Source organism: Caproiciproducens galactitolivorans, assembly GCF_029266045.1.
Lineage (GTDB): Bacteria > Bacillota > Clostridia > Oscillospirales > Acutalibacteraceae > Caproiciproducens > Caproiciproducens galactitolivorans.
Genome location: NZ_JAJUFJ010000001.1, coordinates 173,015 through 230,685, shown reverse-complemented (window position 1 = coordinate 230,685; position 57,671 = coordinate 173,015). Strand labels below are relative to the sequence as shown.

General features: G+C 46.1%; 55 protein-coding genes, 5 tRNA genes, 1 riboswitch and 1 other annotated feature (2 of these 62 running past the window's edge). Of the genes, 30 read left to right on the top strand and 30 right to left on the bottom strand.

The window, feature by feature from the left end:
• The 6 genes in view from hisD to hisE are tightly spaced (at most 15 nt apart) and all read left to right on the top strand, a layout consistent with a single transcriptional unit that may run on beyond the window.
• Positions 1–954, top strand: partial view of a histidinol dehydrogenase gene (gene hisD / locus P9B68_RS01110; protein WP_135659168.1) — the 3' portion only. 330 nt of this gene lie to the left of the window's left edge; the window shows 954 of its 1,284 coding nt (coding positions 331–1,284); its start codon lies off the left edge, out of view; its stop codon occupies positions 952–954.
• Between the two features lie 2 nt (positions 955–956).
• Positions 957–2,012 (top strand): histidinol-phosphate transaminase, encoded by a 1,056-nt coding sequence (hisC, locus tag P9B68_RS01105; protein ID WP_277668309.1) that lies wholly within the window; start codon positions 957–959, stop codon positions 2,010–2,012.
• Positions 2,013–2,025: 13 nt separating this feature from the next.
• Entirely contained in the window at positions 2,026–2,604 is a 579-nt protein-coding gene (gene hisB / locus P9B68_RS01100; RefSeq protein WP_135659172.1) for an imidazoleglycerol-phosphate dehydratase HisB, read from the top strand.
• A 15-nt stretch (positions 2,605–2,619) separates the two neighbouring features.
• Positions 2,620–3,336 (top strand): 1-(5-phosphoribosyl)-5-[(5-phosphoribosylamino)methylideneamino]imidazole-4-carboxamide isomerase, encoded by a 717-nt coding sequence (gene hisA, locus P9B68_RS01095; protein ID WP_277668308.1) that lies wholly within the window; start codon positions 2,620–2,622, stop codon positions 3,334–3,336.
• A 2-nt stretch (positions 3,337–3,338) separates the two neighbouring features.
• The gene (gene hisI, locus P9B68_RS01090; protein ID WP_135659177.1) at positions 3,339–3,698 is read left to right on the top strand and encodes a phosphoribosyl-AMP cyclohydrolase; all 360 of its coding nucleotides are present in this window, start codon (positions 3,339–3,341) and stop codon (positions 3,696–3,698) included.
• A complete protein-coding gene (gene hisE / locus P9B68_RS01085; protein WP_207669562.1) occupies positions 3,691–4,017 on the top strand; it encodes a phosphoribosyl-ATP diphosphatase in 327 nt (108 codons plus the stop codon). Before hisI ends, hisE begins: the two co-directional genes overlap by 8 nt.
• Positions 4,018–4,047: 30 nt before the next feature.
• Here the strand turns inward: hisE and P9B68_RS01080 are convergent, their stop codons facing one another.
• Entirely contained in the window at positions 4,048–5,007 is a 960-nt protein-coding gene (locus P9B68_RS01080; protein ID WP_135659180.1) for an RluA family pseudouridine synthase, read from the bottom strand.
• Positions 5,008–5,168: 161 nt separating this feature from the next.
• Here P9B68_RS01080 and pyrE point away from each other — a divergent pair, with 161 nt between their 5' ends.
• Genes pyrE through uvrA form a run of 4 tightly spaced genes read left to right on the top strand, consistent with a single transcriptional unit; the run spans position 5,169 to position 11,323 of the window.
• Positions 5,169–5,750 (top strand): orotate phosphoribosyltransferase, encoded by a 582-nt coding sequence (pyrE, locus tag P9B68_RS01075; protein ID WP_135659182.1) that lies wholly within the window; start codon positions 5,169–5,171, stop codon positions 5,748–5,750.
• A gap of 19 nt (positions 5,751–5,769) precedes the next feature.
• Positions 5,770–6,519: a JAB domain-containing protein gene (locus P9B68_RS01070; protein ID WP_135659184.1), complete on the top strand. Its 750-nt coding sequence runs from the start codon at positions 5,770–5,772 to the stop codon at positions 6,517–6,519.
• A 3-nt stretch (positions 6,520–6,522) separates the two neighbouring features.
• Positions 6,523–8,484 carry an excinuclease ABC subunit UvrB gene (uvrB, locus tag P9B68_RS01065; RefSeq protein ID WP_277668307.1) on the top strand — a complete coding sequence of 654 codons (1,962 nt, stop codon included), beginning with the start codon at positions 6,523–6,525 and terminating at the stop codon, positions 8,482–8,484.
• Between the two features lie 19 nt (positions 8,485–8,503).
• Entirely contained in the window at positions 8,504–11,323 is a 2,820-nt protein-coding gene (gene uvrA / locus P9B68_RS01060; RefSeq protein WP_277668306.1) for an excinuclease ABC subunit UvrA, read from the top strand.
• Positions 11,324–11,377: 54 nt separating this feature from the next.
• Here uvrA and P9B68_RS01055 read toward each other — a convergent pair whose 3' ends face one another.
• On the bottom strand, positions 11,378–12,286 hold the full coding sequence (locus P9B68_RS01055; RefSeq protein ID WP_277668305.1) for a DMT family transporter: 909 nt from the start codon (positions 12,284–12,286) through the stop codon (positions 11,378–11,380).
• Positions 12,287–12,492: 206 nt separating this feature from the next.
• On the opposite strand from P9B68_RS01055, the gene yfmF reads away from it, so the two are divergent.
• The 11 genes from yfmF (at position 12,493) to P9B68_RS01000 (ending at position 27,077) form a co-directional block, all read left to right on the top strand.
• The gene (gene yfmF / locus P9B68_RS01050; protein ID WP_135659194.1) at positions 12,493–13,776 is read left to right on the top strand and encodes an EF-P 5-aminopentanol modification-associated protein YfmF; all 1,284 of its coding nucleotides are present in this window, start codon (positions 12,493–12,495) and stop codon (positions 13,774–13,776) included.
• Entirely contained in the window at positions 13,773–15,056 is a 1,284-nt protein-coding gene (yfmH, locus tag P9B68_RS01045) for an EF-P 5-aminopentanol modification-associated protein YfmH (protein ID WP_277668304.1), read from the top strand. The genes yfmF and yfmH overlap by 4 nt, the downstream gene beginning before the upstream one ends.
• A gap of 81 nt (positions 15,057–15,137) precedes the next feature.
• Positions 15,138–16,172 carry a prolipoprotein diacylglyceryl transferase gene (gene lgt, locus P9B68_RS01040; RefSeq protein ID WP_135659201.1) on the top strand — a complete coding sequence of 345 codons (1,035 nt, stop codon included), beginning with the start codon at positions 15,138–15,140 and terminating at the stop codon, positions 16,170–16,172.
• Positions 16,173–16,190: 18 nt separating this feature from the next.
• On the top strand, positions 16,191–17,045 hold the full coding sequence (folD, locus tag P9B68_RS01035; RefSeq protein WP_135659204.1) for a bifunctional methylenetetrahydrofolate dehydrogenase/methenyltetrahydrofolate cyclohydrolase FolD: 855 nt from the start codon (positions 16,191–16,193) through the stop codon (positions 17,043–17,045).
• A gap of 35 nt (positions 17,046–17,080) precedes the next feature.
• On the top strand, positions 17,081–18,937 hold the full coding sequence (gene dxs, locus P9B68_RS01030; RefSeq protein WP_277668303.1) for a 1-deoxy-D-xylulose-5-phosphate synthase: 1,857 nt from the start codon (positions 17,081–17,083) through the stop codon (positions 18,935–18,937).
• Positions 18,934–19,746, top strand: coding sequence for a TlyA family RNA methyltransferase (locus P9B68_RS01025; protein ID WP_277668302.1), 813 nt, complete (start codon positions 18,934–18,936; stop codon positions 19,744–19,746). The genes dxs and P9B68_RS01025 overlap by 4 nt, the downstream gene beginning before the upstream one ends.
• Positions 19,733–20,605: an NAD(+)/NADH kinase gene (locus P9B68_RS01020; protein ID WP_330686029.1), complete on the top strand. Its 873-nt coding sequence runs from the start codon at positions 19,733–19,735 to the stop codon at positions 20,603–20,605. Before P9B68_RS01025 ends, P9B68_RS01020 begins: the two co-directional genes overlap by 14 nt.
• A gap of 1 nt (position 20,606) precedes the next feature.
• Positions 20,607–21,056 (top strand): arginine repressor, encoded by a 450-nt coding sequence (locus P9B68_RS01015; protein WP_135659214.1) that lies wholly within the window; start codon positions 20,607–20,609, stop codon positions 21,054–21,056.
• 4 nt (positions 21,057–21,060) lie between these two features.
• A complete protein-coding gene (recN, locus tag P9B68_RS01010) occupies positions 21,061–22,737 on the top strand; it encodes a DNA repair protein RecN (protein ID WP_277668300.1) in 1,677 nt (558 codons plus the stop codon).
• A 37-nt stretch (positions 22,738–22,774) separates the two neighbouring features.
• Positions 22,775–23,013: a binding site (T-box leader), on the top strand.
• Positions 23,014–23,065: 52 nt separating this feature from the next.
• The gene (tyrS, locus tag P9B68_RS01005; protein WP_277668299.1) at positions 23,066–24,295 is read left to right on the top strand and encodes a tyrosine--tRNA ligase; all 1,230 of its coding nucleotides are present in this window, start codon (positions 23,066–23,068) and stop codon (positions 24,293–24,295) included.
• Positions 24,296–24,416: 121 nt separating this feature from the next.
• Complete coding sequence (locus P9B68_RS01000; protein WP_277668298.1) at positions 24,417–27,077, top strand: YfhO family protein; 2,661 nt, start codon at positions 24,417–24,419, stop codon at positions 27,075–27,077.
• A 30-nt stretch (positions 27,078–27,107) separates the two neighbouring features.
• Here P9B68_RS01000 and P9B68_RS00995 read toward each other — a convergent pair whose 3' ends face one another.
• From P9B68_RS00995 to asd, 4 genes are read right to left on the bottom strand one after another with little or no spacing between them, the layout of a single operon-like run.
• A complete protein-coding gene (locus P9B68_RS00995) occupies positions 27,108–27,575 on the bottom strand; it encodes an ACT domain-containing protein (protein WP_277668297.1) in 468 nt (155 codons plus the stop codon).
• Entirely contained in the window at positions 27,572–28,339 is a 768-nt protein-coding gene (gene dapB, locus P9B68_RS00990) for a 4-hydroxy-tetrahydrodipicolinate reductase (protein WP_277668296.1), read from the bottom strand. The genes P9B68_RS00995 and dapB overlap by 4 nt, the downstream gene beginning before the upstream one ends.
• A 25-nt stretch (positions 28,340–28,364) precedes the next feature.
• Complete coding sequence (gene dapA / locus P9B68_RS00985; RefSeq protein WP_135659225.1) at positions 28,365–29,255, bottom strand: 4-hydroxy-tetrahydrodipicolinate synthase; 891 nt, start codon at positions 29,253–29,255, stop codon at positions 28,365–28,367.
• A 48-nt stretch (positions 29,256–29,303) separates the two neighbouring features.
• Positions 29,304–30,383 (bottom strand): aspartate-semialdehyde dehydrogenase, encoded by a 1,080-nt coding sequence (asd, locus tag P9B68_RS00980; protein WP_277668295.1) that lies wholly within the window; start codon positions 30,381–30,383, stop codon positions 29,304–29,306.
• A 142-nt stretch (positions 30,384–30,525) separates the two neighbouring features.
• A riboswitch (Lysine riboswitch) is annotated at positions 30,526–30,701 on the bottom strand.
• Positions 30,702–30,792: 91 nt separating this feature from the next.
• Between asd and queA the strand changes: the two genes are divergently transcribed.
• From queA to P9B68_RS00935, 9 genes are all read left to right on the top strand, one after another.
• The gene (queA, locus tag P9B68_RS00975; protein WP_277668294.1) at positions 30,793–31,839 is read left to right on the top strand and encodes a tRNA preQ1(34) S-adenosylmethionine ribosyltransferase-isomerase QueA; all 1,047 of its coding nucleotides are present in this window, start codon (positions 30,793–30,795) and stop codon (positions 31,837–31,839) included.
• A 14-nt stretch (positions 31,840–31,853) separates the two neighbouring features.
• A complete protein-coding gene (gene tgt / locus P9B68_RS00970; RefSeq protein WP_277668293.1) occupies positions 31,854–32,984 on the top strand; it encodes a tRNA guanosine(34) transglycosylase Tgt in 1,131 nt (376 codons plus the stop codon).
• Positions 32,985–33,049: 65 nt separating this feature from the next.
• Complete coding sequence (gene yajC / locus P9B68_RS00965; RefSeq protein WP_135659233.1) at positions 33,050–33,346, top strand: preprotein translocase subunit YajC; 297 nt, start codon at positions 33,050–33,052, stop codon at positions 33,344–33,346.
• A gap of 60 nt (positions 33,347–33,406) precedes the next feature.
• The gene (locus tag P9B68_RS00960; protein ID WP_167875180.1) at positions 33,407–33,817 is read left to right on the top strand and encodes a TIGR04086 family membrane protein; all 411 of its coding nucleotides are present in this window, start codon (positions 33,407–33,409) and stop codon (positions 33,815–33,817) included.
• A gap of 81 nt (positions 33,818–33,898) precedes the next feature.
• Positions 33,899–34,045: a six-cysteine ranthipeptide SCIFF gene (scfA, locus tag P9B68_RS00955; RefSeq protein WP_135659237.1), complete on the top strand. Its 147-nt coding sequence runs from the start codon at positions 33,899–33,901 to the stop codon at positions 34,043–34,045.
• 68 nt (positions 34,046–34,113) lie between these two features.
• Positions 34,114–35,475, top strand: a complete 1,362-nt coding sequence (gene scfB / locus P9B68_RS00950; protein WP_135659239.1) for a thioether cross-link-forming SCIFF peptide maturase — start codon at positions 34,114–34,116, stop codon at positions 35,473–35,475.
• A gap of 146 nt (positions 35,476–35,621) precedes the next feature.
• Positions 35,622–36,467: a pyrroline-5-carboxylate reductase gene (proC, locus tag P9B68_RS00945; protein WP_135659241.1), complete on the top strand. Its 846-nt coding sequence runs from the start codon at positions 35,622–35,624 to the stop codon at positions 36,465–36,467.
• A 49-nt stretch (positions 36,468–36,516) separates the two neighbouring features.
• Positions 36,517–37,167: a stage II sporulation protein M gene (locus P9B68_RS00940; RefSeq protein ID WP_277668292.1), complete on the top strand. Its 651-nt coding sequence runs from the start codon at positions 36,517–36,519 to the stop codon at positions 37,165–37,167.
• A gap of 15 nt (positions 37,168–37,182) precedes the next feature.
• Complete coding sequence (locus P9B68_RS00935; RefSeq protein ID WP_135659243.1) at positions 37,183–38,076, top strand: site-specific tyrosine recombinase; 894 nt, start codon at positions 37,183–37,185, stop codon at positions 38,074–38,076.
• A 19-nt stretch (positions 38,077–38,095) separates the two neighbouring features.
• On the opposite strand, the gene P9B68_RS00930 is transcribed toward P9B68_RS00935, so the two are convergent.
• The 24 genes from P9B68_RS00930 to P9B68_RS00815 all read right to left on the bottom strand — a co-directional run.
• A complete protein-coding gene (locus P9B68_RS00930; protein WP_277668291.1) occupies positions 38,096–39,109 on the bottom strand; it encodes a tyrosine recombinase XerC in 1,014 nt (337 codons plus the stop codon).
• A gap of 471 nt (positions 39,110–39,580) precedes the next feature.
• Positions 39,581–40,330, bottom strand: coding sequence for a DUF6873 family GME fold protein (locus P9B68_RS00925; RefSeq protein WP_135659247.1), 750 nt, complete (start codon positions 40,328–40,330; stop codon positions 39,581–39,583).
• Between the two features lie 12 nt (positions 40,331–40,342).
• Positions 40,343–41,530, bottom strand: coding sequence for an ABC transporter permease (locus tag P9B68_RS00920; RefSeq protein WP_135659250.1), 1,188 nt, complete (start codon positions 41,528–41,530; stop codon positions 40,343–40,345).
• Positions 41,523–42,488, bottom strand: a complete 966-nt coding sequence (locus tag P9B68_RS00915) for an efflux RND transporter periplasmic adaptor subunit (protein ID WP_135659252.1) — start codon at positions 42,486–42,488, stop codon at positions 41,523–41,525. The genes P9B68_RS00920 and P9B68_RS00915 overlap by 8 nt, the downstream gene beginning before the upstream one ends.
• Before the next feature lie 257 nt (positions 42,489–42,745).
• A complete protein-coding gene (radA, locus tag P9B68_RS00910; RefSeq protein WP_135659254.1) occupies positions 42,746–44,116 on the bottom strand; it encodes a DNA repair protein RadA in 1,371 nt (456 codons plus the stop codon).
• A 68-nt stretch (positions 44,117–44,184) separates the two neighbouring features.
• The gene (locus P9B68_RS00905) at positions 44,185–44,907 is read right to left on the bottom strand and encodes an N-acetylmuramoyl-L-alanine amidase (protein WP_277668290.1); all 723 of its coding nucleotides are present in this window, start codon (positions 44,905–44,907) and stop codon (positions 44,185–44,187) included.
• Positions 44,908–45,027: 120 nt separating this feature from the next.
• Entirely contained in the window at positions 45,028–45,495 is a 468-nt protein-coding gene (locus tag P9B68_RS00900; RefSeq protein WP_277668289.1) for a hypothetical protein, read from the bottom strand.
• A 195-nt stretch (positions 45,496–45,690) separates the two neighbouring features.
• Positions 45,691–45,765 (bottom strand) — tRNA-Cys (locus P9B68_RS00895).
• A gap of 6 nt (positions 45,766–45,771) precedes the next feature.
• Positions 45,772–45,847 (bottom strand) — tRNA-Gly (locus P9B68_RS00890).
• Positions 45,848–45,852: 5 nt separating this feature from the next.
• Positions 45,853–45,928 (bottom strand) — tRNA-Phe (locus P9B68_RS00885).
• A gap of 3 nt (positions 45,929–45,931) precedes the next feature.
• Positions 45,932–46,008 (bottom strand) — tRNA-Asp (locus tag P9B68_RS00880).
• Between the two features lie 6 nt (positions 46,009–46,014).
• Positions 46,015–46,091: transfer RNA gene (locus P9B68_RS00875), tRNA-Val, on the bottom strand.
• An 80-nt stretch (positions 46,092–46,171) separates the two neighbouring features.
• The gene (gene hslO, locus P9B68_RS00870) at positions 46,172–47,059 is read right to left on the bottom strand and encodes an Hsp33 family molecular chaperone HslO (protein ID WP_135659261.1); all 888 of its coding nucleotides are present in this window, start codon (positions 47,057–47,059) and stop codon (positions 46,172–46,174) included.
• Between the two features lie 14 nt (positions 47,060–47,073).
• Positions 47,074–47,814: a class I SAM-dependent DNA methyltransferase gene (locus P9B68_RS00865; RefSeq protein ID WP_135659263.1), complete on the bottom strand. Its 741-nt coding sequence runs from the start codon at positions 47,812–47,814 to the stop codon at positions 47,074–47,076.
• The gene (locus P9B68_RS00860) at positions 47,811–48,113 is read right to left on the bottom strand and encodes a YerC/YecD family TrpR-related protein (protein ID WP_135659265.1); all 303 of its coding nucleotides are present in this window, start codon (positions 48,111–48,113) and stop codon (positions 47,811–47,813) included. The genes P9B68_RS00865 and P9B68_RS00860 overlap by 4 nt, the downstream gene beginning before the upstream one ends.
• A gap of 181 nt (positions 48,114–48,294) precedes the next feature.
• On the bottom strand, positions 48,295–48,882 hold the full coding sequence (yihA, locus tag P9B68_RS00855) for a ribosome biogenesis GTP-binding protein YihA/YsxC (protein WP_135659267.1): 588 nt from the start codon (positions 48,880–48,882) through the stop codon (positions 48,295–48,297).
• A gap of 12 nt (positions 48,883–48,894) precedes the next feature.
• Positions 48,895–51,327 carry an endopeptidase La gene (gene lon, locus P9B68_RS00850; protein WP_135659269.1) on the bottom strand — a complete coding sequence of 811 codons (2,433 nt, stop codon included), beginning with the start codon at positions 51,325–51,327 and terminating at the stop codon, positions 48,895–48,897.
• Between the two features lie 80 nt (positions 51,328–51,407).
• A complete protein-coding gene (clpX, locus tag P9B68_RS00845) occupies positions 51,408–52,718 on the bottom strand; it encodes an ATP-dependent Clp protease ATP-binding subunit ClpX (protein ID WP_277668288.1) in 1,311 nt (436 codons plus the stop codon).
• Between the two features lie 20 nt (positions 52,719–52,738).
• Positions 52,739–53,320, bottom strand: a complete 582-nt coding sequence (gene clpP / locus P9B68_RS00840) for an ATP-dependent Clp endopeptidase proteolytic subunit ClpP (protein WP_135659273.1) — start codon at positions 53,318–53,320, stop codon at positions 52,739–52,741.
• A 57-nt stretch (positions 53,321–53,377) separates the two neighbouring features.
• Positions 53,378–54,679: a trigger factor gene (gene tig / locus P9B68_RS00835; protein ID WP_135659275.1), complete on the bottom strand. Its 1,302-nt coding sequence runs from the start codon at positions 54,677–54,679 to the stop codon at positions 53,378–53,380.
• 97 nt (positions 54,680–54,776) lie between these two features.
• The gene (locus P9B68_RS00830) at positions 54,777–55,463 is read right to left on the bottom strand and encodes a metallophosphoesterase (protein WP_135659277.1); all 687 of its coding nucleotides are present in this window, start codon (positions 55,461–55,463) and stop codon (positions 54,777–54,779) included.
• 11 nt (positions 55,464–55,474) lie between these two features.
• Positions 55,475–56,989, bottom strand: coding sequence for a threonine synthase (gene thrC / locus P9B68_RS00825; RefSeq protein ID WP_135659279.1), 1,515 nt, complete (start codon positions 56,987–56,989; stop codon positions 55,475–55,477).
• A 122-nt stretch (positions 56,990–57,111) separates the two neighbouring features.
• The gene (locus tag P9B68_RS00820; RefSeq protein WP_277668287.1) at positions 57,112–57,477 is read right to left on the bottom strand and encodes a YraN family protein; all 366 of its coding nucleotides are present in this window, start codon (positions 57,475–57,477) and stop codon (positions 57,112–57,114) included.
• A protein-coding gene (locus P9B68_RS00815; RefSeq protein ID WP_277668286.1) for a ribonuclease HII crosses the window boundary here: on the bottom strand, positions 57,474–57,671 show its 3' end. The gene runs 414 nt beyond the window's last position; only the last 198 of its 612 coding nucleotides appear in the window; its start codon lies beyond the right edge, outside the window — the gene reads right to left on this strand; it ends in the stop codon at positions 57,474–57,476. Before P9B68_RS00815 ends, P9B68_RS00820 begins: the two co-directional genes overlap by 4 nt.

The window sequence follows — 57,671 nt, the reverse complement described above, 5'->3', positions numbered from 1 at the left end:
GACGGCGTAATTATGGGACAGCGGATCCGGGGCCTTGCAAAGGTTGGGATTTACGTGCCGGGCGGCACGGCGGCCTACCCTTCTTCGGTGCTTATGAACGCGATTCCAGCAAAAATTGCGGGCGTGGACGAAATCGTTATGGTTACGCCTCCGGGCAAAGACGGGAAGCCGAATCCGGAAATTATGGCGGCGGCGCTTACCGCGGGGGTTGACCGGGTCTTTTTGGTTGGGGGCGCGCAGGCGGTTGCCGCCCTCGCTTTCGGAACGGAAAGCATCCCGAAGGTTGATAAAATTGTTGGCCCGGGAAATATTTATGTTGCGACCGCGAAGAAGCAGTTGTACGGAACGGTCGATATTGATATGATCGCCGGGCCGAGTGAAATTTTAATTATTGCCGACGAAACCGCTAATCCGAAATTCCTGGCGGCCGATCTGATGTCACAGGCGGAGCATGACGTGCTTGCGTCCGCAATCCTGCTGACTCCTTCGGAAAAAATTGCGGAGCAGACCGTCGCGCAGATATACGAGCAATTAGAGCACCTTTCGCGCAAGGAGATCATTCGCCAGTCCCTTGACCGCTTCGGTGCGGTAATTCAATGCCGGGATGTGGATGAAGCGGTTGCGTTTGCGAACGAACTGGCGCCCGAGCATTTGGAAATCTGCGCGGCGAATCCGATGGAATACATCGGAAAGATCGATAACGCGGGTTCCGTCTTTTTAGGGAATTTTTCGCCTGAGCCCCTCGGCGATTATTACGCCGGCCCGAATCATGTCCTTCCGACAAGCGGTACGGCAAGATTTTTCTCTCCGCTTTCCGTAGACAGCTTTATCAAAAAATCCAGTTTCATTTATTACACGGAGGAAGCAATGAAAGCAGCCCAGGAAGATATTATCCGGCTCGCGAAGGCGGAAGGCCTGACTGCCCACGCAAATTCAATTGAAGTGAGGCGTTGATTTTGGGATACGAGTTAAATGAAAAAATACGCGATTTAAAGCCATACGACCCGATAAGCGGGGATTTTCCCGTACGGCTGGACGCGAACGAGTCGTTCATCCAAGTACCGCAAAAAATATTACAGAAGATTTCGGATGCTGTTCTTTCAATTCCATACAACCGGTATCCGGACCCGCTTGCAAAGGAACTTTGTGAAAGCTTTGGAAATTACTATCATCTCAATTCGGGTTTGGTTACTGCCGGAAACGGTTCTGACGAATTGATTTCGGTGATTTGCAGCGCATTTTTGATGAAAGGCGACACGATGCTCACGATGTCCCCGGATTTTTCCATGTACCGCTTCTACGCCTCCATTGCCGAAGCAAAAGCCGAATTGTATTACAAGAAGCCCGACATGACCATTGATGTTGATAAATTAATTGCCATGGCAAACAGCAGCAATGCGAAACTAGTGATTTTCTCCAACCCATGCAATCCAACTTCGCTCGGCTTAAAAAGGGAGGATGTCCGGCGGTTGGTTACTTCCGTAAACGCCCTTGTGGTTCTTGACGAAGCCTATATGGATTTTTGGGATGAATCTTTGCTGGATGAGGTGGTAAGCTACGATAACCTGATAATCCTTCGCACATGTTCCAAAGCATTTGCAATGGCGGGAATCCGGTTGGGCTTCGCGGTTGCGAACCGGGAACTGACCAACGCGATGAAGGCGGTAAAATCTCCGTATAATGTAAATACTCTGACGCAGAAGGCAGGCTTCGTTATTTTACAGGAAGGGCAATGGCTGCGCTCCTGCATTGAAGAAGTCAAAGCCTCGCGTGATATGCTTTATGAAAGGATGAGCATTCTCGAAAGCAATTACGCCCAGAGGATGCATGTATATCCTTCTGTTACCAATTTCCTATTCGTAAAAATGTCTCAGGCGGATGATGTCTACTACCAACTTCTGAAATCCGGTATCGCCGTACGGTATTTCGGGGATTTTCTAAGAATCACCGCCGGAACAAAGGAAGAAAACGAAAAATTCCTTCTGGCGTTTGAAAAAGCTATCCGCTTGTAAAAGAGGTGTATCCATGAGAACGTCCATTCAAAAGAGAAAAACGAAAGAAACCGATATTTGCGTCGAACTGAATCTTGACGGAGGGGAAACGGAAATCTCTACGGGAATCGGTTTTTTTGACCATATGTTGCATTCTTTTGCTGTTCATGGCGGGTTTGGTTTGAAAATTCGGGCAAAAGGCGATTTACAGGTTGACGGGCACCACTCCGTGGAGGATGTGGGGATTGTGCTGGGGAAGGCTTTTGCACAAGCGCTTGGAGACCGTTCCAGTATTGCCCGTTTCGGTTCTTTTTTTATTCCTATGGATGAAGCGCTCGCTTTTGCCGCCGTGGATATCAGCGGCAGGCCGTTTCTTGTTTTTCAGGCGGATTTTCAGCAGGAACGCGTCGGCGGGTTCGATACCTGCCTGACAGAGGAATTTCTGCGCGCCTTTGCGATAAATGCCGGTATTACGTTGCACACCCGGGTGAAATACGGCGCGAATGCGCACCATGAAATCGAAGCCTTAATGAAAGCGGTTGCCCATGCTTTGCGGCTGGCGGTTACCCAGACGGGTGCCGGCATGCTGTCTACGAAGGGCTGTCTTTCCTAATTTCAGGAGGTTCCAATGATTCTTTTACCTGCCATTGATATCAAAGACGGCGAATGCGTACGCCTTGTAAAAGGAGATTATGCAACCGCGCATAGGGTTGCTGCAGATGCCGAAAAGACCGCGGACAGCTTTCGTACCGCCGGGGCCCAATGGATCCACATGGTCGATTTAGACGGCGCGAAGGTGGCGGAACCGGTGAATTCAGAGCTGATTTTCAAAGTCGTGAAAAATTGCGGCTTGAAGGTCGAGGTTGGCGGGGGCATACGCAGCCAAAAGACGATCAGCCATTATATTGACAATGGTGTTTCGCGGGTGATTTTAGGTTCCGTCGCATTAAATAATCCCGCGCTTGTGAAGAAAGCGGTTCTTCAATATGGAGAAAAAATCGCTGTCGGAATCGACGCGCGAAACGGGAAAGTTGCCGCGCAGGGCTGGACGGAAACTTCAGATATCGATTACATTGAACTGGCGAAGCAAATGGAACAAATTGGTGTAAAGTATATTATTTTTACAGATATAAGCCGGGACGGAACCCTTTCCGGACCGAACCTTGAAATGCTATATGCGCTGAACCATGCCGTAACTAGCAATATTATCGCAAGTGGCGGCGTCGGAAACCTTGAAGACATCGCAAATTTGCGGGATTTGGGCCTTTATGGCACTATTTGCGGAAAGGCGATTTATTCTGGCGATCTGGATTTGCAAGCCGCGATCTGCTTATGTGAGGACTGAACATGAAAACAGAAATAGATGTAAAGTCAAAAGACTTTATAGATAAATTTTTTGAAAAGTCGGAGCTGATTCCGGCCATCATACAGGAGTTTGAAACGAACGAGGTTTTAATGCTTGCCTATATGAACCGTGAATCCATGCGAAAAACATTAGAAACCGGATACACTTGGTTTTACAGCCGCTCAAGGCAGGAGCTTTGGAATAAAGGAGCAACTTCCGGACATTTGCAGAAGGTCGTGCGAATTTACGGCGACTGCGATAATGACACACTTTTGGTAATTGTAAAGCAAACTGGCGCCGCCTGCCATACGGGCGCGCACAGTTGTTTCTTTTATGAGATTTGGAGGGATTCTGGTGAATGATGTTTGGCAGGAACTGTACAAAACCGTGCAGAGCAGGAAAGAGAGTCACCAAGAGGGTTCTTATACCAGCTATTTGTTTGAAAAAGGAATTGACAAAATTTTAAAAAAGTGCGGGGAAGAGTGTAGTGAAGTGATCATCGCGGCAAAAAACGGCGACAATGCCGAAACCGTACTTGAAATTTCCGATATGCTTTATCATCTGACTGTTTTAATGGTAAACCAGGGAATCAGCCTTGAAGATGTAGAAACGGAACTGGAGAAACGTAGCAAAAAAACGGGGAACCTGAAAACGTTCCATCAGGTTGATAAAAACAGTTGACAAAAGGCCGGCACAATACGCCGGCCTTTGCTATTTCCAATTGTAAAAATCTTTTAAAAACCAGATTTCTTTTGCTTCATACTTTTGATTGTTCAGGTAGTTTAAAATTCCCGCGTCGCTTGAAAAGGTGAATTTTAGCCGGTAGGAATACAGCGCCTGATAAGGAAAACCGGTTTTCTTGTTCAATGCGTTTGTTCCGTATTTTCCGTCCCCGGCAATCGGATGGCCGATGGACGCTAAATGTGCGCGGATTTGATGGGTTCGACCTGTCAGCAGTTCGACTTCTAGAAGGCTGAAGTCGACCCTCTCGTCCAACACGCGGTAGCGGGTGCGGATCGTTTTTGTCCCTCTTGACGCTTTCTTGGATATATAGACACGATTTTGACTTTCATTCTTTTCCAGGAAAGCTTCTAAAGTGTCCTCGCTCTTTTCCATCCTGCCATTTACGATACACAGGTACAGCTTTTTCATTTCACGGTTTTTCACTTTTTCATTCATTATACGGAGCGTTTCGGCATTTTTCGCCGCCATTACAATCCCGCCAGTATTCCGGTCAATCCGGTTAATGAGGGCGGGGGCGAAGGAATTTTCGTCCTCCGGACGGTATTCCTGTTTTTTATATAAATAATGTTGTATGCGCGCAATCAGGGAGTCAAAATGATAATTTTCGTCCGGGTGGACAATCAGCCCCGGCTTTTTATCTAAAATCAGGATGTTTTGATCCTCATAAAGGATATTCAGCTTGTCCGGAGCCTTCAGAAAATCATATTCTTCCGGTTCCTGCTGAAAAAATTCGTCTTTTAAATACATTGTCAGGACGTCGCCCTCGCTCAGACGGGTTGAAATTTCACATCGCTTTCCATTCAGCTTGATATCCTTTTTCCGGATACATTTATACATCATGGACTGCGGAAGGTTATGGAAGGTTTTGGTTAGAAATTTATCCAGTCTTTGTCCGGCGTCATTTTTTCCGATTACTATTTCTTTCATATTTTTTAAGACCGCTCCTTAATATAAGGATTTGCCGTAAATACCTCAAATATGTGTAAAATTATAACATAGATCAACGAATACGGAAAGATTAAATGCTTTGCAAAAAAGACATTTTAGTATATAATAAAATGAAATGTGATTAAGGAGAAGAGCTGTTTATGATAACACAGAAGAGAGTTATGGAAATCTTACAGGAAGCGGGGGTATTGCTCGAAGGGCATTTCAAATTAACTTCCGGAAGACATAGCAATAAATATTTGCAATGTGCAAAAATATTTCGAAATACAAAATACAGCGAGGAGCTTTGCTCCGCCCTTGCGGAAAAGTATCAGAACGACAACGTGCAAATCGTAATCGGACCGGCAATGGGCGCGGTGCAAATGGCTTATGAGGTAAGCCGCTCCCTGCATTGCGAAAACTTTTTCACCGAACGGGATGAAAACGGCAAAATGACTTTGCGGCGGGGGTTTGCCGTTACACCCGGCGACAGAGTCCTGATTGTAGAGGATGTTGTTACAACCGGCGGTTCCGTCCGCGAGGTCATTGACCTTGTGAAGGAAGCGGGCGGCGTGGTTGTTGGCGTAGGCTCTATTGTAGACCGCACCGGAGGAAAAATTGATTTCGGCGTGCCGTTTAAGGCCGTTATATCTGTAGATGTGCAGTCCTGGGAGCCGGAAGAATGTCCCCTCTGTAAGGCCGGTGCGCCGGCACCCGTAAAACCCGGAAGCCGAAAAATATAAAAATAGGGGGCAGGCGCCGTTGGTTCAAAACAAGGATGGCCATGAGAAAAAGGCAAATGCGGCCAAGCCTGTTCATACTGGACACAGAGAACGAGTAAAAAACAAGTTTCTGAAAGAAGGACTTGACGGCTTTGAACCGCACGCGGTTTTGGAATTGCTTCTTTATTATGGAATCCCATTAAAGGACACGAATCCGATTGGACATGCTCTGCTGCAGAAATTCGGTTCACTTTCTGCGGTGTTCGACGCACCGTACGAAGAGCTCCTAAAAGTGGACGGAATGGGTAAGTCCGCCGCTACGCTGATAAAATTAATCCCACAGCTTTGCCGTAGGTACCAGGAGAATTTGGACAAGGACAAAGTCATGATTTTCAGCTATGAGGAAGCCGGCAGAATTTTGGTCAATAAATTTATCGGCCGTCCCGAGGAAGTCATTGTCCTCATGCTTCTGGACAGCAGAAACCGGATGATTTATTGCAGCGTTATGAACGAAGGGACGGTAACGACGGCAAACATTTACGTGAAAAATATTGTCCGGCTTGCCGTTCAATATAACGCGGCCTATGCGATCCTTTCGCATAATCATCCAAGCGGGGATTGTATGCCGTCCAGGCAGGATCTTCGTTCAACCGAATGGATCAGCGAAGCGCTGAAAACAGTAGAAGTTAAATTGATTGATCATATTATCGTAAGCGGAAATGATTTCTTTTCTATTGCAAATAGTGGTATTTTACCGGAGGTTTTTGATTCCGGAATCGATACGGAGTAGACTATGGATTTTAAATTGGTTTCAAAATATCAGCCGAAGGGTGATCAACCCAAAGCAATTCAACAGCTTGTTGACGGGATTTTACGAGGCGATAGGGAACAGACGCTTCTTGGCGTTACCGGCTCCGGAAAAACGTTTACAATGGCAAATGTCATTGCAAAACTGAACCGCCCGACGCTGGTTCTTGCGCACAATAAAACGCTTGCGGCACAGCTTTGTTCCGAGTTTCGTGAGTTTTTCCCGGAAAATTCGGTTGAGTACTTTGTAAGCTATTATGATTATTACCAGCCGGAAGCGTATATTGCCACGACGGACACCTATATTGAAAAGGATTCTGCGATTAACGATGAAATCGATAAGCTGAGGCACTCTGCTACCTCAGCTCTTTCGGAGCGCCGCGATGTAATTATTGTCGCCAGCGTATCCTGTATCTACAGCCTCGGCAGCCCAATTGATTACCGTACAATGGTTATTTCCCTACGCCCGGGAATGCAGAAGAGCAGGGACGAACTACTTCGCAAGCTGGTCGAAATACAATACGAGCGGAACGATATCAGTTTAACCCGCAATAAGTTCCGCGCACGGGGCGATGTTGTAGAGATTTTTCCGGCTCAGTCAAACGATACGGTTATCCGCGTGGAATTTTTCGGGGACGAAATTGACCGGATCAGCGAAATCAATGCTTTGACCGGAGAATTAAAAGCCGTCTTGAAACATGTTGCCATTTATCCTGCGTCCCACTATATTGTACCCAAAGAAAAAATGCAACGTGCGGTCAAAGAAATTCTAGAGGAAATGGAAGAGCGCGTTGCAAACTTTAAAAGCAGGGATAAACTGATTGAAGCGCAGCGGATCCGGGAGCGTACGCTGTATGATGTCGAGATGCTGCAGGAAATCGGTTTTTGCAAAGGGATTGAAAATTACTCACGCGTATTGTCCGGACGGGAGCCAGGAAGCGCGCCGTTTACTCTTCTGGATTATTTTCCGAAGGATTTTTTGCTATTTGTGGATGAATCGCATGTTACTCTGCCCCAGGTCCGTTCCATGTACGCCGGCGACCGGGCGCGCAAGGAATCGCTGATTGAATATGGGTTCCGGCTTCCGTCGGCTTACGACAACCGTCCGCTGAATTTTGATGAATTTTACAGTCATTTGAATCAGGCTGTTTTTGTCAGCGCAACTCCCGGCGATTTTGAAAAGGAAAAATCAACCCAGATTGTGGAGCAGGTAATTCGCCCCACCGGCCTTGTCGATCCGGAAGTTATTGTGAAGCCCACGGACGGGCAAATCGACGACTTGATTTCGGAAATCAATCTGCGAACCGCAAACGGGGAGCGCGTTCTTGTAACGACATTAACGAAGAAAATGGCGGAGGATCTGACCTCATATCTGGAGAGTATGGGAATCCGCGTGCGCTATATGCACCATGATATTGATACGGTTGAACGCATGGAAATTATCCGCGACCTGCGCCTTGGCGAGTTCGACGTGCTGGTCGGAATCAACTTGCTGCGCGAGGGGCTGGATATTCCGGAGGTTTCCCTCGTTGCCATTTTGGATGCAGATAAGGAAGGATTCCTACGTTCGGAGCGCTCGCTGATACAGACGATCGGCCGCGCCGCGCGCAACGCGCACGGACAGGTCATCATGTATGCCGATTCCGTCACACCTTCCATGGAGTCGGCAATCCGGGAAACGGAACGCCGTCGCGCGCTCCAGACGGCTTACAATAAGGAGCATGGCATCGTTCCGAAGACGATTACCAAGAAAGTATCGGAAATCCTTGAAATTTCGACGCATAAAGAGGATGATAAAGAGAAGAAGCAGAAGCGCTTAAGCCCGGCCGAACGCATACGGATGATTGAGCAGCTTACAAAGGAAATGAAAGCGGCTGCAAAGCTGCTTGAATTTGAACACGCGGCTTATCTACGTGATAAAATCAAACAGCTCAGCGGCGGCAAATGAGCATGGAGGTTTCAATTTAATGACGACAAAGAACATTTTTGTAAAAGGCGCGAGAGAACATAATTTAAAAAATATCGATATTGAAATTCCACGTGACGAACTGATTGTATTTACCGGCCTTTCCGGGTCGGGGAAATCCTCCCTTGCTTTCGACACGATCTATGCCGAGGGGCAGCGCCGTTATGTTGAATCGCTTTCTTCCTACGCACGCCAGTTCCTGGGGCAAATGGAAAAGCCGGATGTGGATTATATTGAAGGGCTTTCTCCCGCAATTTCCATCGATCAGAAAACAACGTCGAAAAATCCGCGTTCCACGGTTGGGACCGTAACGGAAATCTACGATTACCTGCGCCTTTTGTATGCGCGGATCGGGGTACCTCACTGCCCGATTTGCGGCAGAGAAATCAAACAGCAAACGATTGACCAGATTGTCGATCGGATTCTGAATTTACCGGAGGAAACGAAAATTCAAGTGCTGGCTCCGGTTGTCCGCGGCCGTAAGGGAGAGCACGTAAAAGAATTTGAAGCCGCCCGGAAGGGCGGCTTTGTCCGCGTTCGCGTGGATGGCATCATTTACGACCTATCCGAAAATATCAAGCTTGAGAAAAACAAAAAGCATACCATTGAAATCGTTGTGGACAGGCTCGTAATTCATCCATCGATTCAGTCGCGTTTATCGGACTCGATTGAAACGGCCTCCGCGTTGGCGGGCGGAATTACGGTTGTAAGCATTGTTGGAGGGGAGGACATTACGTTTTCACAGAACTACGCCTGCCCGGAACACGGCATCAGCGTAGAGGAGCTTTCCCCAAGGATGTTTTCCTTTAATAACCCGTTCGGCGCCTGCCCGAAATGCACCGGGCTCGGCGTATTTATGAAAATTGACCCGGATCTGATTATTCCGAACAAAGCACTTTCCATTAATAAGGGCGGATTAAAGGCGAGTGGCTGGGCCATGGAAGGCAGTACGATTGCCTCCATGTATCTTAACGCGCTTGCAAAGCACTATCATTTTTCTCTGGATACCCCAATCGGGGAGCTTCCGCCGGAAATTATCGATATTATCCTTTATGGTACGAAAGGCGAAAAAATCAAGGTGGAGCGCCGCAACGAATACGGAAGCGGCGTTTATGAGGTGGAATTCGAAGGGATTATCAATAATCTGGAGCGTCGTTTTCGGGAAACCCAGAGCAGTTGGATTAAGGAAGAAATCGAGGCCTACATGAGCGCAATTCCCTGCGACGCCTGTCATGGGAAGCGCTTGTCTCCCATCAGTCTGGGCGTAACGGTCGGCGGAATCAATATTAGTGATTTCTGCGACAAATCCGTCACACAGGCGCTGGATTTTCTCAATAACCTTACGCTTTCGAACCGGGAAGCCATGATCGCTTCCTCTATTTTAAAGGAAATCAAAAGCAGGCTGGGATTCCTGAAAAGTGTCGGGTTAGAGTATCTGACTCTTTCCCGTTCCTCTGGCACGCTTTCCGGAGGGGAGAGCCAGCGCATCCGTCTTGCTACACAGATCGGTTCCTCCCTCATGGGCGTGTTGTATATCCTTGATGAACCAAGTATCGGGCTTCACCAGCGCGACAATAACAAGCTCCTTGCCACCCTCAAGCACCTGCGTGATTTAGGGAACACCGTAATTGTGGTTGAACATGACGAGGATACCATACGTGCGGCCGACCACGTTGTGGATATCGGCCCCGGTGCGGGAATTCACGGCGGGAATGTCGTGTTTAACGGCAAGATGGAGGATCTTATCAAATGTGAAAAATCCATAACCGGACAGTATCTGAGCGGTGCGAAAAAGGTCGAGGTTCCCAAAACCCGGCGCAAGGGCAACGGGAAAAAGCTCGCGATTCTGGGAGCGGCCCAGAACAACCTGAAGGATGTGGATGTGGAAATCCCGCTCGGCGAGTTTGTCTGCATTACCGGGGTTTCCGGTTCCGGAAAATCCTCGCTGATCAATGAAATCCTGTATAAATACCTTGCTTCGGAGCTTAACGGTGCGAAATGCCGCCCGGGCGCGTTTAAAGCGATTAAGGGTGTTTCGGAACTGGACAAGGTGATTCAGATTAACCAATCCCCCATCGGAAGAACACCGCGCTCCAACCCAGCAACCTATACGGGTGTGTTTACGGATATACGCGAGCTGTACGCTTCCACACAGGACGCCAAGCTGCGCGGTTTCAATTCGGGCCGTTTTTCCTTTAATGTAAAAGGCGGGCGTTGCGAAGCCTGTCAAGGCGACGGCATTATTAAAATTGAAATGCATTTTCTTCCGGATGTGTACGTCTCATGCGATGTGTGTAAGGGGAGGCGCTACAACCGGGAAACGCTCGAAATCAAATATAAGGGAAAAAGCATTTACGACGTTCTGGAAATGACGGTGGAGGAAGGGTTGGAGTTCTTTTCCAGCATACCGAAAATCGCGCGGAAACTGAAAATCCTGCAAGAAGTAGGGCTGGGGTATATTAAAATAGGGCAACCAGCCACTACGCTGTCCGGCGGCGAAGCACAGCGTGTAAAGCTTGCCACCGAGCTTTCCAAGCGCCCGACGGGCAAAACCATTTATATTCTGGACGAACCGACAACCGGCCTGCATATTGCAGACGTCCACAAGCTGATCGAAGTCTTGCAGAAGCTGGTGGACAATGGCAACACGGTTGTAGTCATCGAGCATAATCTGGATTTGATTAAGACGGCGGATTATATTATTGATCTTGGACCGGAAGGTGGGGACGGCGGCGGCAGAGTGATCGCCAAAGGGGCTCCGGAGCAAATTGTGGAAGTAAAAGAATCCTATACCGGGCAGTATCTGAAAAAAATGCTGTAAAAAAGAACGGCTATCCAACAGCAAAGCAGATAGCCGTTCTTTTTTAAGTTTTTGTTATTTTGAATGATCCGGTACTTCCAAACTCTTCTTTTCCAGCTTTAAAAAGGAAGGTTTCATTTCCGAAATCATAATAGAAAGGAAAATCAAAATTGACCCGAAAAAGGTTTTCATTGTCAGCGATTCACTCAAGAAAATGATTCCGAATATGGAACCAAAGAGGGATTCCAAAGACATAATCAACGAAGCCCTTGCCGGCGGCGTGTATTTCTGGCAGACCGTTTGAAGAACAAGCGCAATCAGCGTACAGCAAATTCCGATATAAAAAGTGGACAAGACAGCGTTTGCGTCCATTTCTGTCGGAAACGGTTCTGTGAAAAGGGCCACGGCGAACGCAAGAATTGCGGTAACAACAAATTGCGTAAACGAAATGAGAATAGGATCATTCTTTTCGGCTAAAATACTTACAGCTACGATTTGCGCGGCAAAGGTGATCCCGCAGAACAGGGAAAGCATATCGCCGATATTCATGGAGAAACCCGAGCGAAGGGTGAGCAGCCCAATGCCCACAATGCATAAAAGCGCAGCGAAAATATTATATGCGTCCGGCTTTTCTTTTCGAATAATCCAGTACAAAAAGGGGACGACAACCACATATACTGCTGTGAGAAACGCATTGTTCCCGGCTGTCGTATATTGTATTCCAACGGTTTGCAGATAATAGGAAATGAACATCAGCAAACCAAGGATTATCCCGGATTTTATGCAGTTCCAATTTAGTTTTTTCAGCCGGTTAAAGAAGATCAAACACATCAGGCCGACCGCGATTCCAAAACGCATGGCTATCATATAGCCGGGCGGAATTGCATCGACAGTATTCTTTACGACAACAAATCCGCTGCCCCAGATGATGGTTATAAAAACCAGTCCTAAATCGGCTGCCATTGCTTTATTTTTTATTTCCAAATCTTTACACCTCGTTGCATTATTATATCATTTATACGTTTCTGCTGCAAGCAGCAAAGCCGGTTATTCGGATAAAATGCTAATATAATACAAAAATCATTGCATGTTCATAAATTTTTATTATATTATTTCTTTTCTAAAGTAAGGGTTTGTGATATAATGTTTTTTGAATTTTAGTAAGTAAAATTTTGGAGATGAATAATTGAATGTTAGGTATAGAACAGCGTTCCGTTTGTGAAGGCGTAAATTTCAGAAGCGTGAAAGATACCCGTTTCAAAACGGTTCGTATGTCCGTTAATTTTTTATTGCCGATACAAAAGCAAACCGCGGCTTCCTATGCGATTTTGCCGTTTCTGCTTAGCCGGGCCAGCAGAGAGTACCCTGATTTTACAAAACTCGGCCAGCGTCTGGCGGAATTGTATGGCGCCGAATTGAACGCGGATGTCCAGAAGCTCGGCGACGCACAGCTTCTTTCCGTTTCCGCTGTCGGCATTGCAAATCGTTATGCACTACAAGGCGAAAATATTGCGGGGGAACTTTCTAAGCTGCTTTGCAGTATTATTTTTGACCCTCCGTTTGAGGACGGCCTCTTTCCGAAGGAGGGCTTCGAACAGGAAAAACGGCAGACGATCGAGCTGATCGATTCTGAATTTAACGATAAGCGTATTTATGCGAGGCAGCGCTGCGAGGAGATTATGTGCAGCAACGAGCCGTACGGAATCAAGCGCTACGGCAGCAGAGAAGCGATTCAGAATCTGAAGCGCGAAGAGCTTACCGAAGCGTGGCTCTATTTGATTCACAACGCCAAAGCGGAGATTATGGTCTTAGGGGATTGCGACCCGGCTCCGGTTTACGAGGGCTTTTGTGAAGCATTCCAAAAGGTAGGGAAAAAATCCACAGTAGATTGCCCGACGAAAATCATAAAACAGGCGGATCGGGTGAAAGACGTTACCGATAAAATGGATGTCGCGCAGTCCAAGCTGGTTATGGGCTTCCGGACCCAGACGGCGATTCCCGATGAAAAAGTGGAAACATCGACACTAATGGCCTCTTTATACGGCGGGACGCCGAACTCTAAGCTGTTTTTGAATGTCCGTGAAAGGCTGAGCCTTTGCTATTATTGCAGCGCGTTGTACAATGCGATGAAGGGCATTATGCTGGTGCAAAGCGGAGTCGAAACAAAAAATATCGACAAGGCCCGCGAAGAAATTCTGGTTCAGCTTGAAAAAATTAAAAAAGGCGAATTTGACGATAGTGAAGTGGATGCGGCTAAGCTGAGCTTGAGCAACAGCTACCGCACACTGTCCGATTCACTAGGCGGCTTGGAAGCTTGGTACCTTTCTCAGACCTTCTCCAATCAGATCAAACGTCCGGAGGAAGCGGCGGCAATTGTTAATTCCGTCACCCGTCAGGAAATCATTGACGCGGCAAACCGTGTAACGCTTGATACGGTTTATCGTTTAGAGGGAAACGGGGAGGAACAAGTATGAATATTATCAAGGAGATTAAAAGCGACCGGGTCGGTGACCGATATTATGAAGTAGAGCATCCATCCGGGCTCAGAATTTTTGTTTATCCGAAAGAGAATAATAATTCCACTTACGCAGTTTTTGGAACCCGGTACGGGTCAATTGATATGTGTTTCAAGTCGAGTGATGATAGTGAGCCGAATAAAGTCCCCGCTGGGATTGCCCACTATTTGGAACACAAGCTTTTTGAAAGTGAAGACGGCGACGCTTTTGCACGCTTTGCAAAGACAGGCGCTTCGGCAAACGCGTATACTTCCTTCGATAAAACCTGCTATCTGTTTTCCTGTACGGAAAATGTATATGAATCTTTGGAAATCCTGTTGGATTTTGTCCAGTCCCCTTATTTTACTGAGCAGACGGTACAGAAGGAGCAGGGCATTATCGGACAGGAAATTCGCATGTACGACGATGATCCGCAATGGCGCGTAATGTTTAACCTTTTACGTGCGATGTACCATAATCATCCGGTAAAAATCGACATTGCCGGAACGGTTGAAAGCATTGCACAGATTACGCCGGAACTGCTTTACAAATGCTACAATACTTTTTATAACCTGAACAATATGGTCTTGTGCGTGGCGGGCAATGTGGAGGTCAATAAGGTTCTTGAACTTTGCGATAAAATGCTGAAACCTTCCAAGCATCTTTCTATTGACCGCATTTTTGAAAACGAGCCCGACGAAGTTGTTCAGAGCAGAATTGAGCAGAAGCTGTCCGTTTCCACAACGATCTTCCAACTTGGCTTTAAAGAAAAGGTTGGTAAAAATCGTGTTTCGGCGGAAGAAATCGCCCAAACGGAAATCCTGCTTGAATTAATGGCATCCGATTCTTCCCCGCTTTTCCGCAGGCTTCTGGATGCGGAACTGATCAATCAGTCCACTTTTGCGTATGAATATTTTGAAGGCCCTGGTTATGCGTCCGTTATTTTTTCCGGAGAATCCAAAGACCCGGATGCCGTTGCGGACGAAATTAAAAAAGAAGCGGAAAAGCTCCGCACGCAGGGAATTGACCCGGTCGCCTTTGAGCGTTCGAAGAAAGCAGTTTACGGGCGCCTTATCTCTTCCTTCAATAGTGTAGATAATATTGCAAATACGTTGGCTTCGCTTGCTTTTACTGGCCATGAGCTGTTTCATTATGTTGATTCGGTTTCACAGGCAGATATTGCTTCCGTCCAGGCGCGCCTGAATACACAGTTGCGGGCGGATTCATCTGTCCTTTCCATTGTTAAACCGATAGATTAAACTTAGCGGAATTCTGCCAATACTTCCCACGCGGAGATTGGCAGAAACGCTTAATTTTGCGCGTGGAGAATGGTGGAGTATATGTATCATGTTCAATTTCCCGGATTAGGCTTCCATTTTACAATTAACCCGATTGCCTTTTCGATCGGGTCTTTTTCGGTTAGATGGTATGGCGTAATTATTGCGGTAGGATTTTTACTTGCTTTTTCCTATGCAATGGCAAGCTGTAAAAAGTTCAATATTGATCAGGATAAGCTAATCGACGTGGTAATCCTTGGAATTATCGGAGGGATTATCGGTGCCAGAGCATATTATGTCATATTCGACACCAGCGATCAGTATTTGAGGAACCCGGTCAGCGCACTTTACATTTGGGAAGGCGGGTTGGCAATTTACGGCGGGATTATCGGCGGTATGCTCTGCGGTGCCCTGATGGCGAAACTCCGCAAAATCAGCATACCCGCTGTTTTGGATATCGCTTCGCTTGGCTTTTTAATCGGACAGGCCATCGGGCGCTGGGGAAACTTTGTCAACCAGGAAGCTTTTGGTGTTGAAACGAAACTTCCGTGGGGAATGGTCAGCGAAAGAACATATGCGGTGACCAATAATCCAGTGCATCCGTGTTTTCTTTATGAATCCCTGTGGTGTATTCTTGGTTTTGTGCTGCTACATATTTTCAGCCGCAAGCTTAGAAAATATGACGGGCAGGTATTTCTCCTGTATTTAATCTGGTATGGCGTTGGCCGCTTCTTTATTGAAGGCCTGAGGACCGACAGCCTGATTACGCCGGTTGTGCCTTTAAGAGTATCGCAGGTTGTTGCAGCCGTGACGGTTCTTGCGGGCGTTGTGCTGCTGATTATTTTCCGCAACCGCACTTCGCTTCTCGGGTGCGGTTCTGCAAAGGTAATGGAGCTGAACGCCATTGTGGATGAAGTTCCGGCGGAATGCATGGAAAGCGGCGCGGACGAGTTGGCAGAAAAGGATACAGAAGATGCGGAAACCCCTTCCGATTCAGATGAATCGGTTGGTGGGGAACCTTTCGCGGAAGAAACGGCGGAAGGTTCGGATAACGAAGGAAAAGAAGCTCCGGAAGCTTCGGAAACGAATACGAAATAGAAGAACGGAGGGCAGAGAATGGCTATTCGGATTGACGGAAAAGCAGTTGCGGAAAAAGTCCGCGCAAAGGTAGCCTTTGAAGTGGCAGAGCTGAAAAAACAGGGCGTTACACCCGGGCTTGCGGTCGTAATTGTCGGGGATGATCCCGCATCAAGGACTTATGTCAACAACAAGAAAAAGGCTTGTGCACAGGTTGGAATTTATTCCGAGGAATATGCGCTTCCCGCTGCCACTTCACAGGATGAACTGATGGAGCTGGTTGCAAAGCTGAATGTGAAAAAAGACATTCACGGGATTCTGGTTCAGTCCCCCCTTCCGAATGGTCTGGATGAGAAAGCAGTAGTGGAGGCGATTCATCCGGACAAGGATGTTGACGCGTTTCACCCGTCCAATGTTGGCAGGATTATGATCGGAAATTATCATTTTCTGCCCTGTACCCCTGCGGGTGTTATTGAGCTTCTGCGCTCGGAGAATATTGAAATTGCAGGGAAGAACTGCGTTGTAATCGGCCGTAGCAATATTGTCGGTAAACCGATGGCCATGCTTTTGCTTCATAATAACGGTACGGTGACAATTTGTCACAGCAAAACAAAAAATCTGAAGGAGATTTGCAGGAACGCAGATATTCTTGTCGCGGCGGTTGGAAAACCGAAGTTTGTAACCGCAGATATGGTAAAGCGCGGCGCTGCGGTGATCGACGTCGGCATGGACCGTGATGAAAACGGCAAACTGTGTGGCGACGTTGATTACGAAAATGTAGAGAAAGTGGCTTCCTACATAACACCGGTTCCAGGTGGCGTAGGTCCGATGACGATTGCAATGCTTCTTCAAAACACGGTAACAGCAGCCAAAAGTCAAAACTGGCTAAAATAAGCGTGCTTTTGGGTGCTGTCCAAAGAGGTTTTAGAATGGACAACCTTTTAGAAAAAATAAATTTTCCGAAAGATTTGCAAAACTTTTCAATCAGCGAGCTAAATGAACTCTGCAAGGAAATACGTGAAAAAATTATAAAAACAGTTTCCAACAACGGGGGGCATCTGGCTTCCAATCTGGGCGTTGTGGAATTGACCGTTGCGTTGCACCGGGTGTTTTATTCTGAATATGATAAAATTGTTTGGGATGTTGGGCATCAATCCTATACGCATAAAATCCTGACCGGCAGGCGAAAAGCCATTTCAACAATCCGGACAAAGGGTGGTCTTTCCGGGTATCCCAACCGCCAGGAAAGCCCTTATGATGCATTTAATGCGGGGCACAGCAGTACTTCTATTTCTGCGGCACTCGGCATTGCCAATGCAAAAATGCTGACCGGCGAACCCGGTCATGTGATCGCCGTTATCGGTGATGGCGCGCTGACCGGTGGCCTTGCCTATGAAGGCTTAAACAATGCCGGGCGCTTTAAAAAGAATTTAATTGTTATTTTAAACGATAATAAGATGTCTATATCCCGGAATGTTGGTTCCATTGCCCGCTACTTGGCTCATATTCGCACAAAACCGGGATATTTTCGGGTAAAGGGCAATGTGGAGAATGCTGTCGACAGTCTTCCACATTTAGGTAAACCGATTCATCGTTTTCTCTCCAAAACGAAGATGGCATTAAAACAGATTTTATATAACAACACCATCTTTGAGGACATGGGATTTTACTATTACGGCCCCTTTGACGGACATGATCTGGGAAAATTAATCGATGTTCTGGAAAATGCAAAGAATATTGATCATCCGGTGCTTTTGCACGTGCTGACGCATAAAGGAAAAGGTTATTCCTATGCGGAGCAAAATCCGGGAGCATTTCACGGGATTGCAAGTTTTGATATTAAAACGGGGAAATCCCAATTCACCGGCGAAAACTTTTCCAGTGTATTCGGAAACCATCTCTGCACCTTGGCGGCAAACGACAGCCGCATTTGTGCCATAACGGCCGCCATGCAGATGGGGACGGGGCTAACTGGATTTGCAAAACAGTTTCCCGAACGCTTTTTTGACACCGGGATTGCCGAAGAACATGCGGTGACTTTTGCGGGCGGGCTCGCATCCGGGGGCATGCACCCGGTTTTTGCTGTATATTCCACCTTTTTGCAGCGCAGTTATGACCAGATTATCCACGACGCCGCCATACAAAAGGTGAAGCTCACTTTTGCCATTGACCGTGCGGGCATAGTGGGCGAGGACGGGGAAACGCATCAGGGAATTTTTGACGTAGCCTTTTTAAACACAATTCCGAATATAACGGTGTTTTCTCCTGCGTATTATGACGAAATGTACCAGAGTCTTGATCTGGCAATCTATCATTGCAAAGGGATTTCTGCTGTACGCTATCCAAGAGGAAAACCCTTTTTTAAGCCGTACGACTTTGAAAGTACGGGAATGTCCTTCGATACTTACGGAGAGAAGGATGCGAAAACGGTTATTGTGACCTATGGAAGATTGTTTTCCTTTGTATGTAAAGCAATTTCCGATTTAAAACAGCATGGGATTTCGGTTCGAATTATTAAGCTGAACCAGATTATACCGGTTGACCCGGGCGCAGTTGCAAGTGCTGCAGACGCAGAAATGGTCTTTTTCTTCGAAGAAGGAATTCAGCATGGAGGAATTGGGGAGCATTTCAGCTACCTGCTGAATAAATTTGGATATAAAGGTAAATATTTTCTGCGGGCAATTACCAATTTTGTCCCGCATGCAACTATGCTACAGTCGCTTAACGCGCTTGGGCTTGACGACAAGGGCATGGTAAATATGATTCTAACGGAGTGCAAAAATTGATAGAGAAAAAAAGGCTTGACTGTCTGCTTTTGGACCTTGGACTTGCTGAAAGCAGGGAAAAAGCAAAAGCCATGATTATGTTGGGCAATGTATATGTAAATAACCAAAAATTCGACAAGCCGGGCACAATGTTGCCAATCGATACGAAAGTGGAAATCCGCGGAGAAAAGATGCCTTACGTCAGCCGGGGCGGCTGGAAGCTGGAAAAGGCGCTGTCTGTTTTCCCAATTGATTTGAAGGGGAAAATTGCGATGGACATCGGGGCTTCTACCGGAGGCTTTACCGATTGCATGCTGCAAAACGGAGCGAAAAAGGTATATTCGATTGACGTAGGCTACGGGCAGCTTGCGTGGAAACTGCGGACCGATCCCAGGGTAGTTAACTTGGAACGCACAAATGTACGGTATATCACGACGGAACAGGTACCGGATAAAGTGGACTTTTTCAGCGTGGATGTTTCTTTCATCTCGCTTTGTCTCGTCCTTCCGCCAGCAAGGGCCTTGCTGGCGGAGAATGCGCAGGCGGTCTGCCTGATTAAACCGCAATTCGAGGCGGGACGCGGAAAGGTCGGCAAAAAAGGCGTTGTAAGGGATAAAGGCGTCCATATAGAAGTGATTGATAAGATCGTCCATTTCGTATTAGAAAACGGTTTTTCCATATTGGGGCTGACGTATTCACCGATAAAAGGGCCGGAAGGAAATATTGAATATCTGATCTTTCTACAAAAATCCGACGAACCGGCTAGTGTCGAATTGGATATAAAAGGGATCGTGGAAGAGTCGCATAAGCAATTAAGTGGTGGTGACTAATTTGAAAGTAGCCCTCATTCCGAATTTAAGCAAACATAACGCTCAGCTCCACACACTGGAGGTCGTTCATAAGCTTCACAAATTTGGGGCGGAAGTCTTTATGCGTTCGAATTTGAAAAGTTGTTTTGCAAATTCAAGGATCACATTTTACGATGATTTTGACAAAATGATGTTCGACTGCGACGTGGTGATTGCCGTAGGCGGCGACGGAACGATTATTCATTGTTCCAGACATGCGGCGGTGGCGGGAAAACCGATTTTAGGCATTAATGTTGGACGGCTCGGATTTGTGGCCGAATTGGAAACGAATGAATTGGACAGTCTGAAGGATTTGGTCGATGGCGATTATGAAATCGAAAACCGGATGCTTCTGGAAATCCGGCTTGAAAATAACGGCCATAAAGAAACCTATTACGCATTAAATGACGCGGTAATCGCGCGGGGGGCGCTGTCCAGAATATTGGATTTTACCGTGCATTTCAACCGCAAGAATGTTTGCAATTACCGTGCGGACGGGTTGATAGTCTCGACGCCTACCGGCTCGACCGCCTATTCTCTTTCCGCCGGCGGACCGATCATCGATCCGAGTATCTGCTGTATTTTGCTTACGCCGATTTGCCCTCATTCCCTGTTAACCCGACCGGTTGTTTTCGGTCCGGATGCAAAATTGAGCGTTACGGCTACTTCCAACTATAACAGCGAGATTTTTCTTACCATTGACGGGGACACTTTTATTCAGATAGAGGATAACCAAAAAATTGATTTTTGCCGTTCCGAGCGTTCGGCAGGTATTATAAAATTAAAGGATAACAATTTCTATGAGGTTGTTAATAAAAAATTAACAGAAAGGAGAATTTGATTTGAAAGCACGACGACACGCAAAGATTCTTGAGCTGATCAATGCCTATACGATTGATACGCAGGAAGAACTGTTGCGACGCCTGCGGGAGAATGGGTTTGAAGTAACTCAGGCTACGGTCTCCCGCGATATAAAAGAATTAAGGCTGATTAAAACATTGTCCCCGGATGGGAAATATAAATATTCCGTAGGGCAGGAGAATACAAGGGACTATCCCACGAAGCTGTATTCCCTTTTGTCCGATTCTGCGGTACAGATTAATTTCGCCGGTAACATGGTTATTGTTAAGTGCTTAACCGGTATGGCACAGGCTGTCTGCGTGGCAATCGACTCCATGCACTTGCCGAACATTATCGGTACTCTTGCGGGCGATGATACAATCTTTATTGCTGTAAAAAATGAAGAACAGGCACAGCAAATGGTAGCCGAATTGAAAAAAATGGTTGGGTGATTGCATGTTGTCTCAGCTTTATATTGAAAATATTGCAGTGATTGAAAAAACCGGAATTGATTTTCATGAAGGATTGAATGTCTTAACGGGTGAAACCGGCGCGGGCAAATCCATTGTGATCGATTCCATTAACGCTATACTTGGCGTGAGAACGTCGCGCGAATTAATCCGTACCGGCGCTCATTCCGCCAATGTCACCGCGATTTTTTTGAATATAGGGGAACAGGCAGTACGACAGATGAACGAGCTTGGGTATGCGCCGGAGGAAGACGGGAGCGTCATGATCCAGCGTGAACTCCATATGGACGGCAAAGCCGTCTGCCGCATAAACAGCCGCCCGGCAACCGTATCGGTTTTAAAGGCAATCGGACCGTTTCTAATCAATATCCATGGTCAGCACGAAAGCTACGATTTGCTTTCTCCCGATTTACATATCCACTATATTGACCGGATGGGCGTGCCGGAAGATCTCATCCAAAGCTATCAGGATGCTTTTGAAGCCATGAATGAAATCAAAAAGAAACTGGACTCCACTCAAATGGATGAAGCGCAGAAAGCAAGGCAAATAGACTTATTAGCTTACCAAATACAGGAACTGGAAGCCGCCGACCTGCGCGCCGGGGAGCAGGAGGAGCTGAACCAGACGCGGACCAGATATTTGAATATGGAGAAGATTGTGGACTCGGTCAATACTGCAAAAGCCGCTCTGCATGGGGATGAAAATAGTGAAGGTGCTTTGGCCGCTGTTTCCGCCGCGGCGGGCGCTCTGGCCGAAGCGGAACGATATTATCCGGAACTCCATGAGCTGACGGAAAGAATCACGAATATTCAATATGAGCTGGAAGACTGCGGCGACGAAATCCGAAATCTAACGGACGGACTGGAATATGACCCGGGTGAACTTGACAGAATAGAAACAAGACTGGATGTTCTGTACCGGCTGGGGTTGAAATACGGCAGTACCGTTGAGGAAATGCTTGCATTCCTTGAAAATTCCAAAAAGCAGTTGGAGGATATTCAGCTTTCCGATGAAAGAACGGCTCAATTGACAAAGAAATATAACGAAAGGAAAGCACAGGCCGAAAAATATGCGGAGGAAATTTCGGCCTGCCGTAAAAAGACTGCGGATGCTTTTGTTATGAAAGTAAAAAAGGAATTGTGCTTCCTTGATATGCCGAACATTGATTTTAAGGTGGAACAGGAACGCTGCGAACTGAATTCTCTTGGCTGCGACAAGCTGCAGTTTTTAATATCGACAAATCCGGGCGAACCCGCAAAGCCGATTGCAAAAATTGCCTCCGGCGGCGAACTGTCGCGTATTATGCTTGCAATTAAAACGGTTTTGGCCGATAAAGACGATATTGATACACTGATTTTCGACGAAGTGGATACTGGCGTCAGCGGAAGTGCCGCCCAAAAGGTTGGGCTGAAGCTCCGCGAGGTTTCCAGAAACCGTCAGGTGATCTGTGTTACGCATTTGCCTCAGATCGCCGCTTTGGCAAATACACAATATCTCATTAAAAAGCATGTGAAGGATAATAAAACCTTTACCAATGTAACGGAATTGGATTTTGAAGGCAGAAAGCAGGAATTGGCACGGATAATGGGCGGCTCTCAGATTACGCCGCTTCTGCTGCAGAATGCCGAAGAAATGCTTGAAATGGCGCAGAAACAGGAATGAGGCTTGACAGAAGCAATTTGATTCGATATAATGCATATTAACAGCGATGAAGGGAAGAAGTACTCCGACCAAACGGCAAAGAGAGCCTGCGGGTGGTGTAAGCAGGAGCGTCAATCGGACGAAATACATCCCGGAGCTGCCGGGCTGAACGGTATCCATTAGGTCCGGCCGTGATAGCGCACGTTACAAGCGCGTGGGTATTATTTGTACCCGTGAGGCCGCATCTGTGAAGCTGCGGCGAACTGAGGTGGTACCGCGGTTATTTCCGCCCTCTGCAAATAAGCAGGGGGTGTTTTTTTACCCCCTGAAGAAAAATGGAGGAAAAAACATGGGAGTATTTGAAGAGCTCAGAGAGAGGGGCTTAATTGCCCAAATGACGGACGAGGAGAAAATTCGGGATCTTCTTGACAATCACAAAACGACCTTTTACATCGGTTTTGACCCGACGGCGGACAGCCTTCATGTCGGCCATTTCGTGCAGATAATGGTCATGGCCCATATGCAGCGCGCTGGGCATACGCCGATTGCCTTGTTCGGCGGCGGAACCGGCATGATCGGCGACCCGTCCGGAAAATCCGATATGCGAAAAATGCTGACAAAAGAGGAAATCGACCATAATATCGAATGTTTCCAAAAGCAGATGTCCCGACTGATCGATTTTTCCGATGGCAAAGCAATTATGGCAAACAACGGAGACTGGCTGTTGAATTTGAATTATATCGAATTCTTACGCGATATTGGCGTGCATTTCTCCGTAAACCGCATGCTTGCCGCAGAATGCTACAAACAGCGCATGGAAAGAGGCCTTTCTTTCTTTGAACTGAACTATATGATTATGCAGAGCTATGATTTCCTGGAATTGAACCACAGATACAACTGCCAGTTGGAGCTCGGCGGGGACGATCAGTGGAGTAACATTATAGGCGGCGTGGAGCTTCTCCGCCGTAAGGAAGGCAAGGAAGTTTACGGCATGACCTTTACCCTTTTGACTACCAGCGAAGGCAAAAAGATGGGCAAAACGGAAAAGGGTGCGGTTTGGCTCGATCCAGAAAAGACATCGCCGTTCGACTTTTACCAGTACTGGCGCAATATCGGGGACGCCGATGTGATCAAGTGCCTGAAAATCCTCACTTTCCTGCCGCTGTCACAAATCAATGAGCTTGCAAAGCTGCAGGGCGGTGAACTGAATAAAGCGAAGGAAATCTTAGCCTATGAAGTTACCAAGCTGATTCACGGCGAAGAAGAAGCGAACAAGGCGCAGGAAGGCGCGCGCGCGCTGTTCGGCTCCGGTGAGAATACGGATAACATGCCTTCCACCGATCTTACCGCCGCAGATTTTACAAATGGCGAAATCGGTGTTCTGGATCTTCTGGTAAAAACAAAGCTTGCTCCGTCAAAGGGAGAGGGGAGACGCCTGATTACGCAGGGCGGTATTTCTATAGATAATGAAAAAGTTTCCGAAACAACAGCAAAATTGACTTCCAAGGATTTTGAAAAGAAATATATTATTATTAAAAAAGGCAAGAAAATCTTTCATAAAGTAAATCTGGTTGACTGATTTCGAATCCAAGTAAAAAAGAAGCAGGTCCGCGCCTGGAACCAGGTGCGGGCCTTTTGATTGATTTTATGTAATTTTTTCCTTATAATAAGAGTATTGATTGTACGGAGGAAAACACAGAATGAAGAGAAAATGCGACTATCTGGCCGCGCCCGCAGCGGTAATGCTTCTAATGCTGTCCGTATTTTGTGTTTGCCAGATGTATCCCTTTGGAATGAATTCCCTTTCTTGGTGCGATATGAACCAGCAGGTAATTCCGTTTTTATTGGATTTTAAGGATATTTTAGCCGGCAAAGCAAATATGTTCCTGAACATGCAAAATTGCGGGGGCATGAACTTCTGGTGCGTTTTTCTCTTTTTTATTTCCAGCCCTTTCACATTTTTGGTGGCTTTGGTCGACAAGGCAAGCATTTACCAATTTGTCAATATTCTTGTCCTCTTGAAAATGATGACATGCGCGCTTACTGCGGAAATCTTTTTCAGGTACCGTTTTAAAAACCTCACGCCGATGCAGAGCACGGCCTTATCGGTCATGTATGCATTCTGCGGGTATACAATGTTCTATTACCAGAATCACGTATGGCTCGATATGATGTATCTGTTCCCGATTCTTTTAATCGGGCTGGACAGGCTGATCCAGAAGGAAAGGGTAGGGCTTTACATTTTCTCCTATACCGCCATGCTGACGGTTAATTTTTATTTGAGTTATATGGTCACGATTTTTCTCGTGCTCGCCTTTGGCCTATATATCTATTTTTTTGCACCGCGGGAGCGCAGCAGAAAAATCCTGCTGCTGTTTGAAATTTCCACGCTGCTGGTTGCGCTGCTTACGGCTGTCGTCTGGCTTCCGGCTTTGATGCAGTATGTTCAATCTGCAAGGACAGAGAATTTGTTTACCAGCCTCCGCGTGGGAACCTTCTTTACCCGGTTCGACACAACTCTGGTGGTAATCCTTTGCACAAGCGCCGTGTTTTCAGCGGTAGTAATGTATCTTCTGTTTGTAAAGAAGCAGACGGAAACTGCGGCTTTCTCCTTTTATATTTTCCTGCTTATGATGACTCCTGTCTTTATTGAACCGATCAATAAAATGTGGCATACGGGCAACTATCAGGCCTTTCCTGTGCGTTACGGATATATAACCGTTTTTTTCGGTCTGATCCTGCTTGCTGCCGTTATATCCGGTATCAATGAGGATATCCGTTTTTCCCATAGCCGCATGCTTCCCTTGTTTGGCGCCATGCTGGCGGTCGCGGCCGTATTTATCGCGGAATGTCTGATCCTTTACAAGGATTATCACACGGTCACGGTTTATACTAGAACCCTATGGGGGAATAGTGAAAGCCTGCGCTTGCTGCTCGCATTTTTCCTTACGGCGGCGCTCGCATACCTCGTCCTGCTCCTTCTTTACCGTTACCGGCAGATCAGCAAGATGGCCTTTTCCGTGTTGCTTTGCATGCTTGTGCTGCTTGAAGCGGTTTTTCATTCCAGCGTTTATATCGCCTCCGCCGCACACAGCGAAAGAAACGCCCTGCCGGTTATTGATCTGGACGGCAAAATTCAGGATGACACACTTTACCGCGTAAAAACAGAGAAAAAGTACTTTGACGTTAATCTTGTCGGCGGGATAGGGTATAATACACTAAGCCATTATACATCGCTGACAAACGAAAGCTTCCTGTATACGATGAAAAAGCTGGGCTACTCCTCTTATTGGATGGAAGTAAATTCAAACGGGGGAACAAAGCTGACGGATGCGATTTTAGGAAATAAATACACGATTTTTCAACCTATCGATTTACAGGGGATGAGTGACATCGTGTATGAAAATGATAAGTACGTAATCGTAAAAAATGAGATGACGCTCCCGGTTGGATTTGTAATGGATTCCAATTCAATAGAAACCCTGAAAAAATTGCCCGACACTTCCCGGCTGAACCTTCAGCAAACAATTTTCCAATCCGTTTTTCATACCAATGAAAAGCTTTTTGTAAATTACCAACCGTCGGTCAAAACGAACATCGAATATCAATACAATAAGAATCGATACAGCCTGACATTTCAGGACAACAGTAAGGCCGGCATGCTGATTTACCGCATTCCGGTCAAAGAGAAACAAACCTTATATTTTGACTGCTTCGACAAGCTTTCCAATAATTTGATTGAGCATATCAATTCTAGCTTCAATGTTTTTGTAAACGGGAAGCTGGTTGAGGAAAATTACCCCAGTCAGCCGAACAATGGCCTTTTGGCGCTCGGAACCTTCCAAGATGAAATGGTGGAAGTGGTAATCGAAGTATTAAAAGAAGTTGACGCGAAGTCCTTTGGCCTTTCCGGATTAAAGGACGATGTGTTAAAACAGGCGGTCGGCAGAACCACGGCGGCACAACTGAAGCAATACGGGAATCAAATTGTCGGAACTGCAACCGCAAACGACGATCATTCCTGGCTTTTTCTGCCGATTACCGACGATGCCGGTTTTACTGCGGAGGTAAATCATAAAAATACGGAAATTCAGCGTGTGTTGGGTTCTTGGATGGCTGTGAAGCTGCAAAAAGGGGAGAACCAGATTGTTCTTTCCTATCTTCCGACTGGTTTTAAGACCGGTTTGCTCCTGTCCGCAGCGGGAACCCTCTTATGCATTGTTTGGTACCGTTTTCTGAAAAACGGCAGTTACCGCCGGATACAGTTTCTGGAGCTTTCGGGGGCTTTTGCGTTTATACTACTCCTTTTTGCCGTTCTGTTTGCCGTCTACTTGTTTCCGTTGGGTGTTTACTTTTCCTAATAAAAACAGCCTGCATTTTGCAGGCTGTTTTTATTTAGTAATATGCATGGCCTTTTCTATTTCATGAAGAGTCTGGTCAAAATCTGCTGCGGTAATCAGCAGGGAAATATCCACCTCAGACGTTGTAATCAAGCGAATATCCGTATCGATTTTTGCGGCAGCATCGAACACCTTCGCGGCCACGCCGGGGGTTTCCTTCATTTTCTGATCATAAACGGATATTTTACAGTTACCGCTGCTTACAATCGTTTTAATATTGGAAGTATCGCGCAAATTGGATGTAAAAGACAGGATTTTATCCAAGTCATTATCGGAAATCGTAAAGGAAATGGATGTGAACGCTCCTTGTGTCGGGGCAAGCGAAATCATATCCACATTTACGCCGCAGTCCGAAATTTTTTGGAACAAATCCGCTATAAAGGAAAATTCCGACGGGCAATTCTGCAGGGTGACTAGTGTAATGTCATTGACGGTGGTAATAACCGGCTCTAAATTCATGAGGAACCCTCCTTTTTCAGTAAATCAGACATATTATAAAGTCCTGCGGGCTTACCGACCAAATAAACGGCTGCGTTGACCGCGCCCGCCGCAAAAATGCCCTTGGATTGGGCCGAATGCGATAGTGTGATAATCTCCTGATCCCCGGCAAAAATCACTTCGTGTTCACCGACAATCGTTCCTCCGCGGATGGAATGAATCCCGATTTCCGAGGGATCCCTCTTTTTGCGCTGTGAATGCCGGTCGTACATATAATGCGTGTTTTCTTTTAAAACGGAGGAAATCCCATCGGCAATCATTAACGCGGTACCGCTCGGGGCGTCGATTTTCTGGTTATGGTGTTTTTCAACGATTTCAATATCAAACCGGCCCCCCAAAGCTTTCGCTACCATTTTGGAAAGTTCAATGAGCAAATTCACTCCGAGCGACATATTGCCTGAATAGAATACAGGAACCTCTGCGGACACACGTTTCAGCGCTTCCACCTGTGCGTTGTTATAGCCGGTTGTACACAGGACGAGCGGCGTTTTGTGAATCTGTGCAAATTGGAGAAGAGAGGACAGGAGCGCCGGATTTGAAAAATCAATAATTACGTCCACATCCACGTTAATATCCGCTGGTTTTGCGAATACCGGAAAATCATGTTTTACTTCTGTATTTATATCTATTCCGCCGACGATTTCGCAATCATCTCGCTGGGCCGCGCAGGAAGCGACTTCGCGGCCCATTTTCCCATTGCATCCGCCGACAATTATCCTTGTCATTTTAACGTTCCTCCGAACAGGTGTTTTATTTTACCAAATTATATTTTTTCATGATCGCGGTCAGTTTCAAAAGCGCCTCATCGCTCATAACTGTTAACGGCAAACGGCAGTCGCCGCTCTTAAATCCGAGTATCTTCATAGCCGCCTTTACCGGAATCGGGTTCACATCCATAAACATGGCCTGCATCAGTTCGATATTCTTCAGAAAAGCGTCGCGGCTGGAAGCAATATTGCCCGCGAAATAGTCGGCGCACAGTTTGTGCATAACGCCGGGAAGGATATTTGCCAGCACGGAAATGACCCCCTTACCACCTAAAGCCAGCATCGGCAATGTCTGGTCGTCGTTTCCGGAGTAAACATGCAAATTGTCCTCGCAAAGGGCAATTGTGCGCGCGACGGAGGAAATGTCCCCGTTGGCCTCTTTGGTCGCGTTGATATTAGGATGCTTGGAAAGCTCCAGATAGGTTTCCGGTTTGATATTGCAACCGGTGCGCGACGGAACGTTGTAAACAATGATCGGAAGATCAACCCGGTCTGCAATATAAGTGTAATGCTTTACAAGCCCAGCCTGAGACGTTTTGTTGTAATAAGGAGTAACCATCAGAAGCCCATCCGCGCCAAGCTCCTGCATAGAGCGGGAAAGCTCAAGCGCATAACGGGTATCATTGCTGCCGGAGCTTGCGATAACCGGAATCCTTTTATTTACCTTATCGATAATGAACTTTACAACATCGCAATGCTCGTCATGGCTTAGAACCGCACATTCTCCTGTTGTACCGCAAGCAATGATTGCGTCCGTTCCGTTTGCAATGTGAAATTCAATCAATTCATCCAATACTTCGTAATCTACGGAACCGTCGTCCTTCATTGGCGTGACCAGCGCGACACCGGATCCCTCAAATATCAGTTTTTTCATGAAATAACCTCCAAATTCGCAAGGATTGTTAATATTTGCAAGGATTGTTTAATCAAGATAGCCCTTTGCGCAAAGAAGCTCCGCCATTAAAACAGCGCCACCCGCCGCTCCACGCAGCGTATTATGGGAGAGGCATACGAACTTGATGTCGTATTGCGTGTCCGGACGCAGCCGCCCGATGGAAACAGCCATGCCGTTTTCCAGGTTGCGGTCAAGCTTGGATTGCGGACGGTCCTCCTCGCGGAAATAATGTAGGAACTGCTTTGGCGCGCTTGGAAGCTGAAGCTCTTGCGGAACACCCTTGTAATTTTCCCATCTTGAAATAATTTCTTCCATTTCCAGCTTTTTGTTGAAGGAAACAAACACCGCAGCCGTGTGTCCGTCGGAAACCGGCACGCGCAGGCACTGTGAGGTAATGCAGGGGGAAGAGGCGTTTACAATTACGCCGTTTTCCACGTGGCCCCAGATTTTGAGCGGCTCATTTTCAGATTTTCCTTCTTCACCGCCGATAAAGGGAATCACGTTATCCACGCTTTCCGGCCATGTCTGGAAGGTTTTTCCTGCACCGGAAATCGCTTGATAGGTACAGGCAAGTACTTTGGTAACATTTCGATCCATTAATGGGTGGATTGCAGGAACATAGCTTTGCAACGAGCAGTTTGATTTTACGGCGATGAAGCCGCGTTTTGTTCCCAGCCTTTTGCGCTGAGCGTCAATAACAGCTATGTGGTCGGCGTTAATTTCGGGGATAATCATCGGTACGTCGGGCGTCATGCGGTGTGCGCTGTTGTTCGACATAACCGGGCACTCTGCTTTTGCGTAAGCTTCCTCCAGCGATTTGATTTCCTCTTTTTTCATATTGACGGCACAGAAGACAAAGTCAACTAAGGACGCAACCTTTTCCACGTCTTCCTCCGCGTTCAAAATCACCATGTTTTCCATGGACTTCGGCATGGGGGTTGCCATCAACCAATGATCGCCGACTGCTTCTTTATATGTTTTACCGGCAGAACGCGAGCTGGCCGCGAGAGCGGTAACCGTAAACCACGGATGCTTCTCAAGTAAAGTCGCAAATCTTTGACCAACCATGCCGGTCGCACCTATTATACCTACCCTATACTGTTTCATTGGTGTTCCTCCTGTAATTATATGATAAAACTTAGAAAAAATAGAATGATATTAAAAAAACCGGTTGAAAACCGGTCATCAAGTAAAATATAATGTAACTATTCGACTTTTACCGGCCTAAATTCATAACATACAATCCGGTCTTGTCGATAGCGCTCCATCACAAAAACATGATGACAGTTGCAATGTTATTCACAATAGCAACCAGGTGAATTTCTGCCCTGAAATCCCCTTCGGCGAGTTTACCTTTCACGGAAAATCAACAGCTCTGGCAGCTTCCGTCCCGCTACTCTTTAAATTCGCGCCTCTATCTTATAGCAATAATTTAATTAATAATAGCATGACTTGCTATTACTTGTCAATTTATTTATAATAAACATTTGTAATATAATAAGTAGGAGATTAAAAAATGGAATTGGATTTGCAAAATTTACAGACAAAAGATTTTTATTATGATCTTCCGAAGGAACTGATCGCCCAGACGCCTTTGGAACCGCGCGATTCCTCCCGCCTTTTAACCTTAAATAGGAAGACGGGTGAAATATCCCATAAACATTTTTACGATATTATCGACTGTTTGAATCCCGGCGACTGCCTTGTTTTAAATGATTCCCGTGTTTTACCCGCGAGGCTTTACGGAGTAAAAGAGGACACAGGCGCAAAAGTGGAATTTTTGCTTTTAACACACCGGGAAGGGGACGTATGGGAAGTCCTCTGCGGTCCCGGAAAACGGGCCAAACCGGGAACTCGCTTTTCTTTCGGCGACGGCCTTTTAAAAGCAGAAGTGCTGGAAATCATTGAAGACGGGAACCGTCTTGCCCGTTTTATTTATGACGGGAATTTCTATGAAATCCTTGATAAAATCGGGCAAATGCCGCTTCCTCACTATATTACAAAGCCTTTGGAAAACAACGAACGCTACCAGACGGTTTATTCCAAAGAAATCGGTTCTGCTGCCGCGCCGACCGCCGGGCTGCATTTTACGCCTGAATTGCTGGAAAGGGTGAAGCAGAAAGGCGTAAAGGTTGCCTTTGTAACCCTGCATGTCGGCCTTGGCACCTTTCGTCCCGTAACCGCTGAAAGGGTTGTTGATCATAAAATGCATTCCGAGCATTACTACCTGCCCAAGGAAACGGCAGACTGCATTAATGCAACAAAAAAGAACGGCGGCCGGGTGATTGCGGTTGGAACCACGAGTTGCCGCACTTTGGAAACGGTTGGGACAAAGGAAGGCTGCATTAAGGAAAGCTCTGGCTGGACAGATATTTTTATTTACCCCGGATACCAATATAAAGTACTTGACGGCCTGATCACCAATTTCCATCTTCCGGAAAGTACACTGATCATGCTTGTCTCCGCTTTTGCGGGGTACGACCATATCATGAACGCATATAAAGTTGCCGTGCAAGAAAAATACCGGTTTTTCAGCTTTGGCGACGCAATGTTTATCTATTGAAAGGCGGATATGGAATGTATAAATTAATCCGGAATGAAGGAACAGCCCGCAGGGGAGAATTGGTTACCCCGCACGGCACCGTACAGACACCAGCGTTTATGAATGTGGCAACCTGCGGCGCGATCAAAGGCGGCCTTTCCGCATTGGATTTAAAAGAATTGAAATGTCAGGTACAGCTTTGCAATACCTACCATCTGCACCTGAGGCCCGGCGATGAAACGGTAAAAAAACTCGGCGGCCTGCACCGTTTTACCCGATGGGACGGCCCCATCCTTACCGACAGCGGAGGGTTTCAGGTCTTTTCGCTTGCCAAACTGCGGAATATTCAGGAAGAAGGCGTTACGTTCGCCTCGCATATCGACGGCCACAGGATTTTTATGGGCCCGGAAGAAAGCATGCGGATTCAGTCAAATCTTGCTTCCACAATTGCGATGGCCTTTGATGAATGCGTAGAAAATCCCGCGGAATACGACTATGCGCGGAAATCCTGCCAAAGGACGGTCCGGTGGCTCTACCGCTGCAAGGCGGAGATGGACAGGCTGAATTCGCTGCCCGATACCATCAACCGAAAGCAAATGCTGTGGGGAATTAACCAGGGGAGCACGTATGAGGACCTGCGTATTGAAAATATGCGTCAGATTCGGGAGCTTGACCTTGACGGCTACGCCATCGGCGGGCTTGCGGTAGGGGAGAGCACCGAAGAAATGTACCGCATCATTGAAGCGGTGGAACCGGAAATGCCGAAGGACAAGCCCCGCTACTTAATGGGCGTCGGCACCCCCGAGAATATCTTGGAAGCAGTTAAGCGGGGGGTTGATATTTTCGACTGCGTAATGCCGTCCCGCAACGCGCGCCACGGTCATGTTTTCACATGGGAAGGTTGCCGCAACCTGTTTAACGCGAAGTATACGCTGGACGAAGCGCCGCTGGATGAATCCTGTGACTGTCCGACTTGCCGTGATTTTTCCCGCGCGTATATCCACCATCTGTTCAAGAGCGGCGAAATGCTTGCTATGCGGCTTTGTGTGACGCACAACATCTATTTTTACAATACGCTTCTGGAACGAATCCGAAAATCCTTGGACGAGGGGAATTTTCAGGAATTCTATAACAACAATATACGCAAATTGGACACCAGAATCTAAAAAACCTTGCAACATGTCTGAAATATTGGTATAATCAAAACATTAACATGGAGGTGTAGTGTTCAATGAACGCATCAGAATCAAGCAACTGGATTATTGTTATCCTGTATATTGCAATTTTTGCCGGTTTTTACTTCTTCTTAATACGGCCGCAGTCCAAGAAAAAGAAGAATGAAGATAAAATGCGCAAAAGTGTGCAGGTCGGGGACGAGATTACAACCATCGGCGGCATTGTCGGCCGCGTCGTAGGAATTAAAGAAGATGACAGTCTTATCATCGAAACCGGTTCCGACCGCGCGAAAATGCGTATCCGCCGCTGGGCAATCGGCAGCATTGATAATGCGCGTGAAGAAGCGGAATAATTAGTATATCTTCGCCGCGCCCTGAATATCTATTACTAGATTATGGAGGGGGCGCAGGATATGAAGGGTAAAAAGCATACAGCAGGAAATCCGATTCTGGAAGCGATAAAGGCCATTGTGATCGGTTCCGTAACCGGAGCTTTGCTCAGCGCGATCCTGTTGGGTCTTGCCGCGTTAGGGTTTGTATCGGCGGGGAACTTTTCCCATAATGTGATTTCTCCCATGATGATCGCACTTTCCGTATTGGCGGCTTTTGCGGCCGGATTTTTGACCGCGAAGGTTTCCCGTAAACGGGGTTTGGCTTACGGCGCCCTGTCCGGGCTGCTGCTTTTTATTCTGTATCTGATCGCCGGACTGGTCGCGTCGAACGAACCGGTTTCCTTTACGGCGGGCATGCGGATGATCGTAATGATTCTTTCCGGCGCAATTGGCGGCTTACTTGGGGTTAACAAAAAATCGAAAGTAAAATAAACCCTTTTCTTATGAATTATCGTGTGATATAATAGCTAAGGTTTTTGAAAAAGTTTACAGAGGAAACGGAGGTTTTTAAGAATGAAGCAGATTAAGACTTTGAATAAAGCCAATTTGAAAGAGAGTGCAGCAAAGGGCGGCTGCGGTGAGTGCCAGGCGTCCTGCCAGTCGGCTTGCAAAACTTCCTGCACAGTTGCAAATCAAAAGTGCGAGAATGCCGATAGATAACAAATAACGAGATCACCACTAAGGGACAGAAATCTGTCCCTTAAATTTTGTGTTAAACGGAGTATATCATGATTCACAAGTATTCCCTAAATGGATTCAACATTGTGCTGGATACCAACAGCGGCGCGGTGCACCTTTTTGACGAGGTACCTTTTGCCATGCTAGATTATTTACAGGACGATGTTCCGGATCAAGCGCCGCAGGATATGCTGGACGCTCTGTGCAGAAAATATGATCGGAAAACTGTCGAAGAAGCGTATGACGAGCTGAAGGAGCTGTACCGCCTGGGGCAGCTTTTTTCTCCGGATGAGTACGAAAAATTTGCGGGGATGATGAAAGACGCCCCGCTGAAGTCCATGTGTCTGAATGTTGCGCATGACTGTAATCTTCGGTGCGAGTACTGCTTTGCGGCTAAGGGCGACTTTGGCCGGGGACGAATGCTGATGCCCTTTGAGGTCGGTAAAAAAGCAATCGATTTCCTGATTGAAAAATCAGAGGGCAGGCATAATCTGGAGGTGGATTTTTTCGGCGGCGAACCGCTGATGAATTTCGAAGTCGTTAAGCAGATCGTAGCCTATGCCCGTGGAATTGAGAAGGAACATAATAAAAACTTCCGCTTTACGATTACAACCAACGGAATTCTTTTAACAGATGATAAAATTGATTATATTAATAAAGAGATGTCGAACTGCGTGCTGTCGATTGACGGCAGGAAGAGTGTGAACGACTTGCTGCGCGTACGTGCAGACGGTTCGGGAAGCTACGATACAATTGTACCCAAATTCCAAAAGCTGGTTGCTTCGCGCGGGGACAAGGACTATTACGCACGCGGCACATTTACAAAGCACAATCTTGATTTTACTGAAGATGTGCTCCATATGGCGGAGCTTGGCTTTGAACAGATTTCCATTGAGCCGGTTGTTTCCGACGAAAAGCTTGACTATTCCATAAAAGAAGAGGATCTGCCGCGCGTTTTCGAAGAATATGAGCGCTTATCCAAAGTAATTATAGAGCGGAAAAAAGCAGGGAAGGACTTTCATTTCTTCCATTTCATGATTGACCTGAACCAGGGCCCATGCGCCGTTAAACGCCTGCGCGGCTGCAGCTGCGGCAACGAATACATAGCCGTTACGCCCGAAGGGGACATTTTCCCCTGCCATCAGTTCGTTGGGGATGACAGCTTTAAAATGGGCAATGTGTTGGACGGTACATTCGACGAAGCCATAAAGCATACGTTTGCGCTTGCCAATATCTATTCTAAACCGGAATGTAAAAACTGCTGGGCGAAATTCTATTGCAGCGGCGGATGCAATGCAAATAACCAGCAATACGAAGGGGATATTCATAAGGCGCACAAAATCTCTTGCGAGCTTGAGAAAAAGCGGCTGGAGTGCTCGATTATGATTCAGGCGGCATTAGCGGAAGCCTGATCAAACCATAAAATACATGTTCCTATCACAATGTATAGGCTTGTATTTTTATTCACTTGGTTTACATAATATAATTTACATAAAAAAATATTCATTTGTATAAAGCTGAATGAAATGAATATTTTTATATTGCGAAGCGGATGGAAATGGTTTATAGTATTATTTACAAGGCGGTGTTTGAATTGGAAGAAAAAGGATTGGGATTTATTGGCGCCGGCAATATGGCCGGGGCAATCATAAACGGAATCGTCGGTACAAAAACGTTCCCTGCGCAAAAGATTTACGTTTATGATATCAACACGGAAAAGAGCGAGGCTTTAAAGAAAAAAGCAGGAATTCAGAGTGTGCCTTCCCTTGACGAGCTGGTGAAAAACTGCAGCATTCTTTTTCTGGCGGTAAAACCTCAGAATTTTTCTGAAGTCTTAGCGGATCTGAAACCTTTTGTAAATGACCGGATTTTATTTGTTTCGATCGCTGCGGGTATTTCCACGAGTTACATTACAAGAGAGCTTGGCTGCAACTGTCCGGTCATCCGGACGATGCCGAACACGCCGCTCCTGGTCGGAAAAGGCGCTACGGCCATGTGCAAAACAGCCAATGTTGCCGATGAGGACTTTCAGTTGGTGCAGTCTCTTTTTGCCGCGTGCGGTACCGTAACCGTATTGGATGAAAAGCAAATGAACGCAGTCATTTCCGTAAACAGCAGCAGTCCTGCCTATGTTTACCTGTTTGCCAAAGCGATGATGGACAGCGCGGTGAAGCAGGGGATTGATGCCGCAACAGCGTTGGAGCTGATCTGCCAGACATTTGAAGGGAGTGCGGAAATGCTGCGCCAGCCGGGTCTAACGCCGGAATCGCTGATAAAGATGGTATCGTCGCCGGGGGGCACCACTTTAAAAGCGCTGGATGTGTTTTATGCGCATCATTTTGAAGGAATCGTGGACGAGGCAATGAAAGCCTGTACAAAAAGAGCCGAAGAGCTGGGGAAATAATCATATAAGACAGTTTGTACTCATACACTTTTTAAGGGGGTGCATGAGTATGGCTGTAAACGCAGATAGACTGAAACAAAATGCTGCTGCAAACGGCAGAATTTTTATGGATTCTTTACGCGAGAACCGGGAATTGGTATTCTTTTCTGTATTTTTAATCTGCGGTATGGCATTCGGCGCAGTTTTTGCCAGAAACGCGGATATGATTACACTGAAAAAACTGGATTTTCTATTTTACAGTAATTTTCAATCAAGAGCCGGACAACCAATGTCCACTATTTTTTCAGCGTCTTTTGCTTCCTCATTCCTTTTTATATTTGTTTGTTTTCTTTGCGGCCTTTCCATGTGGGGCATGCTTTTTATTCCTGCGGTCCTTTTCTTCCGCGGATTCGGGCTGGGCTTGACATCGGGCTATTTATATGCGGCTTACGGAGGAAAAGGAGTGCTTTTCAATTTATCAGTTATTTTACCGGGAGCGTTTGTCTGCTGCATTGCGATTTTGCTTGCGGCGAAGGAAGGAGCCCGATTTTCCCGCGTGATCGCTTCATGCAGCGCCGGGGCCGGAAAAAAGGCAATCGGCCCGCCAAAAATAAAACCCTATGTCTTGCGTTTCGGCGCGATTTTGACGGTGGCATTTTCGGCAGCTGTTTTTGACGTCCTGTTTTCGGGATGTTTTGCGGGTATGTTTTCTTTTAAATAGAGGGGATAGAACAAGATGAACGACTACTGTGCAGATTACAGCGATTATCTAATCAATAAAAAAGCGGTGTCTGCAAACACACTGGATTCTTATATTCGCGATGTGGAACATTTTTTATCTTTTCTGGAGGAAAACGGGCTGAGCGACCCATGCAAAGTAGATACGGAATGGATGAACGCCTATGTGAAAAGGCTGATTGAAACAAAGAAATCAAACGCCACAATCACGCGTAATGTTGCTTCCATCCGTAGCTTTTTTCAGTTTTTGATGATCAACAATAAGATGACGAGTAATCCCGCGAAAGCGATACACGTGGCAAAACCGGTCAAAAAACTGCCGCAAATATTGAGCGGCAAGGAAATCGAGCTGCTTTTGGCGCAGCCGGATCGATACGAACCAAAGGGCTGCCGCGACAAGGCCATGCTGGAACTGCTGTACGCAACCGGAATCCGGGTTTCCGAGCTGGTTGATTTGAATTTAGAGGATATGAACTTACATAACGGATTACTGAAATGCTGCAGCGGGAAAAACGAAAGATTGATTCCGGTATATCCTGCGGCAGTAAATGCCGTTGCGGAATATATACAGAATGTCAGAAGCCTGATTATCACGCCGGATGGGGGACATGCCCTGTTCACCAATTTGAACGGGCGCAGGCTTACACGCCAGGGCTTCTGGAAAATTGTAAAGGGCTACGCGGAAAGCGCGGGGATTGTAAAGGAAATTACACCGCATACGCTCCGCCATTCTTTTGCGCTGCATTTGCTGGAAAACGGCGCCGAACTGAAGGATATTCAGCTAATGCTTGGACATGCGGATATTTCATCGACACAGGTATATGTGCATTTGTTAAACGACCATTTTAAAAAAGTTTATAACAGTTGCCATCCCAGGGCAAAACTGGGGTAGAACATTAAAAAAGGATCGGTTATACCGGTCCTTTTTTGTTCTTTATCTGGATTTTCAGCGGCTCTCGCTGTTTAACATGCGAAAGGGGATTTGCCTCCGACGCATTCGTCATCTGTTCGTTGGAAAGATGCGTATAGATTTCGGTAGTGCCTAAATTTTCGTGGCCCAAAATGTCCTTTAAAACGCGAATATCGACGTGCCCGTGCTGGTACATCAATGTGGCGGCCGTGTGTCTGAGCTTATGTACGGAATAATCCTCCAGTTCAATTTCAGAAAGATATTTTTTTACAAGATACTGGACGGTTTTCGGGCTGATCCGTTTCCTTTGCTTACTGATAAATAGTGCGTTCTTGTCAATCAGCGCATCTTTCGGGCGTACTGTAATATAACGGTTAATGGCGTCAATACAGGCTTCGTTCAGATAGACAATCCGTTCTTTATTTCCCTTTCCGACGATGCGTATTGTTTTTTTATTATGGTTTACATCGTTTAAATTCAGGCTGACAAGCTCCGAAAGACGCATTCCGCAATTTAAAAAAAGCACTAGAATACAGTAATCCCGTTCTTTTGTTGACCCGTCCACTTTAGAAAGCAGTTCCAGGCATTGTTCCAGCGTAAGGTATTTTGGGAGGGATTTTTTCGCTTTCGGCGTTTCCAGTTCTTGGACCGGGTTGGTATCCAGTTTTCCGGTCTTATTTGTTAGATATTTAAAAAAAGTCCGGAGACTGGATACTTTCCTCGATCTGGTTGAAGCTAGGTTATTTCGCTCTGTTGCCAGAAAGTTCATGTATTCGTAAACATTGGTCAGCGTAATGGTCTTAATTAAAGCAAGGTCTACGTCAGAAATACGGATTTCTTCGAATTTGGTATTGGGCGGTACCAGATTCCGCTTTTGCTTGATATAGCGGAAAAAAGTACGCAGATCAAAATAATATTCTTCGACCGTTTTCGGAGATTTTCCTCTGATCGTTCCCATATATCCTAAAAATTCCTTGATGATCGGCGGAGCTTCCGCTAAAAGTTCGGGCTTCATAATTCAGTCAACTCCATTTTTGCACCCACCCCAATTATACAAAATATTCATTTTGTATAATTGTATTGTTTTTTTTTAGGAATGTCAAGAACTCCTACTCCATTTCTTCCTTTTTACAGTCCGAACTTTAAATTTTTAGCAAGCCCTGTATATTTATCATACTGTGCGTGGTTTTGGCAAAAGCATGGATAACTCATTTTATATTTGGGGCATCCGTCCGTGGTCTGTTCTAATCCGGCCCCGCAGATTCTGCAATTCAATTCGGCATCGTATCTACTATAGTCACAGGTATCACATCCCGTTAACACTCTTCCATTCTCAATCATACTATCATCCATCTATTCAAATTATTGATTATGAAAGAATTCTATTCCCATCCTTTCAAAAAGATCACTATAAAATTAATTTTACCCCTGCAAAGACATTCTATTCTAACGATTCTTTGGCAGAAAATGTGGTAAACTTTACGCGCTATCCGAATGTTTTTAACGGAAGAATCCCGCCGACATCGGTTAAAGGATCTTTTGTAAGAGAGATTAACTGCACATTCTTATGGTTACAAAATGCTTTGATCTTCAAATAATCGGGATGCGCTTCAATAGTGCCGGCAAACGCAAGCCTGTTTTTCCCAATCATACCGCATGCGCCGCCAAGGAAGCCGTATTCATACCCCGGTAGCGCAACAAAACCGGGTCTGATTTTCAGGACCTCCATGTTTGCGTGGGCCGCCGAAGCCGCTATGGAGGCATCTTCTGTAATGATTGCATTTTCACTAACAATAACCGAAGAACATTTTGCGTATCCTTGTTTTGCAGAAAGGATTGCAATTTGCTTTTTGCCGCAATAATCCACGATCACAGCATCCAATGTCTTTGAATTTGCGATTAATTTTGCGCCGATGCGGGCGGCATTTAAAGCTACGTCTTTGGGGTAGTTTTTTTCAAGATTCGAATGGGAATATACGGGATAAAATCCGTAATGCTCCAATGCTGTTTTTAGATATTCCTCTCCCTTCGCGACAACGATGGCGGTATCTCCTAAAGGATGGCAGAGCATATCTGCATGGGTGCAAACCGGTAAACTCAAATTTTTACATGGCCTTACCGGTAAAACAGTAATATTCCGTTTGCGAAGCGCATCGATTATTTTCGGATATGTACCGGACATGGCCGCCAGCGCCACGTCCGCTTCAGGTAAATTCGGAGAATGGATAAAACGCATATCTTTTTTCCTCTATTCCTGTCTGAGCGCGTCAACCGGCTTCATATTCGACGCCTTATAAGCCGGATAAATCCCGAAAATCGTTCCGGAAAGAATGGAAAACGCTAACACCGGCAAAACCGCATCCCCCCGTATATTCAGCGCCATGCCGAAATAATTTGCACCGGCATAGGATATAAGATAACCTGCGGCTAAACCGAAGATACAGCCGATGAAGGAAATCAGGACTGCCTCGAACATAAATTCCAGCATAATAGAGCTGCGTTTTGCGCCAATTGCTTTTTTTATGCCGATTTCCCGCGTCCTCTCGTTGACAGATACCAGCATGACCGTCATAATGCTCAGGCTGGCCACAAATAACGAAATCGAACCGACCGCTGTAAGAATTAAAGTGATGATATCCAGCATATTCGTCAGGCTGTCCTTTTGTTTTGCCAGATTATTGGAAACAAACGCACCCGTTGAACACTTGTTTCGATCCAGTTTATCAACAATCGCTTGCCCTATGCGGTCAACGTTTCCGCCGGATTTAATCTTTACCGCAATTTGGTCAAAATAATCCTTGCCCGAAGCCTTTTGAACGGTGGTATAAGGTACGTACACAAAAGTTGGAATGTAATTTCCGATAATATTTTGCAGCAGACCGCTGCCAGTCTTTATAATACCGATTACCTTATAATTCTCTTCCGCTCCCCCGCACAGAATGGTGACTGTTTTCCCGATAATATTGCTTCTGAAATACGTACTTTTTGAAAAAGCTTCGTCCACAAGGCACACATTTGCGCCATCCCGGATATCTTCGTTATTAAACATCCGTCCGTAAAGCAGATGAATGGAAATAATCTGATTTGCTTTTGTGTCGATTCCCCACAAAATCGCTTTCGTACGGATTTTTCTTGCCGTTACCTCTGTACTTTCTACCAGGATGGGTGTCGCCTGCTCAACCTGGTCACAGCGTTTAATAATATTCAAATCGGTTTCATTTAGGGAAACGGAACCGGCGTCCTGGGATGCCGATATTGTCAGGCCGCTCAAGCCTAGGCTTTCCAATTCCGTGCTGAGCGCCGTTGTGCCGCATCGACTGATATTTCCGACAATAATTACGGAGGAAACACCAATTGCGATCCCGAATATGGTTAAGGAAGTCCGGACGCGTTTCCTTTGAAGGTTCCGGAACGCGGATTTAACATAATCAATCACCCGAATTCACCGTCCCTCTTTTGACTGGTACTACATAAGAGCCGTTGGAAACGGAATCCGGGTTATTTATAATTTCATCATTTTTTGAGATGCCGCTTGTTATTTCAAAGCCTTTGTCAAACTCTCTGTTTGTTTTTACAGGCGTTTTTACGGCCTTTTTCCCGTTTAACTTGAAAACATACTCATTCCCGTCTTTATCCGCTCTGACAGCTTCGTATGGGGCAATAAGAACCCCTTCGTTTTCAGAAGTAATAATCTTTGCCTTTGCGGTGTAGCCGGGTTTAATTTCACCGCCCGCTTTGTCTACGCTTACAATTACTTCTACAACGGTTTCTTCGCCGCTTTTTGAAAGGACCTGCTTTGCATCGGAAGAAATTTCTTTGACAACGCCGGTATAAGCGGTATTTTTAAAACCGACGCCGGTAATAATTGCCTTCTGCCCTGTCTTTATATCGGATATCTGGGATTCATTTACGGAAAGCCGGATCTGGAGCTGAGCGGGGTTGTCTGAAATAATCGCAACCGGCTGGCCGGTCTGAATATAGCTTTGTTCTAAAGCGTTTAGCGATAGGATTTCTCCAGCATAGGGCGATGTAACGGTCTTTGTTTTGATATTTTGCTGAAACCCACCGGAAAAGTCTGTTTCAGACTGCAATTCGTCTTCAACTCCGCAGAGATCGCTGTCCAAAGTCTGGACTTCCATTAACGGTTGTCCAGCGGAAACGACGTCCCCGGTTTTTACAAAAATCCGGCTGACATATGCTGCGGATGGTGAAAAGACATGGTGTTCGGAAACCCTTTCTACCCTGCCGCTACAGATTACGGAATCATCAACTGTAAGTGGATATACCTTTACAACACTTACTGGAATGGCGGAATTACGGGAAATTTCGCCCCAAGTGAAGATAGCGGCAAGGGTTAATGTTGTAAAGGCAATTAACATTACATTTCTTTTCATTGATTTCCCCCCGTTCCAACTTATTTTGTGAAATCGGGGAAGAAAATATTAGTATCAATTCTCGGAATCCTGTGAATAATTTTCGCTCATGTTCCCCAAAATATTGCTGAGGTGAACATATATGAGCATCATACAATGTGATGAAGATTGCCTTTATCAGCATGACGGCTATTGCAGCCTTGAAATGCCATCTGCGATCACAAATTATACCGGGGACGGCTGTGTGCACTGCATTAAGGTCACTCCGCGAAACTCGGTTACAAATCCGATGAAGCCTCAAACGCCTCCCTCACGTTTTTAACCCCGATCAGCCGGATGCTTTTTGGCTGGGAATGCAGTTGTTTCAGGCTGTGGTAAGGCAAAATGCATTTGGTAAAACCGAGCCGTTCCGCTTCGTTGATCCGCGCTTCCGCGTGGGTTACGGAGCGGATTTCTCCTGCAAGGCCAATTTCACCGAATACAATCGCGTTGTCGCTGATCGGAACATCCTTTAAGCTGGAAACCAGCGCCATGGCTACCGCAAGATCAGCCGCAGGTTCATCCAGCCTTAATCCGCCAACCACGTTGATATACGCGTCCAAATTCGAAAAATAGAAACCTGCACGTTTTTCTAAAACAGCGAGAAGCAATGACATCCGATTGTAGTCAAAGCCGGTAGACATTCTCCTTGGATTGCCAAACCCCGTAGTTGTGGCCAGCCCCTGTATTTCCGCAAGAATCGGTCGGGATCCTTCCAGAATACTGGTAACGCAGGTTCCGGATACATGTTTAGGTCTCCCCGAAAGAAGGGCGAGCGAAGGGTTGTCCACCTGATGCAACCCTTGGTCGTCCATATCGAAAACGCCGATTTCATTCGTTGAACCGTAACGGTTTTTGACAGCACGCAGAATCCGGTAGGACATCTGACGGTCACCTTCAAAATAAAGAACAGCATCCACAATGTGCTCAAGCACCTTAGGCCCGGCGATCGCGCCGTCCTTATTGACATGGCCGACAAGGATAGTAGGGATTTCCAAAGACTTTGCGGCGCGCATGTAAGCGTTTGTGCATTCGCGCACCTGTGTAACGCTGCCGGGAGACGAGTTCAAATCGATATAGTTCATTGTCTGAATGGAGTCAATCATCACTAAATCCGGTTTGTGCGTCCGCATTTGTTCGATAACACATTGTACATCCGTCTCGGTTAAAATATAAAGGTTTTCGCTTTTTACGCCCAAACGGGCGGCACGAAGCTTAATTTGTCTGCTTGACTCTTCGCCGGATACATACAGTATTTTTAACGAGCGACCAAGGTATTCGCAGATCTGTAAAAGGATCGTCGATTTTCCGATTCCCGGCTCACCGCTGATGAGAATCAGCGAACCCTTTACAATTCCACCGCCGAGTACTCTGTCCAACTCGCTCAACCCGGTGTGGTAACGCTCTTCATCTGTGGTACTGATTTCATTAATGGAAATGGGCTTGTTTAGGCTGTGTACCACAGATGTTCCGGCGTTTTTTGAAGCGGCGGGTTCCCGGAATTCCTCATTCATGCTGTTCCACTGGCCACAGCCGGGGCATTTGCCATACCATTTTGCCGACTCAAAACCGCATTCTGAACAAATATAGATACTTTTTGATTTCGCCATATTTTAATCCTCGTTTTTCTGATTCTATATCTAAAATTATAGACGATGCGAATACCAATTACAAGCTGTTACAGCTTTGAATGATAGTAATCAAGGAAGCCGCTGTAGATGGCAAAGGCCATTTGCTTTTGGTAAACCGGATTGTTGAGTTTTTCCGCCTCCGATTCATTGGAAAGAAACCCACATTCAACCATTACGGCAGTTACCTTTGAATTCCATAACAGATAGATTGAGCTTGTGGCCGGTTTTGTTTCGCGCTTATTTTCCGGTTGCAACAGTTCGACAATGCGGCTTTTTATACTTTCCGCAAGCTCTTTGCTTCCCTCATTTTTTTGCGAATAAAAAATCTGCGCGCCACTATAGCGGCTGCTGGTAAAATGATTCTGGTGGATGCTTAAAAAAATACAGTTTCGTTGCGCTTCAATGATTTTCAGTCGGTTATGAATGTCGCTTACCTTCCGCTCCCTCACCGTATCTAAATTTTCGTCACAGATCGATTCGTCGGTTGTTCTTGTCATAACAACATGGAAACCGGAGGCTTTGAAAAGCTGTTCCAATTGCAGTGCGATCTTCAGGTTGATGTCCTTTTCCAACGTTTTTGATTTGCCGACGGCCCCTCCATCTTCCCCTCCATGTCCCGCGTCAATGACAATAGTCGGATTTCGCTTTTCAGCTAGCGCAGACGCCATTTTATCTATTTTATCATAAGAGATGTAGGATAATAATAAAAATACGAGGCAGCTTAAAATTAAGATAGCGATCGGGACAAAATAACTTTTGGACGATTTCAAGACAATCACCCCATGCGACATCTATATGCAAGGGATGATTTTGGATATGTATGAAATAAGTTGCCGGGCCTAAAAAGTCCGCCTTTTCTGACACAAATCCAGAAAAGGCGGACTGAAAATTTATTTTGCTTTTTTAAAGAGTGGTGTTGTCTGGATACTGGGATCTTCCGCCCAGTCGAGAATCGTATTTACTGCGGTGCGGGTAATTTTTGTATCTTCTTGAACCTCTGCAAGCTGTTCTTCCACATTGGAGAGCCGCTCCTCCACACCAGAAAGTCTCCCTTCCACGCCGGTAAGCCGTTCTTCCATACCGGAAAGTTGTCCTTCCACACCGGTAAGCCGCTCTTCCATACCGGAAAGTTGTCCTTCCACACCGGTAAGCCGCTCCTCCATACCGGAAAGTCGCCCTTCTACGCCGGTAAGCCGTCCTTCCACATTGGAAAGCCGTTCTTGCACATTGGAAAGCTGCCCCTCCATGCTGGAGAGTCGTCCTTCCATACCGGTAAGCCGTATATCGACAGAATGAACTTGCGTTTTCACGCCCTGCATATCTTCGTAAATTTTTATAAGTAATTCGTGGTCATTCAATTCATATCACCACCTTATTGTTAGCAGTATAACATTATATTTAAAATCTTTCAAGGTTCTACTTCACAAAAATAAAGTAAAATAGTATCCCCTCGCGAATAGGCGATTTTCAGCAGTACTGCGTTCATACGAGAATATGCAAAAATAATCACCAATGACACTTTATTGCAATCATTGGTGATTATTTAATAATTCTGGAGGCGTCACCCAGATTCGAACTGGGGAATCAGGGTTTTGCAGACCCATGCCTTACCACTTGGCTATGACGCCAATTTTTGGAGCGAACGACGAGGCTCGAACTCGCTACCTCCACCTTGGCAAGGTGGCGCTCTACCAGATGAGCTACGTTCGCGTGTTTGGTGCCTCCGGGCGGAATCGAACCACCGACACGGGGATTTTCAGTCCCCTGCTCTACCAACTGAGCTACAGAGGCAAATGGCGACTCGGATCGGGATCGAACCGACGACCTCTAGCGTGACAGGCTAGCGTTCTAACCAGCTGAACTACCGAGCCATCCTATGGTGGGAGCAATAGGACTCGAACCTATGACCCCCTGCTTGTAAGGCAGGTGCTCTAACCAGCTGAGCTATGCTCCCATTCTGTGTCGCAGTTATCAGCGACGTGTTATATAATACTATATCTTGTAGCAATTGTCAACACTTTGCCTGCAATTTTTTCATTTTTTTGTTTTCTGAGCGGCAATGCGGTTTAAATCCTGCTCCGTTAACGGATACGCATGGCCGCAATATTGGCACTTTACTTCTGCAGTCCCATCCTCCCCTGCGAGAGAAAGAATTTCCTCAGCAGGCAATGTGGAAATCGCACGTTCCACCCGTTCCAAACTACAGTTACAGACGTAACTGACCGGGAACTCGTCAAGAATCTCCATTTCAAAACCATGTAAAGCCGTTCTGCACATTTCTTCAATGCCCATTCCCTTTGCCAGCATGGAAGTAACGGGTTCCAGATCCTGAACGTTCTTTTCCAGTCTGTCGATATCTTCCGGATTTGCTCCGGGCAGCACCTGAATCAGCATTCCGCCGGCTAAAATCCGGCGAATGTCTTTTTTATCAATCAAAACGCCCAATGCGCAGACAGTAGGGATTTGTTCGCTGACCGCATAGTAATTTGTAATATCTTCTGCAATTTCCCCTGATTGAATCTCTACCTGTCCGATATAAGGCCTGCCCTCCCCGTAATCACGGATAACACCCAAAATACCGTTATTCCCTACAGCTCCGCCGACATCCAGCTTTCCATTTGCTTTCAGCGGCAACTCCACTTCGGGATGGTCAACGTATCCACGGCAGTTTCCTTTGCTGTCAGCAACAGCGACAACACTTCCGAGCGGGCCTTTTCCATTTATTTTGAGCGTTACCGTAGCGTTTTCCTTTTTTAACATGGAACCCATAATGGAAGTCCCGGTAAGCAGCCTTCCCAGTGCGGCTGTAGCAACCGCGCTGGTTTTGTGAATTTGCTGGGCGGTAGCAACAAGGTAAGTCGAATCAATTGCCGCCGCCATAATTCCTCCGTCGGAAGTGAGACATCTGATAATTCGATCCATATAAACAAATCCTTTTAAACTTTTTTTGCCACAACGACTATCCGTTCCGCCTGATCACCCGGCTTTTCAAAACTGAGGTCGTCAAATAAACCAACGGTTTCCAATCCTGCCTGTGTCAGCATGGAAAGAATCTTTTGTATATCGTAGGCTCGTTCGTAAAAATGTTCGGAAGCCCTTCGGTATGTGCAGCCGTCCCGTTCGAAAAAGTCCAGCATGATACCTACGCGGCCTGTTTTTTCGTCAAAGCTGTTTTGCCAGACGCAGTAAACCTCGTCCGTATCGTAAACAAAGGTATGATTTCCCAGTACGTATTGATGTTTATACAATGTATTGATATCAAACAGAAAATACCCGCCCGGGTTTAAAAAGAGCGATACGCGCGAAAAAGTTTTCTGTACGTCGCGTTCCGAGGTTAAATGATTAATACTGTCAAGCATACAGATTACCGTATCTACGGTGCCGTACAGGTCGATATTTTGCATTTTCTGGCAAAGGAACAGAAGTTGTAAACCATTTTCCGCCGCCTTTTGCTGCGCAACAGAAAGCATGGAGGCAGAGGCGTCAATCCCATACACGTCTATCTTGCGTTTGGCAAGCTCAATGGTAAGACTGCCCGTGCCGCAGGCTAAATCAAGCGTTAGCCCGGCATCATGTTTAAACCTTTTCAGCAAAGCACAAATATAGTCCGCCCTTTCCGAATAGCCAACATTTTGCGTAAGGTTGTCATAATAACGGGCAAAGGCAGAATAACTCATTCTGACTCCGTACCGTTTTCCAGCCGATTAAAGACAAGCGCATACCCGTCGCATCCATAATTCAGGGAACGGTTTACACGGCTGATCGTGGCGGTTGAAGCACCGGTTTGCGCGACAATATCGCTATATACTTTTTTTGTGCTCAGCATATGGGCAACCAGAAGGCGCTGGGACATTGCTTTAATTTCCGGAACCGTACATAAATCTTCGAAAAAATTATAACATTCGTCTACTGTTTTTAAAGTAAGAATTGCTTTAAATAGAAAGTCAACACTATCATCCTTAATTTTAGAATTCAAACAGTTTCACCTCTTAATCTTTTAGTAAGACATGATTTTAGCACACGAAAGCATAAAAGTAAAGTAACCATCATCTTTTAATAGTAAAATAAAGAAATTAAATTTTCATAAATTTTTTATGCTTATTCTGTAAAAATTGTTAAGTATTTTAATTTTACTAGAAAAAAGATGCTTTTTCTTCTTATAGTTCATATTCGCTGCAGGCAGCGGTAATTCTGGCTCGAATTTCTTCAACCCCTTCGCCGTTAACCGCTGAAAACGGAATAAATTCCAGTTGTTGATTAAAAATTTCATCGAGCAATTGGAGCTGCGTTTCCCGTTCTGTTTTATTCAGCTTATCGCTTTTGGTTGCGACAATCAGAAAAGGAAAACCGGAATCCCGCAAAAAATCGATCATATGTATATCGTCGTCTGTCGGCTTATGGCGCATATCAATAATTTGCAGCACAAGCGCAATTTTTCGCTGCGCGTGAAAATAGCCCTCAACCAACTCGGCCCAACGAATTTTTTCAGATTGCGAAACGCGGGCATATCCGTATCCGGGCAGATCAACCAGTCGGCATTCTGGAGTCCTATAAAAATTAATCGTTCCGGTTTTCCCCGGCTTTGCGCTGGTTCTGGCAAGAGATTTACGATTGAGAACTTTATTAATCAAGGAAGATTTTCCAACATTTGAACGGCCGGAAAATACAATTTCCGGTAGGGTGGAAGATGGCAGCTGGTTTAATAATCCAGCCGCCGATTCAAATTCCGCTTTTCCAAAATTCACATTGTCACCCCGTTACTGAGGAATGCCGGACGACAAAACGCCCGATTGATTTTTTATTTTTTGCATAGGAATCTCGGTATCCGTCTCTACGTTCTGCTTTGGCTCGGGAAGTTTACACAGAGCGGCTTCCAAAACCTGATCAATTTTTTCCACCGGCAGGAAATCAACCGAATCCTTTACTGCCGAGTCAATTTCCGCCAGATCGGATATATTATCTGCCGGGATAATAACCGTTTTGATCCCCGAACGGTAAGCCGCCATGGTTTTTTCCTTAAGGCCGCCGATAGGAAGGACTCTACCAAGCAAAGTGATTTCCCCGGTCATTGCAACATCATGCCGTACCGGAATATTCGTCAATGCCGACGTAATTGCTGTCGCCATTGCCGTTCCGGCGGACGGACCGTCTTTGGGAATCGCACCCTCCGGTGCATGGATATGAATATCATATTTACTATAGAAGTCGTTGCTGATTCCGAGGGAAGCCGCCCGCGTCCGGATACAGCTGATAGCCGTTCTCGCGGACTCCTTCATTACATCGCCAAGCGAACCCGTGAGCTCAATTTTGCCCGTGCCATCCATTATGGCAACCTCGATCGGCAGTAATTCGCCGCCGACGCTGGTCCATGCAAGGCCATTGACAAGGCCGACCATATCGGATTTTGTTAATACATCCTTTTTAAATTTTTTCGGTCCCAACAATTCTTCTAATTTGTCAGGAGTTATCGTTATTTTCGAACTGCTGTCTTCAACAATTTTTTTGGCGCATTTCCTGCAGATAGCAGCAATCTGGCGCTCCAGATTCCGGACACCCGCTTCCCTTGTATAACCGTCAATCAGTTCGTGAATCGCCTTCGGAGTAATTCGCAGCATTTTTGCATTCATTCCGTGCTTTTTCAATTGTTTCGGGATCAAATGCTTTGAGGCGATATGATATTTTTCTTCGTGGGTATAACTGCCTAATGTGATCACATCCATACGGTCGAGCAAAGGCTCCGGTATGGCGGTGTAATCATTTGCGGTTGTAATAAACATAACCTTACTCAAATCAAAGGGCATATCGATGTAATGATCGAAGAAGGAAGAATTTTGCTCCGAATCCAGAACCTCCAGCAAAGCGGACGCAGGGTCCCCGCGGAAATCGTTGCCCAGCTTATCAATCTCATCCAGAAGGATCAGCGGGTTATTGGTACCGGCCTGCTTCAGCGCAGCAATAATCCGGCCCGGCATAGAGCCCACATATGTTTTACGGTGGCCCATGATGTCGGATTCGTCCCGGACGCCGCCGAGGGATACGCGCACATAATTGCGGCCGATTGCTTTTGCAATGGAACGGGCAATGGATGTTTTACCGACACCCGGAGGGCCGACTAAACAGATAATCTGACCCTTAATATCGGGCGAAAGTTTTTTCACCGCTAAAATTTCGATAATTCGTTCTTTGACCTTGGTCAGACCATAATGATCACGGTCAAGCGTTCTTTGTGCCCACTTTAAGTCGATACGTTCGCGGCTGCTGGTATTCCATGGAAGCTCCAGGCAGGTTTCCACATAACTTATGATAACGCTCGCCTCGTGGGAACCATACGGCATTTTTGCAAGGCGGTCGCATTCCTTCATGAGTTTATCATTTTGAAGTTTGGGAAGCTTCATTTTGGCGATCCGTTCCCGGAGTTCATCTGCTTCTCCCTGCGGGTTATCATCCTCGCCAAGCTCGTTGGAGATGGCACGCATTTGCTCCCGCAGGAAATATTCGCGCTGGTTTTCATCAATCTGTTCTTTGGCTTTCTCGCTGATCTGGCTTTCAATGGAGAGGATCTGAATTTCGTTCTTTAAAATTTCATTCAGCTTTTCCAGCCGTTTAACCGGATGAAGTTCCTCTAAAATCTGCTGTTTTCTTTCATAATCCAAGCTGATATTCGCGGTAATGTAATCCGCAAGTTCGCCGCAGTCCTTCTTCTGAACAACACCGATAATAATATCCGGTGGGATACGGACATAATTTTGAATATATTCCTCAAACAGGGACTGTGTGTAGCGGATTAACGCCTCTGTCTTGTGGGTTTCCTTATAGGTTATGTTTTCCGTTGGAGAAACTTCCACAAGAATAAAGGGATTTTCGTTCACAACAGATTGTATTTTTGCCCGGTACATTCCTTCTGCAAAAAGCCGGATTCCTTCATCGGTATGACGAATGACCTGCTTGATTTTTGCGACAATACCAATTTTGTAAATTTCCTCTCCAGTCGGCTCGTTGTCGTTCAGGCTTTTTTGAGCAACCAGAAAAATCTGCTGGTCTTCCTCCATTGCTTTCGACAGCGCCAATATGGATTTTTTTCTGCCGACATCAAATTGCAGCAGCATCCCCGGGAATATAACCAGTCCTCTTAACGCGAGCACCGGAATTGTAATTTTTTCAATTTTCTCGAGTTCAAGGTTATTATTCATAGCATGTGTTGCTCCTTCAGCAGAAATGGCTGCTGCAAGTGATAACAAGTCTACCACGTGCAACAGCCAAGATACTTATATTACGACGCGGTATCTTTTCGGCCGCGCTTTCTTGGAGTTGTTATCTTTATTTTTACAGGCTTGCGGTCGGGATTGTACACTATTTCCGGTTCCGCACCCTTCTCCACCGTATCCGCAGTTATAGTAACTTTTTCTACAGTGTAGTCAGACGGAACTTTATACATAAGGTCTGTTAATAAATCTTCCATGATAGACCGAAGGCCTCGCGCGCCTGTACGGCGTTCAATTGTCTTTTTAGCTATGGCCTTCAATGCTTCCGGCTTGAAATCAAGCTCGACTTTATCCAGTTGGAACAGTTTTTTGTATTGATTTATTAAACAGTTTTTCGGTTCCGTTAGAATACGAACCAACGCGTCCTCATCCAGTCCATTAAGAGCCGCAATGACTGGCAAACGGCCAACCAGTTCGGGAATCAGACCATATTTCACAAGATCATGCGGAACAACGCTTTGCATCCATGCGGTAGAATCCAACTCGGCTTTGCTCCGCACCTGTGCGCCGAATCCCATGGCAGAAGATGCCGTGCGCTTTTCAACGATTTTATTTAACCCGTCGAAAGCACCGCCGCAGATAAACAGGATATTGGAGGTATCGATTTGTAAAAATTCCTGCTGCGGATGCTTTCTTCCGCCCTGTGGAGGAACATTGGAAATAGTACCTTCCAGAATTTTCAAAAGAGCCTGCTGAACGCCCTCGCCGCTTACATCACGTGTAATCGACGGATTTTCGGACTTTCTGGCAATTTTATCAATCTCGTCGATGTAGATAATCCCTCGTTCGGCTTTTTCAATATCGAAATCAGCCGCCTGTATCAAACGGAGAAGGATATTTTCCACGTCTTCGCCCACATAACCGGCTTCCGTCAGAGTCGTAGCGTCCGCAATTGCAAACGGTACATCCAATATTTTCGCTAGTGTCTGTGCTAAAAGCGTTTTGCCGACACCGGTCGGGCCAAGCAACAGAACATTGCTTTTTGTTAGTTCGACATCATCTTTTCCATAATAAATACGCTTATAATGGTTGTATACGGCAACAGAAAGCGCAATCTTCGCATTTTCCTGTCCAATGACATATTCATCAAGCTGCTTTTTTATTTCAAAAGGTTTCGGCAACTCGGCTGTGGATTCCCCATAGGTCGATTTTCGGTTGGATAAGTTTTTTTCATCGTCAAGAATTGACATGCAAAGTTCAATGCACTCATCACAAATATAGACACCGGGACCCGCAATCAAGCGGCGCGCTTCACTCTGTGGTTTACCGCAGAATGAGCAGCTTACTCCTCTGTCCTTGTTATCGTCGTTACTGGACATTTATTTATCACCAACCTCAATTATCGATTGTAAATAACCTTGTCAACCAAGCCGTATTCAACGGCGGCTTCCGCTGTCATAAAATTGTCCCGCTCGGTATCCCTTTGGATTACCTCAAGAGGCTGGCCCGTTTTCTCAGCAAGAATCTGGTTCAGCTTCTTTTTCGTGGCAATAATATGATCCGCGTGAATCATGATGTCGGTTGCCTGACCCTGCGCTCCGCCGCTTGGCTGATGAATCATAATATCGCTGTTCGGGAGGGCAAACCGTTTCCCTTTTGCGCCGGCAGCGAGTAAAAACGCTCCCATGCTGGCGGCCATGCCCATGCAAATGGTGGACACGTCGCATTTTATATATTGCATGGTATCATAAATCGCCATACCGGCCGTAACGGATCCGCCGGGGCTGTTAATGTATAAGCTAATATCTTTGGACGGGTCCTGCCCCTCCAGATATAAAAGCTGTGCAACCACCAGGCTTGCGGTGGTGTTATTCACTTCTTCAGTAAGCATTACAATTCTGTCATTCAGCAAACGGGAAAAGATATCATACGAACGTTCTCCGCGGTTTGTCTGTTCAATGACATAGGGGACTAAACTCATTGTCGCGTACCTCCAATAAACTTACAATAAAATGAGCATTGGCAGGATTGGCTTTTCTTATTCAGCTTTTTCCGTACCTTCCGAAATTATGGCGCTGTCGCGTACAAGATCAATTGCTTTTTGAACCGCAATATCTTTAACAAGCTCTTCCTTCGGAATAAAGGCTTTTACTTTTTCAGCGTCAATATCATAGCTCTTTGCAAGCTTTGCGAATTCTTCTTCGATTTCTTCATCTGTTGGATGAATGTTTTCTAATTTTGCAATTTGCTCGAGTGCAAGGCGTACTTTTACCTGGCGTTCCGCCTGAGGCAGGAATTGTTTGCGGAATGCGTCCTTGTCCATACCGGTATATTTCAAATATGTTTCAAGGTTCAGGCCCTGTGACTGTAAGCGGTAACTGAATTCACGAATATCTTCATTAATGCGGTTTTCGTACATAGCCTGCGGAATTTCAGCTTTTACGTTTTCCACCAGCTTGTCGATGAGCTGATTTTCCACATCGTCTTTCGCGCTTCTTTCTTTCGCGTCTGTCAGCCTTTTCCTGATATCTTCCTTGTATTTATCGAGGGTGTCAAAATCGCTGACATCCTTTACAAAGTCGTCGTCTACTTCAGGAAGCTCTTTCATCTTGATTTCATGCAGCTTGATTTTGAAAACAGCATCCTTGCCCGCCAGATTTTCAGCATGGTAATCCTCCGGAAACTTTACGTTCACATCAAATTCGTCGCCGGTTTTGTGGCCTACAACCTGCTCCTCGAAACCCGGAATGAACTGGCCGGAGCCGAGCGTAAGGCTGTAATTGTCCGCTTTGCCGCCATCGAAAGCAACGCCGTCTACATAGCCGTCAAAATCAATCACAACAATATCGCCGTTCTGAGCCTCACGGTCCTCAACGGTAATCATTCTGGAGTTGCGCTCCTGAACCTTTTTAATCTCCGCGTCAATATCCTCGTCGGTTACAACAACCGGCTTCTTTGTAACGGCGATTCCCTTATAATTGTCAATCTCTACTTCCGGCTTGGTTGTGATGGTTGCTTTGAAAACAACGCCGTCCTTACCAGCGGAAACCAGATCAAAATCAATTTTATCTTCAACCATCTCAAGCTGTGCTTCCTTAATCGCCTGCTCAAGCGCATCAGGATAAACAGCATTGATCGCGTCTTCATAGAAAACCTGTTCGCCGTAATATTTTTCTACAAACGCACGGGGTGCCTTGCCCTTGCGGAAACCGGGAATGGAAATTTTTTTATTTTCTCTACGATATGCCTGTTCAAGCGCTTTTTCAAATATCGTAGCGTCTACTCCTACCTCAAGTTGATAACGATTCGTCGCAACCTTATTAGACGACTTTAAACTCATTTTTACTTCCTCCTGCAAATTGCAAATTATCTAAAATATTATAGCACATGAATAATAAATATTCTATATATAAGATAAAATATTCAAAATTTGTTCATTATACTAAAACTGGCATAAAATTCAGGTAATCACAGGAAATTAGAACCATTTTAATCCCTTCATACTCGCCGGTAATCGCCCGGCGCGCCGCCTGACTTCCATGGATATGCCCAAAATAGCATTTTTGAATGCCGCGCTCCTTCAAAACATCAAGGATCTCTTTACATACCGCCCCGTCATAAACGGGAGGGTAATGCAAAAACACCACCGGTTTGGCGCCTTGTCTTTCTGCGTCGTCGATGGAAGCGTTCAGACGGCCTACCTCGCGGTTCACAATCTTTACATCTTCGTCCGTTTCCGCATTGTACAGCCATCCGCGGGTGCCGCAAACCGCAATATCACCGACTACAACCGCATTGTTGTGAATGATTTGGATGGTATCCAGCCCGTTTCGTTCCAAAAATTCTACTATTTTCTTTCTGGTTGACCACCAATAGTCATGGTTCCCTTTTAATATTAATTTTTTGCCGGGCAAAGAATGGATAAACGAGAAATCATTCACCGCTTCCTCCAAATTCATTGCCCACGAAATATCTCCGGCAATAACGACGGTGTCGTCCCGACCGACGACGGCGCGCCAGTTTTTTTCAAGCCGCTCCGTGTAATTCTGCCAGCCCGAAAAAACGTCCATCGGTTTGTCGCAGCCCAATGACAGATGCAAATCGGCGATAGCAAATAGTGACATGGTTCCCTCTCTTAGGCCTGAGGCTCAATTTTTGCTGTTTTTAAAACGATTTCCTTCATGTTTTCCCTTGAACAAATTGTGCGGAAGCGAACCGCCTTCGTCTGAAGCTCGGCAATCTGCGGCGGGACAGCCACACCGGTTAGGTTGGACAGCTCTTGAATTTTGTCGAATTCGGACGCATCCTCTCGGTATTGCTCCGATACGGCGCTTAATACGCTGTCTGCAAATTTATATGGACTGGCGGTAGAAACAATTACGGAAGGGGTTTCCGTATCCTTGCTGGCTTTTACATATTGCTCATAAACATTTACTGCAACGGCAGTATGCGTGTCACAAAGGTAATGTTCGGATTCGTAAAGCTGCTTAATGACTTTTTGGGTTTCCTCATCGTTGCAATAACCTGCGAAAAACAGTTCGTGAAGCGAGTGTAGAACATCTTCCCCAACCTGATACCTGCCGTTTGACGCAAGCTCGTTCATCCAGCCCGCTACCCGGTCGCAGTCTTTTCCGGTGAGATCGTAAAGCAGTCGTTCCAGATTGCTCGACACCAGAATATCCATGGAAGGGGAAATGGTAGTATAGAACTCCCGTTTACGGTTGTAAACGCCCGTGTTGATAAATTCGGTCAGCACATTATTGGAGTTGGACGCGCAGATCAGCTTGTGAACCGGTAACCCCATTTTTTTAGCGTAGTACGCGGCAAGGATATTTCCAAAGTTGCCGGTCGGAACCACTATGTTGATCTTTTCTCCCGCACATTGCAATTTTCCATTGGCGAGCAAATCGCAGTACGCGGAAAAATAATATACGATCTGCGGCAGGAGCCTGCCCCAGTTAATGGAGTTCGCGCTGGAAAACATCAGCTTATTCTGTTCCAAAAGCCGCTTGATTTCCGGATCGGTAAAGATTTTTTTCACGCCGGTCTGGGCATCGTCAAAATTTCCCTCAATTGCACAGACGGCCACGTTATTTCCTTCCTGCGTACACATCTGGCGCTTCTGCATGGGGCTTACGCCGTTTTGCGGATAAAAAACCTGAATCAGGGTGCCGTCCACATCTTTAAAGCCTTCCAGCGCCGCTTTTCCCGTATCCCCGGAGGTTGCGACAAGAATCAGAGCGGTTTTGGAAGAATGGATTTTCTGCAGGGATTTCGTCAAAAGATGTGGCAGCAGCTGCAGCGCCATATCTTTAAAGGCGCAGGTGGGACCGTGCCAAAGTTCCAACATTTGTATGCCGTTCTTTAACGAAGTAACCGGAGCAGGAATATCTTTTTCGAATTTCCCATTGGTATAGGCGGCCGTAACGCACTCATGAATTTCTTCCGCCGTAAAATCAGAAAGAAACGCGGATAAAATTCGCTCCGCACGTTCCGTATAACTGCATCTGGCAAGCTCCAGCAAATCTGTATGGGAATAATGCGGAAAATCTTCCGGAACAAAAAGACCGCCTTCCGTACTGATTCCCTGCGCAATCGCCTGTGATACCGAAACGCAGATGCTGCTGTTTCGTGTGGATTTATAATGCAAAGGTTTTTCCCCCTTCTTTATTAACTTTATGACTTTATCATACCATAAATGACTGCAAAGGGAAACATAAAAAACGTACGCATTTCCGTAAAAAATTGAAAAATTTTTAAAGGAAATCACCTTTAAAATTCCTTTATCATGAATGCGTTTTCAATATGTTCAATGGAAAGGATCCTGTTGCCGGCATCCGTCGTCATTCCGATCACATCAAAGCGGGGCTGCAAATCAGACGGATTCGATTGCAGATACAAAATCGCCGTTTTCCCTATCTTTTTTTGTTTCCCAAGAGAAACCGCTTCCAGAGGGCTGACTTCGTAATTTTTATTCCGGGTCTTCACTTCCACAAACACGATAAATTCTTTGTTTTCCGCGATAATATCGATTTCTCCGAAACGGGAATGGTAATTCCTCGCTGTAATTTGGAATCCCATATCCTCTAAATAGCGAGCCGCATAGTCTTCACCGGTTTTTCCGGAAGCATTGTTCATGAACCAGTATCTCCTAAAATTTTTTTCAAAAATGTTTTCCGGTGCACCGGACACGGCCCGTATTCTTTTAACCGTGCAATATGTAATGCCGTCCCGTAGCCTTTATGTTTCGCGAACTGATACTGCGGATAAATCCGGTTGATTTCCACCATCAGGCGGTCACGGCTGACCTTGGCCAGAATGGAGGCGGCGGC

What these genes read in the sequence shown, in the direction of transcription:
- tyrS (WP_277668299.1), top strand. Translation starts at nt 23,066, where the DNA reads ATGGGAGTATTTGAAGAGCTCAGAGAGAGGGGCTTAATTGCCCAAATG.
- clpX (WP_277668288.1), bottom strand. Translation starts at nt 52,718, where the DNA reads ATGTCCAGTAACGACGATAACAAGGACAGAGGAGTAAGCTGCTCATTC.
- P9B68_RS00935 (WP_135659243.1), top strand. Translation starts at nt 37,183, where the DNA reads ATGAACGACTACTGTGCAGATTACAGCGATTATCTAATCAATAAAAAA.
- recN (WP_277668300.1), top strand. Translation starts at nt 21,061, where the DNA reads ATGTTGTCTCAGCTTTATATTGAAAATATTGCAGTGATTGAAAAAACC.
- P9B68_RS01000 (WP_277668298.1), top strand. Translation starts at nt 24,417, where the DNA reads ATGAAGAGAAAATGCGACTATCTGGCCGCGCCCGCAGCGGTAATGCTT.
- P9B68_RS00930 (WP_277668291.1), bottom strand. Translation starts at nt 39,109, where the DNA reads ATGAAGCCCGAACTTTTAGCGGAAGCTCCGCCGATCATCAAGGAATTT.
- uvrB (WP_277668307.1), top strand. Translation starts at nt 6,523, where the DNA reads ATGGATTTTAAATTGGTTTCAAAATATCAGCCGAAGGGTGATCAACCC.
- P9B68_RS00820 (WP_277668287.1), bottom strand. Translation starts at nt 57,477, where the DNA reads ATGAACAATGCTTCCGGAAAAACCGGTGAAGACTATGCGGCTCGCTAT.
- tig (WP_135659275.1), bottom strand. Translation starts at nt 54,679, where the DNA reads ATGAGTTTAAAGTCGTCTAATAAGGTTGCGACGAATCGTTATCAACTT.
- yfmF (WP_135659194.1), top strand. Translation starts at nt 12,493, where the DNA reads ATGTTAGGTATAGAACAGCGTTCCGTTTGTGAAGGCGTAAATTTCAGA.
- radA (WP_135659254.1), bottom strand. Translation starts at nt 44,116, where the DNA reads ATGGCGAAATCAAAAAGTATCTATATTTGTTCAGAATGCGGTTTTGAG.
- folD (WP_135659204.1), top strand. Translation starts at nt 16,191, where the DNA reads ATGGCTATTCGGATTGACGGAAAAGCAGTTGCGGAAAAAGTCCGCGCA.
- lgt (WP_135659201.1), top strand. Translation starts at nt 15,138, where the DNA reads ATGTATCATGTTCAATTTCCCGGATTAGGCTTCCATTTTACAATTAAC.
- hslO (WP_135659261.1), bottom strand. Translation starts at nt 47,059, where the DNA reads ATGGATCGAATTATCAGATGTCTCACTTCCGACGGAGGAATTATGGCG.
- P9B68_RS00925 (WP_135659247.1), bottom strand. Translation starts at nt 40,330, where the DNA reads ATGCGTTTTATCCATTCTCCGAATTTACCTGAAGCGGACGTGGCGCTG.
- dxs (WP_277668303.1), top strand. Translation starts at nt 17,081, where the DNA reads ATGGACAACCTTTTAGAAAAAATAAATTTTCCGAAAGATTTGCAAAAC.
- P9B68_RS00940 (WP_277668292.1), top strand. Translation starts at nt 36,517, where the DNA reads ATGGCTGTAAACGCAGATAGACTGAAACAAAATGCTGCTGCAAACGGC.
- queA (WP_277668294.1), top strand. Translation starts at nt 30,793, where the DNA reads ATGGAATTGGATTTGCAAAATTTACAGACAAAAGATTTTTATTATGAT.
- clpP (WP_135659273.1), bottom strand. Translation starts at nt 53,320, where the DNA reads ATGAGTTTAGTCCCCTATGTCATTGAACAGACAAACCGCGGAGAACGT.
- tgt (WP_277668293.1), top strand. Translation starts at nt 31,854, where the DNA reads ATGTATAAATTAATCCGGAATGAAGGAACAGCCCGCAGGGGAGAATTG.
- uvrA (WP_277668306.1), top strand. Translation starts at nt 8,504, where the DNA reads ATGACGACAAAGAACATTTTTGTAAAAGGCGCGAGAGAACATAATTTA.
- P9B68_RS01080 (WP_135659180.1), bottom strand. Translation starts at nt 5,007, where the DNA reads ATGAAAGAAATAGTAATCGGAAAAAATGACGCCGGACAAAGACTGGAT.
- proC (WP_135659241.1), top strand. Translation starts at nt 35,622, where the DNA reads ATGGTTTATAGTATTATTTACAAGGCGGTGTTTGAATTGGAAGAAAAA.
- hisA (WP_277668308.1), top strand. Translation starts at nt 2,620, where the DNA reads ATGATTCTTTTACCTGCCATTGATATCAAAGACGGCGAATGCGTACGC.
- P9B68_RS00995 (WP_277668297.1), bottom strand. Translation starts at nt 27,575, where the DNA reads ATGAATTTAGAGCCGGTTATTACCACCGTCAATGACATTACACTAGTC.
- pyrE (WP_135659182.1), top strand. Translation starts at nt 5,169, where the DNA reads ATGATAACACAGAAGAGAGTTATGGAAATCTTACAGGAAGCGGGGGTA.
- yfmH (WP_277668304.1), top strand. Translation starts at nt 13,773, where the DNA reads ATGAATATTATCAAGGAGATTAAAAGCGACCGGGTCGGTGACCGATAT.
- scfB (WP_135659239.1), top strand. Translation starts at nt 34,114, where the DNA reads ATGATTCACAAGTATTCCCTAAATGGATTCAACATTGTGCTGGATACC.
- dapB (WP_277668296.1), bottom strand. Translation starts at nt 28,339, where the DNA reads ATGACAAGGATAATTGTCGGCGGATGCAATGGGAAAATGGGCCGCGAA.
- hisB (WP_135659172.1), top strand. Translation starts at nt 2,026, where the DNA reads ATGAGAACGTCCATTCAAAAGAGAAAAACGAAAGAAACCGATATTTGC.
- lon (WP_135659269.1), bottom strand. Translation starts at nt 51,327, where the DNA reads ATGAATAATAACCTTGAACTCGAGAAAATTGAAAAAATTACAATTCCG.
- yajC (WP_135659233.1), top strand. Translation starts at nt 33,050, where the DNA reads ATGAACGCATCAGAATCAAGCAACTGGATTATTGTTATCCTGTATATT.
- P9B68_RS00960 (WP_167875180.1), top strand. Translation starts at nt 33,407, where the DNA reads ATGAAGGGTAAAAAGCATACAGCAGGAAATCCGATTCTGGAAGCGATA.
- asd (WP_277668295.1), bottom strand. Translation starts at nt 30,383, where the DNA reads ATGAAACAGTATAGGGTAGGTATAATAGGTGCGACCGGCATGGTTGGT.
- scfA (WP_135659237.1), top strand. Translation starts at nt 33,899, where the DNA reads ATGAAGCAGATTAAGACTTTGAATAAAGCCAATTTGAAAGAGAGTGCA.
- P9B68_RS00915 (WP_135659252.1), bottom strand. Translation starts at nt 42,488, where the DNA reads ATGAAAAGAAATGTAATGTTAATTGCCTTTACAACATTAACCCTTGCC.
- P9B68_RS00865 (WP_135659263.1), bottom strand. Translation starts at nt 47,814, where the DNA reads ATGAGTTATTCTGCCTTTGCCCGTTATTATGACAACCTTACGCAAAAT.
- hisI (WP_135659177.1), top strand. Translation starts at nt 3,339, where the DNA reads ATGAAAACAGAAATAGATGTAAAGTCAAAAGACTTTATAGATAAATTT.
- dapA (WP_135659225.1), bottom strand. Translation starts at nt 29,255, where the DNA reads ATGAAAAAACTGATATTTGAGGGATCCGGTGTCGCGCTGGTCACGCCA.
- P9B68_RS00830 (WP_135659277.1), bottom strand. Translation starts at nt 55,463, where the DNA reads ATGTCACTATTTGCTATCGCCGATTTGCATCTGTCATTGGGCTGCGAC.